This window comes from Plastoroseomonas hellenica (assembly GCF_018129085.1).
Lineage (GTDB): Bacteria > Pseudomonadota > Alphaproteobacteria > Acetobacterales > Acetobacteraceae > Plastoroseomonas > Plastoroseomonas hellenica.
Map to the genome: position 1 here is coordinate 1 of NZ_JAAGBB010000039.1, position 55,745 is coordinate 55,745.

A 55,745-nucleotide genomic window follows, 5' to 3' on the forward strand; every position below is an offset into this window, starting at 1 on the left:
GGTCTCGGGCGGCGGCGCGGTCAGCCGGGCGTCGCGCGGCGGCAGGGTCACCGCGGCGGGCGCCGGCGGCACCAGGCGCAATACCGGTGGCGCCCGGGATTGGCCGGCAGCGACAGGCGACGGCTCGGGCGCTGGTGGGGTCGGCGTCGAGGGTTCGGGTTCGGCCTCGGCCGGCGCCGCCGCGTCCGATTGCGGCTCGGCGGCGGGACCCACCGGCGCGAAGGATGGCCGCGATGCCGACCTCGTCGACGACACCTCGGCGGGCATCGCCACTTCAGGCGATGGCCCGGCATCGACCGCCGCCGCGCGCGACGGCCTCGGCGCCGGCCCGTCGAGCGCCGCATCCACAGGTGCCGGTTCCCGTACAGCCGGTTCGGAAGCGGAGGAGGCCGGCGGCGCCAGCGCGACGTCGGTCGCTGCCGCGGGCGCGGCGGATCGATCCGGCAAGGCCGGTGCCGGCAGCGATGGTGCCGGCGGATCGAATGGCATGGCGGGTTCCGCCGGCTCCGGCGCGGATGGAGGCTGCGGCGCGGGCGTCACGGACACGGGCTCCGGTGGCAGCAGGGCAGGTGGCGCCGCGGGCGGCGTGACTGCGGCAGGCCGGGGTTCCGGCGCGGCCGGCAGGGGCTGGACGGCAAGCGTCGGCCGCGCCGCGCCGCGCGCGGCTTCCTGCGTCATCCAGACATAGACGCCGGCGCCGCCGCAGAGCAGCCCGAGCAGGAAGCCGAGCAGCAGGCCCCAGCCGCCGCCGGGCCGCCGGCCGGCCGGTGCGGCGGGGATGGCGGCAGGGCGCGGCAGCTTGACGGTGGCGTCATCCGCCGCGGGTTCCAGCCCCGGCAGCGGCTCCAGCCCCGGCAAGGGCTCCAGGCCTGGCAGCGGCGGCGGCACCGGCGCCTGGACGACCGCCGCGGCGCGGATCGCCTCCGCCATCGCGGCGGCGTCGCGGTAGCGGTCGGCGGGCGCCTTCGCGAGCGCCGTCGCGATCACCACGTCGAAACCCGCCGGCACGCCGGGCGTGACCTGCGACGGCGGCTTCGGATCCAGCGTCAGGATGTTGTGGAAGATCGCCGGGACGCCGCCTGGGAAGGGCCGTGTCGCGGTCAGCATCTCATAGAGGATGATGCCGACCGACCAGAGATCGGCGCGCAGGTCCACCGCTTCGCCGCGCAACTGCTCGGGCGACATAGTGGCGGGCGTGCCGATCATCTGGCCGACCGCGGTCTGCTGGGTATCGCCGATGCGCGCGATGCCGAAATCCGCCAGCCGGACCTCGCCAAGTCCTTCCTCGGCGTTCAGCGCCAGCAGGATGTTCGCGGGCTTCACGTCGCGGTGCACGATGCCGCGCCCATGCGCGTAGTGCAGCGCCTCGAGCAGCGCACAGACGACGCGCACCGTCTCCGCGAGCTGCAGCCGCTCGCCGCGATCGAGCACCGCCTTCAGCGTCTCCCCGATCACCAGCTCCATGACGATCCAGGCGAAGTCCTTGGCCTCGCCGAAATCATGGACGGTGACGATGCCCGGGTGCGACAGCCGCGCGACCGACTGCGCCTCCAGGTAGAAGCGGCGCAGATCCTCTGCAGCTTCGGCATCGGTCACGGGACCGATCGGCATGGTCTTCAGCGCGACCAGGCGGCTGAGGCGGCGGTCGTAGACTTCGAACACCTGGCCGAAGGCGCCGCGCCCGATGCGGTCGCGCACCTCATAACGGTCGGCGATGACGCGCGGCGGCGAAGCCTCCGTGCTGTCGGCGCCCGGCGCGCCCTGCTCTCCGTCGGCTGGCATCCTGCTGGTCCACTCCACCGTGGCGGCCTGCACCGCTCGGGATCCGCTCTGGACGATGCGCCGACCCTAGAGCAGTATCGCCTTACGCGAAACATTCTGCTTTCTGCTCGCGATGGTAGAATTCGCTCCAGGGCAACGCGTTCCGGACGGAATTCGGATGGGCCGATTCCCGCCGGTCTGACCTCCTCCTATCGGCGCCCTGGTTAGCGATGCCTAAAGGGATCTCCCCCTAATTCAGCCTCTGCTTGGGGCCACCTGATCGCGGCAAGTACCACGCTTCATGCTGCGGCGGCCGGCCCGTCACTGGGTATTCACTCTTTTCGTTCCCGATGCGCCGACTGTCGGGCGTTGCATGGAGGCCGCATGCGGATCGCGATTTGCGTGAAGAAGGACATCTACGGACTTCTTGCAGCGCGCATCCTGGCGGCGGCCCTGGGCTTCGCGCAGCTTCGCTTCTTCTGCAGCGTCAAGACACGCGATGCCGAGAACGCGGTGCCCGCGCTGCGGCTGATGAAGCTGCTGGAGCGCGAGGTCGCGATCGACGCGCTGGCGGCGCAGCAGCCCGAGATGCCCGGCGTGCCGCATCCCGACCACTGGGTGCCGCTCCCGGACCTCCGCGCCGATGGCGGCGCGCGGACGCTGCTCGACTTCCGCCCCGACATCGTGATCTCCGCGCGCTTCAGCCTGATCTTCCCGCAGCGGGTGATCGACGCGGTGCCGCGCGGCATCGTCAACGTCCATCCCGGCATGCTGCCCGGCTATCGCGGCCTCTTCGCGCCCTTCTGGCAGATCCTGCACAAGGAGCCGGAGCTCGGCTGCACCGTGCATCTGGTGGATCGCGGCATCGACACCGGACCCATCCTCGGCGTCGCGCGCGTGCCCTTCCATCCGGCGCGGTCGCTGATGTGGCACACCGCGGCGCTCTATCGCGGCGGCGTCGGGATCGCCGCCGGCGCGGCCGCGTCGCTCGCCCGCGGCACCCCGCCGGAGGCCCACCGGCAGCCCGCCGCCGGCGATTATTACCGCTTCCCCTCGGCCGAGGATTTCGCGGCGCTCCCCGTCCGGATCAGCGACCCGCTCGACTACGCGGCACTGCTGGAGGAAGCCTTTGCCCCGCCGCTGCTCGCCGCGCGGGACCGGGCGGCGTGACCGGCAGCCTGTCTTTTGCGACGCGGCTCAGCGGCCTGCTCGCGGCCATGCTGGTGGTGGGCTGCGGCCTGGCGGCCAGCCTGAACTACCTGAAATTCGAGCGCATGCTGCTGGAGCAGCAGGCCCGGGTGCTGGAGATCCTGGCCGGCGACCTCGGCGACACCGTCCAGAACGGGCTGGCGCTCGGCGTGCGGCTGGCCGGCATCCCCGGCGGCCAGGCATTGCTGGAGCGCAGCCGCGCCGCCGAGCCGCTGGTCGCCGGACTCAGCATCGTCGATGCCACCGGCATCGTGCTGTTCGACACCGACCGGCAGAACCTGAACGCCCCGGCATCCCCGGTCGCGCTGGACGGACGGATCGAGACCGGCCCCTGGCGCTACCGCGACGGCGCCCGTTACGGCATCGGGGTACCGATCATCAACGGCTTCGGCCAGTACGAGGGCGCGGTCCTGCTCGGCTATGAGCGCGGCGCGGTCGACGAACGCCTGGGCTCGGTACTGCTGTCCATGGTCCAGGCCACGCTGCTGGCGCTGGCGGTCGCGCTGCCGCTGGGTGCCATCGGCATCCACCTGGTCACCCGCCGCACCCGGCGCTGGTTCGCGGCGATGGAGGCCGCCATGCAGCCCGGCGCCGCGCCGGAGCCGCTGGCCGCGACCTTGCAGGGCGCGATCGGGGAAGCGAGCGCCGACCTCGCCGCCGCCGAGCACCGCCTGGAGGCCATCGCCGCCGACCTGCCCGAGGAGGTGCGGACGTGACGCCGGATCGCCGCCTGATCGGCAGCGTCGTCACGCTGGCCGTGCTGCTGCTGACCTTGGCCGTCGGCTTCGTCTCCCACGCGGCGCTCCGCAGCTTCGAAGCCGAGCTGAAGCCGGAGCTGGAGCGGGAGGCGACCATCGTCGGCAGCATCGGTGCGCAGACGCTGCAGCGCGCCCTCGATCTCGGCGTGCCTTTCGACGGGCTGTCGGGGCTCGACGAGTATCTGACGACGCTGCTCGCGACGCAGCCGGGCCTCGCCTATGTGCTGCTGACCGATGCCGGCGGCCGTGTCGTCGCCCGCGCCGGGGAAGCGCAGGCGGAATTCCGCGGCCTGCCGCCCGGCTCCGCCCCGCCCGACCGCGGCGCCGTCACCCGCCTGCTCGGCCGCAGCTACGATGCCGCGCAGCCGCTGCTGGCCAATGGGCGCCTGGCCGGCTGGGTGCATGTCGGCATTGCCCGCGCGCGGCTCGACACGGCGCTCGGCGACATGCGCTGGGACGTGCTGGTCGTGCTGCTGGTGGTGCTGCTGGCGACCGCCGAGTTCCTGCGCTTCATCCTGTCGCGCACCGTCTCGGCGCCGATCGCCATGGTGCTGCGCCTGCAGGCGCGGCTCGGCGCCGGCGACTGGACCGTCCGCGCGCCGGGCGACATCGGCGCGGAGGCCGGGCGCGTCGCCCGCCACCTGAACGTGCTGGTGCGGCGGATGAACGACCGCTGGGAACGCCTCTGCTGGCTGGCCGCGGAATCGAGCGCCGCCCGGCGCACCACCGCCATCCTGGCGGAGGTCGGCGGCAAGCTGCGCTTCGGCGCCGCCACCGCGACCGAAGGGCTCGGCGCCGGCGCTGCCTCGGCCCGGCTGCCGCTGTTCCTCTTCGTCTTCGCCGAGCAGCTTTCGACGTCCTTCAACCCGCTGCATGCGCTGGCGCTCGCCGGCGGGGACAGCGGCGTGCTCGGTGCGGCGCTGCCGATCGCGACCTTCGTCGCCGCGGTCGCGCTGGCGACCCCCTGGGGCGGGGAGATCGTCGCCCGCCGCGGCCCGCGCGCGGCGATGATGTGGGGCATCCTGCCGGCGGCAATCGGCCATCTCGGCGCCGCCCTCGCCCCCGACGTGGCGAGCTTCGCGGTGGCGCGCGCGGTCTGCGGCGCCGGCTATGCCATCGTCACCATCGCCTGCCAGGTGCATCTGGCGCAGGAAGCGCCGCGCGGCCGTGTCGCGCGCAGCCTCGGCGGCTTCACCGCGGCCGTGATGACCGGCGCGGTCTGCGGCACCGCGATCGGCGCCGTGCTGGCCGATCGGCTGGGCTTCCGCCTGACCTACGGGGTCTCGATGCTGGTGGTGCTCGGCATCGCGCTGCTGGTCTGGGCGCAATTCGCGCCGGGCGGCGGCAGCGCCGCGCCGCGCGCCGGCCTCTGGCGCAGCGCCCGCGCCGCCTTCGCCGAGCCGCGCTTCGCCGTGCTGGTGGTGCTGGCCGCGATCCCGGCCAAGGTGCTGCTCGGCGGCTTCATCTTCTTCCTGGCCCCCCTCGAGCTTCGCGAGCTCGGGCTCAGCCAGGCGGCGATCGGCCGCAACGTCATGCTTTATGGCCTCTGCATGCTGCCGGCGATCGTGGTCGGCGCCTGGATCGCCGACCGCAGCGGCCGCGGCGGCCTGGTCATCGCCGCGGCCGGCGTGCTGAACGGCGCCGGGCTGATGCTGCCGCTCTGGCTTGCGCCCGATATCGCGCTGCCAGGGGCGATCATCGCGACCGGCGTGGCGCAGGGCCTGGCGGCAGCGCCGATGCTGGCGATCATACCGGACATCGCCCGCGGCGCGGTCGGCTCCGCCGCCATGCTGAGCTTCCTGCGTCTCGCGGAGCGCTTCGGCAGCGTGGTCGGGCCGCCCGCCGCCGCGTCCCTGCTGGCGCTCGGCGGCGGCCGCCAGACCATGCTGGTGCTCGGCATCCTCTCGCTGGCGACCGCGATCGGCTATGCCCTGGCGCTGCTGTTCCGCAGCGCGCGGCGGGAGGACCCGGCATGACGCTGCCCCGGCGCGCCCTGCTCGCCGCACCCGCGCTGGCGCTCGCCCGCCCGGCCGCCGGCCAGGCCCGGCCCTTCCGCATCGTGATGATCCTGTTCCGCGGCTGGGAGGAAGCCTGCGACGGCTTCCGCGACTACTTCGCCGCCCGCCGCATCCCGGTCGAGCTCATCGTGCGCGACATCGGCCAGGACCTCGGCCGCGTGCCGGCGGTGATCGCGGAGACGCGCGCGATCCGCCCGGACCTGGTCTATGTCTGGGGCACCTCGCTCGCGATCGCGGTGCTCGGCCCCTGGGACGCCCCGGATCCGGCGCGCCACCTGACCGATTTCCCGGTGGTGTTCAACATCGTCACCAACCCCGTCGGCAACCGCATCGTGCGGTCCCATGACGCGCCGGGCCGCCCGGTGACCGGCACCGAATACATCGCCCCGGTCGAGGTGCAGATGCGGGCCATGGCGCGCTACCGCACCTTCACCAAGGTCGCCACCACCTTCAACCCGAACGAACGCAACTCGCTCTCGGTCGTGCGGCAAATGCACGAATTCCTGGGCGGCGGCGTGACCGAGCTGCCGGTGGCACTCGACGCCGGCGGACGCCCGGACCCGGCCTCCATCCCCGATATCGTGGCCGCCGCCAAGCGCGCCGGCGCCGAATGGCTCTACATCCCGCCCGACACCTTCCTGAATGATCACCGCCTGGCGCTGACCCAGTCCGCCCTCCGGGAAGCGCTGCCCTGCTTCTCCGCCAGCGAACGTTTCGTGCAGTTCGCGGAAGGCCTCGCTGGCCTGGTCAGCCGCTACTACAGCGTCGGCGCCTTCACCGCCTTCAAGGCGGAGCAGATCCTGCGCCAGGGCCGCGCGCCCGAAACCATCCCGGTCGAGACGCTCACCCGCTTCTCCTTCCTGATCCGCATGGAGACGGCGCGGCGGCTGGCACTCTATCCGCCGGTCGGGCTGCTGCGCGTGGCCGAGACGGTCTGACGCCATGCTGCTGCGCACCCGCATCCTGCTGCTCTTCGCGCTCGCGACCCTGCTGGTCGCGGCCTCCGTCGCGCTGCCCGCCTGGCTGGTGCTGCGCGACGGGCAGAGCCGCTCCACCGCCCTCCGCGCCGAGCTCCAGGCGGCGCAACTGCCGGAAGCGGTGGAGCGCGCGACAGCGTCGCTGGTCGCGGGGCTGCGCCGATCCGCCGCCGACGAGGCGCTGGCCGGCGCGCTCGCGACCGGCGACGAATCCGGGGTGCGCCAGCGCCTGGCCGCGCTGCGCCTGCTGATCGGCCTCGAAGGCTCTGCCGGGCGCATGGACCTGGTCGGTCCGCAAGGGCAGCTCCAGGCCGCGGCGCCTGCCGCCGAGGAGCCGCTGGCGAGCGGCGTCACCCTGCTGCTGCGCGACATGGCGTCCGAACAGATCAACATCAGCTTCGAGAATGGGCCGGAGCGCAGCCTGCTGCTGGTGGCCAGCATCCGCCTGGCGCAGGGCGGGCTGCTCTCCGCCAGCATCGCGGCGGAGGACGTGCTCGGCCGCATCGCGCGCTTCCTGCGCGCCGACCTGCTCATGCGCGACCGCAACGGCAACCCCCTCTTTGCCTCCGACCCGGCGCTCTGGGATCGCGCGGGCAGCGTGAACGCCGGCGACATCGTCAGCTTCGAGGACCGGCTGTTCCGGCTGGAGGCGGCCGCGCTGACCAATTCCGCCGGCGCCGCCGTCGCGGAGTTGCTGGTGCTGACGGATGCGACGGCGGAGGTGCAGGCGCGCCGGCTGCTGCTGCTGATGGCCGGCGGGCTGCTGGTGATCGCCGCGGGCGCCACCTGCCTCGCGCTCTATCGGGTCATCCGCGACGCGCTGGATCCGCTGACCGAGCTGGCCCGGGCGCTGCAGGCGGTCGCCCAGGGCGACATCTTCGCCTCCGCCGCGATCGGCCCGCGCAAGGACGAGGTCGGCGCCATCGGCCAGGCGCTGGAGGCGCTGCGCAGCAACACCCTGACCCTCGACCGGCTGGAGACGCGCACCCGCCTTTCCGCGCTGCGCGAGCGGGCGCTGATCGAGCGCGAGATCGCCAGGCTGACCGGCGTGCTGGAAGGCCCGGCCCGGCAGGAGATCCTGGGGCTGCTGGAAGGCGAGAACGCGACCATCGGTCCGGCCTTCGCGCGGCTGTCGGGCCATGTGGTGCAGCAGCACGGCGCGCTGGCCGATCTGCTGGCCGAGCGCACCCGCGACCTGGCGCTGGTGCGCCAGGCGCTCGATGAGCGGATCCAGCTCAACCGCATGCGGGAAGAGCTGGACGTGGCCCGGCGCCTGCAGCTTTCTTCCGTGCCGACCACCTTCCCGCAGCGCCGTTCCTTCCGCCTGCACGCGACGATGGTGCCGGCCAAGGAAGTGGGTGGCGATTTCTGCGACTTCGTCATGCTGGACGAGCATCGCCTGGCGCTGCTGATCGGCGATGCCTCCGGCAAGGGCGTGGGGGCCGCGATCTTCATCGCGATGGCGCGCAGCCTGCTGCGCGCGGCCATGGGCCGCGGCGCCAGCCCGGCCGAGGCCCTGGCGCAGTGCAACGACACGCTGGCTGCCGACAACCCGACCCTGATGTTCGCGACCGCTGTTGTCGCGGTGCTGGATTGCCGCACCGGCGTGATGACCTATGCCAATGCCGGCCACAACGCGCCCCGGCGCCGCGGCGCCGGGCAGGAAGGCATGCTCGCCATGCCGGACGGCATCGCGCTTGGCGTCATGGACGGCTTCATCTACGAGGATCGCGTCCTGCGCCTCGACCCCGGCGACATGCTGCTGTTCTTCACCGATGGCGTGACCGAGGCGATGGGGCCGGGCGATGCCCTGTTCGGCGACGACCGGCTCGCCGCCATCACCGCGGACACAAGCCTGCAAGAGCCATCGCAACTCCTGGACGCGGTGGCCCGCGCCGTTGCAGGTTTCGCCGATGGCGCGCCGCAGGCGGATGATATGACCATGCTCGCGCTGCACTGGCACGGGCCCGAGCCGGAATCGCCCGCCACCGCGGCGCGCGCTGAGGAGCATGCGACATGAAGGTCACCACCGAGGCGAAGGGCGGGGTGCTGATCCACCGCATCAGCGGCCGGATCGACACCGCGACCAGCCCGGAAGCCGAGGGCAAGCTGACCGCCGAGGTGAAGCAGGGCAAGCGCGTCGCCTTGGACATGAACGCCGTCGCCTATGTCTCCTCCGCCGGGCTTCGCGTGGTGCTGATGGCCGCCAAGCTCGCCAAGGCCAATGCTGGCGCCGTGGTGCTGTTCGGCCTGCAGCCGACGGTGCGCGAGGTCTTCGCGATCTCCGGCTTCGATCGCGTGGTCGCGATCCGGGAGGATGAGGCCGCGGCCCTCGCGGTGCTCGGCAGCTGAGGTGGCGGCGCTCCGCCTCCTCTGCGGCCGTGACGCGGCGGAGGTGACGCAGGCCCTCGATGCGATCGAGGCGCATCTGCTCGATGCCGGCGCCGCGGCGCCGGAGGCGATGCAGCTCCGCCTCGTGGCGGAGGAGATCGTCACCAACATCGCCCGCTGCGCCTGGCCCGAGGGCGATGTCCGGCAATTCGCGGTGGAGCTGGCGACGGAAGCACGGCCCGACGGCCTGCATGTGCGCATGACCACCGTCGATGACGGCATGCCCTTCGACCCCACCAACCAGCCGCCGCCGGATATCGACGCCGGGCTGGATGAGCGCGAGGTCGGCGGCCTCGGCATGCTGCTGGTGCGGGAGATGACGGACGGGCAGCACTACGCCCGCGAAGGCGGGCAGAACCGCTTCTCCGTGGAGCGCCTGTTCCCGCGAGCGGCGTGAAGTCCGACGACGCCGGGTGGAGTTGCCGTCGGCCGCGTGTGAATCGTTCTGCTATTCCTTCGGCGGCTCGGCCGCCACGTCCGCGGGGATGATCGTCGTCTCCGCCGAAGGTTCCGCTGACCCTGCTGAGATAGCCCCGGTCTGATCAGCTTCTGAAACGAGAGCTTTGATCCGCTCGTCCAGCGCCGGACCGCCAAATGGCTTTTGCAGGTGCATGCAGTGGCGAAACCGCTCGGGGAGCTGGCTCAGTGCCAGCGACGTGATGAAGCAGAACGGCATGCCGCGTTTCGCGAGCGCGTCCGCAATCGGGTAGCTGCTCTCATCGCCGAGTGAGACATCAAGCAATGCGGCGTCGAAGGGCTGGTCTCGAAGCACCGCGAAGGCCGCGGATAGGCTGCGCGTTGGGCCGATCACACGATGCCCGAGGGCCTGAATCCGATGCTCGATGTCGGCGGCGATGAGCCACTCGTCTTCGATCACGAGGATCCTGGCCTGGGCTGCCACGGCGCAAACTCCATGATGCACCATCCTCAACGGCGGTCTGACGCATCAGTTGCGATTTAAAATCATGCGCGACAGCCGCGCGCTCGCATGCGCCCCCCTCGCGCCCATGGTCATCCGCCGTTGCCGGTGGCGTATTGCTGGGACTGCTGCCGGATGAAGGAGCCGCTGGAATTCGGAATCCACCCTTGCGTGTAGCGTTCGGGCGCTGCCCGGCGCGTGATGCGACGCGATCTCCGGACAGGCTGCGGCGGCATCGCCGCAGGCTCCTCCGCTGCGCCCTGCTCGGCCGCCTCTGCGGCGATGCGGGCGGGATCGGGCGGCACTGCGGGTGGGGGCCCTGCGTCTTCGGGCGAAGCGGTCTGCAGGGCAGCGGCCTGAACACCGGTGCGGCCCGCGGCCGCCGAAGGCGGTGCCGCGGCAGCAGGTTCCGGCCGTAGTTCGGCGCTTGCAGTCCCGGGAGGTGCCGCGGGGATTGGTGCCGGTTGCGGGACGGCGGCATCGAGCCTCATGCGTGAGGCGGCCGCCTGCGGGACGCTTGCTTCGGCCAGGTTAGGGGCTGACGCAGCCTGCCGTGTGTCGTCCTGGCCACCCGCCGCGAGCCAGCCGACCGCTCCGACGGTCACCAGCGCGGCAATGCCGGCGGCCAGGCGGTAACGCCCGGCCATGCGGCGCCGGCGCATCGCTCGCGCCGCCTGGTCTGCCGGAGGCTGCGGCACTGCCAGTGTGCTCCGCACCGCGTCCATCCAGGACTCCGGCAACTCAAGGGGCGGCGTGCCGGCGTAGCTTCGGGCGACCGCCCCCGCCAGGCGGGGAAGCTCCGCCTGCGCCAGATGGATCCGGCGCACCGGCAGCCGCGGATCGAGCCGGCGGAGAAAGCCCGCCAGGGTGATTTCAGCGTCGAGCGACGCCGTGACCTCCTCGTCCGACAATGGCCTGGCCCTGGTGGGGGCCCACAGGTCGAGGATCGCCATGCCGCGTGCGGGATGCAGCAGGACGAAGCGCCGCTCCTCCGGCAGTGTCCGGCCCGGCAACCCGGGCAACGCCTCCGCCGGCAGCACCACCCAGTCGGCGTCCAGCCAGCCTCCACCTTCGTGCATCGGCTCTCCGGGTGGGACGGCGTCCTGGCTGGCGGTAGCGGCCATTCGGTAATCCTTCCGTACTCGTAGCGGGCAGTGCGACAACACGCAGCATGGCATTCGGCGCGGCGAGGCCCGGATCACAAGGCTGAGGGATCGACGCCTCGCCCGCATCTCTTAACCGCCGGGTTGAGATCCCTGTCCGATCACCGCGTTGCGCGGTCGTGGCGCGGCCGTTCCTGCGCGGCACCGACACGTGCGCCCAGATCGGAACGCAATCTCACCTTACGGAGACCACGCCGGGGCGGCACCGCTTGTCGTGCAACAACAGCGAGCGGTGCTCATGCGCAAGACCTGCCTTTCATCCCTTCTGCTTCTTGCTGCGCTGGGGCTCGGCGCCTGCGGCCACAGGCCCGGGGACCGGGCACTCTCGGGTGGCTTGCTGGGCGCGGGAGCGGGGGCCGGTATCAGTGCACTGACCGGAGGCAATGTCGGCGCCGGCGCGTTGATCGGCGGCGCGGCGGGCGCCGCGGGCGGCGCCCTGACCAGTGGCCGGGACGTCAATCTCGGACGCCCCGCCTGGCGCTGAGGGCGAACGCTCGAGGCTCCTGCGCCGCGGTCGCTGATCCGGCCCGCCCTCCCGGAAGCCCCTCCTCGGCGCGAAACGCAACGCGCAGCGTGTCCAGCGGGGGACCATCAAAGGAGCGATTTGTGAGGAATCCCTGGCTGACACTGTGGCTGAACGGAGCCGACGCCTGGATGGGTGCGGCCCGTGGACTATCCTTCGCCGAGATCCAGCGCGAACAGATGCGGATGATCCACGAAGTGGGCCAACGGGCGATCCAGGTCTGGGCAGTGGCCTGGATGTTCCCCTGGCCCGCTCGGCAGCGGCCGATCGCCGAGCGCATGGCCGCGCTGTCCTTGCGGGTGGTCGCGGGCGGGCGGGGCTAGAGCGGTTGCAGCTCCGCTGTGCCTTCACCCGTTCAGGCGTGTGCGCCTGAACGGGATCTGCTCCAGTCACTTCGGCGGCGATACGGAGGCACCGTGCGGCAGCTTTGCTCATGCCGCTGCGGCGCGCGTGAAGCGCTCAGCAGAATAGGGCGTGGGATCGATGAACGGCGCGCGCCCCGCCACGAGATCGGCAACCAGGCGACCTGTGCCTGGTCCACCACACATCCCATAATGGCCATGCCCGAAGGCAAGCACGACATTGGCATGCTTGGGCGATGGCCCGATGATCGGCACGCTGTCCGGAATGCTGGGCCGCCTTCCCATCCAGACTGACGTGCCACTGCCGTCGAGCCCCGGCAGCACCCGCCTGGCATTGGCAAGCAGCGCTTCGGATCGCCGCCAGTCCGGTGCGGCCGCGAGCCCGGCGAACTCCGCCGTTCCCGCCAGGCGAAGACCTGTCTCCATCGGTGTGGCGTAGAATTTGTGATCGCCGAAGGCGACAGGCATGGGCAGACGTATCGACGGATCGATCACTGTCAGGTGGTAGCCACGCTCGGCTTCCAGGGGCACGCGTAGGCCGAGCTCGGATGCGACGCGTCCGGAAAAGGCGCCAGCCGCCACCACCAGCCCATCGAACGGGAGTGAACCCATGCGGGTCAGTACGCGGTCGGGCCCTGCGGCACCGAAGCCGATGCCGCGCACCTCGTCGCGCACCACCCGGCCCCCGGCTTCGGCCAGGTTGGAGACCAGCGCCTGCACCAGGCGATGCGGATTGCGGATATGCGCGCTGTCCGGGAGCAGCAGGCCTGCCGTGATCGTGTTCCCAAGCGCTGGAACCAATTGCCGGATCGCGTCGGCGCCAAGTTCCTCGGCGCGCTCGCCATGCGTCGCGCGCAGCTCCCTGATCAGCGCCTCGGTCCTGCCCGCCGGACGCTTGCGCCACACATGAAGGCAGCCCGCTGCCTGGATGAGGTCGCCGTATTGATCCGGCGACAGCAAAGCCCGGTAGCCGTCGGCCGGGCCGGCATTGAGCGCGTGCAACGCATCGGCCGCGGCGCGCACCACGTCCAGCCGGCTTGCCTTGATCCATTGGAACAGCCATGGCGCAGCGCGCAGCGCATAGCTCCGCCGGACCGAGAGCGGACCCAACGGATCGAACAGCCATTTCGGGACGTTCCTGAGCATGCCCGGCAGCGCAATCGGAATGCAGCCCGAGCCACTGATCGAACCGGCATTGCCGAAGGAGGATCCGAGCCCCGGCTCGTCCCGATCCAGGAGGGTTACGTCGTGCCCATCCCGTTGCAGCCGCAGCGCCGAGCAGGCGCCAATGATGCCCGCGCCGAGGACGATGATCTTCTTCCGTGCGGTCATGGCGCCCTAAACCCGCCGCACATTCCACGGCAGCGCATTCGTTGCCGGAATTACACCCTGCAGATTGGAACGATAGGCAGCGATCCCGTACCACTGGCCAAGGGGGATGATCGGCAGCCCCTCGAAGGCCTGGATCTGGATCGCATCCATCAGCCGCTGCGACTGCACCGCCTCATTCGCGTAGGTCCAGTCTTCGACCAGTTGCTGGAGCTTCGGATCACTGTACCAGCCGGGCCAACCGCTTTCGCCCTGGCCCTGGATGAAGACATTCAGCAATGGGTCCCTCATGCCCAGGCCGTGCGCCCAGGTGTGGAACATGTTCCAGCCGCCTGCATCGAGCGGCGCCTTCGACAGCCGTCTTTGCAGCACGGTGCCCTGGTCCATTGCCTGAAGATCGACGTTGAAGCCCAGCCGCTTCATCAGATCCGCGCTCACTTCGCCAAGCGGCGCCAGCGTGGGGTAGTCGGTCGGGTTCAGGATCACCACGCGTTCCCCGGCATAGCCGGCCGCCCGAATGGCGTCACGCGCGCGCGCAAGATCGGGTGTGGCGGGCATGAAGGCCTTGCCGATCTCGTTCACTTGCGGCGCGCCGCAGGGATACATCGCCATGCAGCTTTGCCAGCGCGCATGTTCGCCATTGGCGGCCTGCATGTAGTCGGCCTGGTTGATGGCGAGCATCAGCGCGCGCCGCAGCGCCAGATTATTGAACGGCGGAATCAGGTGGTTGAACCTGATGAAGGAGACATAGCCGAGCGCATCAGCGGTATCGACCGTGACGCCGCGCGACCGGCGGAGAAGAGGCACGACATCCGGCGCGACAGCCTCCCACCAGTCCATCTCCCCGCGGGTGATGGCCGCGGCGGCCGTGGTGCCATCCGGAATGATGTGCCATTCGATGCGATCGAAATGCACATGCTTGCCACCGGCAAAGTAGCTCGACGGCTCGTCACGCGGCACATAGCCCTCGAAGCGGGCGTAGGCGGCGCGGGTGCCGGTGACGAACTCGTCCTTCAGGAAGCGGAACGGGCCGGAGCCGACCATCTCGGTCAGGGGCGTGTTCGGACTGGTCCGCGCCAGCCGCTCCGGCATCATGAAGGGCGTCATCGCGCCGGCTTTGGCCAGCGCGAAGAGCAGGCGCGGGAAGGGGCGCTTCAGCCTCAGTCGGATGGTGCGGTCGTCCGCCGCACTCCAGGGTTCCTCGCTGATCCCAGCGATCATCTGACCCGTGCTGTCGCGCGCGGCCCAGCGGTTCAGGCTGGCGGCGCAGTCGCGGGCCAGGACCGGCTCTCCGTCATGGAAGCGAAGGCCTGGGCGGAGCGTGATCTCCCAGCTCAGGCGGTCCGCCGAGACCGTGTGGCCGGCCGCCATTTGCGGCCGTGGCTGGTACTGGCTGTCGAGCGCGAAGAGCACGTCGAACACATGGTAGGCATGGCCATTCGTCATCGACGTCGTCGTGACGATGGGATCGAGCAGCGCCAGATTCCCATGCGGCACGACGCGCAGAACGCGCCCGGCCTGAGCCAGGGCAGGGCGCGCTGGCATGGCGGCGCCCGGAAGCAGGGCGGCCGCAGCCAGGAGGCCCCGGCGACCGAAGTTGGATGACATCAGGCGCCTCCCGCGCTGGCGTGGCGCGGCCCAGGACCATGGTCTGCTCGCATCACCCTTGCCTCGTCCTGCCGTGTTCCGCAGCAGCTTGCGAGGCAGCCGGCAATGCCGTCCAATACAATGAAGTTCGCTCCGGAAAACCTTTGGTTATGGCTGACCACCTGCCACGACAGCACCAGATCGATGCCTTTCGCGCGGTGATGGCGCGCCGCTCGGTGACCGAGGCGGCACTGATGCTGCGCGTGTCCCAGCCCGCGGTGAGCAAGTCGATCCGGCAGCTCGAGGAGCTGCTGGGCGTCAGGCTGTTCGAGCGCGTCAGCGGCCGATTGATGCCCACTGCGGAAGCCGAGGCCATGGCACCCGCCATGGATGGCGTCGCGGCATCGTTGCAGGCTGTCGTTGCCGCAGGGCGCGCCGTGCGTGACAGCGTGGGCGGCCAGGTCTCGGTTGCCACCGTCCCGTCTCTGTCGACGGTGGTTCTGCCCCGTGCCATCGCGGCCGCGGCGGAGCGCCTGCCGGGTCTGCGCGTCGCCGTGCAGGTGCTGCATCCGCGCCAGGCGGTCGAAGCCGTCGCCCGCGGCATCGCCGATATCGCCTTGGTCCACGATGTCGTCGAAGATCCGCTCGTGCAGGTCGAAGACCTCGGCCATGCCGCCATGGCCTGCGCAATCCCCCTCGGGCATCGGCTCGCGCGCCGCAGGCGGATCCAGGCGGCGGATCTGCGGGATCTGCCCTTCGCGTCCTACGACGTACAATCCCCGGTGGGGCAGCGGCTGGCGACTGCGTTCGAGGCTGCGGGCACAGAATTCGCGCCGACCTTCGAACTCGGGGCGGCACCCGTCGTCTGCGAGGTTGCCCAGCAGACCGGCATTCCCGCCGTTGTCGAGAACTACATCCTGACCCTCGGCTGGTGGCCCGGCCTGCGCGTCGTTCCGCTGGTGCCGGAGGTCTCATTGCGGCTTCGGCTGCTCACGACCTTGCAGCGCCCGGTGCCGCGATCGGCAAAGGCGCTCGGCCTCGCGTTCCGTGACGTCGTCAGGCGGCTGGTTGATTGACCGGCCTCCGTCCGCCATCGCCGGCGCGTGTGTCCGAAGGCAAGTCCCATCAGGGGCACGGAAGGCGCGAGCCAGGCCTGGGGCCATGGGGTGTCGGAATCTCCGGCAGCCGATCGTCTTCAAGGCAGACGGGCTATGGAGAACGGCAATGACCATTACCATCACCGCCTTTGAGCGCTCGCCCGATCGCGGCAGAGGCCTGGCGCGCGACATGCGCGTTCGTTGGGCGCTCGAGGAAGTGGGCCAGCCTTACGAGGTTCGTCTTCTGTCGTTCGAAGCGATGAAGGAACCTTCGCATCTCGCGCTGCATCCTTTCGGGCAGATCCCGACCTATGAAGACGGCGATCTCGCCCTGTTCGAGTCGGGGGCGATCGTGTTCCATATCGCCGAGCGCCATGCGGGGCTGCTGCCGGACGATGCGAATGCCCGAGCACGCGCCATCGCATGGATGTTTGCCGCGCTCGACACCGTGGAACCGCCGATCTTCGACCGCGCCCTCGCCAAGATCCTCGAGCGCGACGAGCCCTGGTACGAGCAGCGCCTGCGGTTCCTCGAGGACAGCATCCGGAAGCGGCTGGGCGACCTTTCCAGCCGCCTTGGCGATGCCGACTGGCTCGATGGTGCGTTCAGCGCCGGTGACCTGCTGATGGTGACGGTGCTGCGCCGATTGCAAGGATCGGGCATGCTGGAGGACCATCCGAACCTCTCTGCCTATGTCGCCCGCGGCGAAGCGCGGCCCGCATACAAGCGTGCTTTCAGCGCCCAGTTGGCCGTTTTCACGGCTGCATCGACCGGCTGACACGGGCCGCCCCAGGCTCGAAGCCGCCATCTGAGTCCTTCGCCCGGTTTGCGGACCTGGCAGCGCCTCCAGCGCGCCCCCTTGCGTGCGGGCGAAACTGGTCCTACCAATCTGGTGGGGCCAGTTTGCGGCTCTGGGAGGAAACATGCCCGTGGTCGAAGCCGCTTCTGCAGTGGCTGCGGATGAACGCGCCGCACTGATCGGCGCGATTCTGCGGCTGGCGGCTGAGGCCAGATTGCCGCCCGGCGCCAGGTTGCCGGCCGAGCGCGAGCTCGCCGAGCGCCTGGGCGCCGGGCGCAATGCCGTGCGGGAGGCCATCGCGGTGCTGGAGGCGCTGCGCATGGTGGAGCGGCGGCCGAATTCCGGCATCTATCTGCGCCCGGCGGAGCGCGTCGGCAGCCTGGATGCGCTGGTGCTGCAGGCCGATCTCGGCGTGCCGCTGACCCGGGCCGAGGTCGATGAGCTGGTCGAACTGCGGCGCATGATGGAGCTGCAGGGCACCGCACTCGCCTGCCAGCGGCGGAGTGCGGCCGACCTGGCGCGGCTGGACGCCACACTTGCCGCCGGCGCCGCCGCCATCGACCAGGGCGAGGCCTATGGCGTGCATGACGCCGCCTTCCACCTCGCGGTCGCCGAAGCCACCGGCAACCGCATCTTCCTGCGGGTCGTGAATTCCTTCTACCTGCTCTCCCGCGAGCGCCGGCGGCTCTATTTCGCGGACGGCACCCGCGCCGCCGGATCCCAGGCGCAGCATGCGGAGATGGTCGACGCCATCCGCGACCGCGACGCGGCGCGCGCCACCGAAATCATGAGCCGCCATCTGCAAGGCGTCGAAAGCTACTGGCTCGAACTGCTGCGCCGCCCGAAGCGCGGTACCTCGAGCATGGCCGCTTCAAGCTGAAGCGGCCATGCTCGAGTCACTTTGTTTGATCGCGTGATTCACGCTTTTCGGCTGATCCAGCCTCAAGCGATCACGCTCTGGGAGGAAACGGCCGCATGAAGGTCACCGACATCGCCTGCCACATCCTGCAATCCAAGGTGGAGCGGCCCTTCACCTCGGCGCGCGGCTGGCTCTACGGCACGCGTGCCTCCTGCATCGTGGAGATCAGCACGGATGCGGGCATCACCGGCTGGGGCGAATGCTATGGGCCGGCGGCGGTGAACAAGGCGGTGATCGAGACGCAGTACCGCGGCCGCGTCATCGGCCGCGACCCCTTCGATGTCGAGGTGGTGTGGGAAGACCTTTACAACCGCATCAAGGATTATGGTGCGACCGGATTCGCGATCACCGCGCTGTCGGGGATCGACATCGCGCTCTGGGACGTGATGGGCCGCGCGACCGGCAAGCCGATCCACAAGCTGATCGGCGGTGCACACCGGACCAGCGTGCAGGCCTATGCCACCGGCCTTTATTTCATCGACATGGACCGCCTGGTCGAGGAAGCGGTGGAGGAAGCGCTCGCCTACAAGGAACAGGGCTTCCGGGCGATCAAGATGAAGATCGGCCTCGGCGATCCCAAGCTCGACTTCCAGCGCGTGAAAGCGGTGCGGGAGGCGATCGGGCCGGATGTGCAGCTCGCGGTCGATGCCAATCATTGCTTCACGGTGCCGCAGGCGATCCGCCTCGGCCGCATGCTGGAGCCGCTCGACCTGATGTGGTTCGAGGAGCCGATCAGCCCCGAGGACCATGAAGGCTATGCCGAGGTCACGCGGGCGCTCGACATGGCCGTCGCCGGCGGGGAGAACGACTTCACCCGCTGGGGCTTTCGCGACATCATCGCGAAGAAGGCGATGGACATCGTGCAGCCCGATCTCTGCGCGGCGGGCGGCATCAGCGAATGCCGCAAGATCGCGGCCATGGCGTCGGCGCATGGCGTGGAATGCGTCCCCCACGCCTGGGGCAGCGCCATCGGCCTGGCGGCGACGGTGCAGTGGCTGGCAGCGCTGCCCGACACCCCGCCTGCCTTCCGCCCGATCCCGCCGATGCTGGAATTCGAGCAGACGCCGAACCCGTTGCGCGACGAGCTCGCGAAGCAGCCGATCGTGCAGGTGAACGGCATGGTGCAGGTGCCGGACGCGCCCGGCATCGGCATCGAAGTGGATCGCGAGGCTCTCGCCCGCTGGAAGGTCGCCTGATGCGCATCGCCCTGACCGATCCAATCGAGCCGATCGGCGAAGCCATCCTGCGCGAGGCCGGGCATGAGCTGGTGCCGGCCGCAGGCTTCGGCGCCGATGCGATGCGCGCGCTGGTCGCCGACGCGGATGCGCTGATCGTGCGCCAAAAACTGCCGGACGACATCGTCGCGCACGGCCCGCGCCTGCTCTGCGCGGTGCGCCACGGCGTCGGCGTGGACCTGATCCCGGTGGAGCGCTGCACGGAGCAGGGCGTCATCGTCGCCAATGTGCCGGGCGCCAATGCCGATGCGGTGGCGGAGTTCCTGGTGGCGCAAATGCTGGCGGCCGCACGGCATGCCGAATGGATGCATGCGCGGCTGCTCGACACCGGCTGGGGCCAGGCACGCCAGCGGACGGCCGCGGCGACCGAACTCACCGGCAAGACGCTCGGCATCGTCGGCATGGGCGCGATTGGATCGCGGCTGGCGGAGATCGCGGGCATGGGCTTCCGGATGCGCGTGCTCGGCCACCGCCGCGGCGATGCGCCGATGCCGGCGCCGGCAGAGCGCGCAAGCCTGCCGGAGCTGTTCGCTGAGAGTGACTATGTCGCGCTGGCCTGCCCGTTGACGCCGGAGACCAAGGGGCTGGTCGGCCCCGAGCTGCTGGCGCGCATGAAGCCCGGCGCCTGGCTGCTGAACGTCGCGCGCGGGCCGGTCGTACAGGAAGCCCCGCTGGTCGAAGCGCTGCGCGACCGGCGTATCGGCGGCGCAGCACTCGACGTGTTCTGGGAGCAACCATTGCCCGCCGATCATCCGCTGCGGACGCTCGACAACGTGCTGCTGTCGCCGCATGGCGCCGGCATCACCCAGGAAGCCGCCACGGTCACGAGCCGGGTCGCCGCCGAGGAGGTGGTCCGCATCCTGGCCGGGCAGAAGCCGCGGAACTTCATCAACCCCGATGCTTGGACGACCGCGCGGGCACGCCGCGCAGCACTCGGCCATGAAGGATCAGCCGCATGAAGATCACCCATGTCGAGGCCACCTGGTGCCATGTGCCGATCCCCTATGAGCGACAGCACACCAGCGATTTCGGCCGTGTCACCAGCTTCGATTCCGTCATCACCCGGATCACGACCGACACCGGCCTGATCGGCTGGGGCGAGAGCAAGGCGGGCGTCGGCAGCGCCGCCGCCTGCGCCGGGCTCGCCGCCATCATCAACCTCGACTACGCGCCGCTGCTGCTGGGGCAGGACCCGCGCGACATCTCCCGCCTCTGGGACGTGATGTACAACACGCCGCGCGAAGGCTACGCGCTCGCGGAAGGCCATGTGCTGCCACAGCTCGGCCGGCGCGGGCTTTCGATCTCCGCGATCGCCGGCGTCGACACCGCGCTCTGGGACATCCTCGGCAAGTCGCTGGGCGTCCCCGTCTGGCGCCTGCTCGGCGGCCGCCGCGTGGAGCGGATGCCGGCCTACGCCTCCGGCGGCTGGGCGGACGCCGAGCACATCGGTGCGCAGCTCCAGGGCTATTGCGACAAGGCTGGCTTTCGCGCGGTGAAGATGCGTGTCGGCGTGATGGACGGATCGCCGGCGAAATCCGCCGCCCGCGTCCGCGCCGCGCGCCGCGCGCTCGGCCCCGACATCAGGCTGATGGCCGATGCGCATGGCACCTGGACCGTCGCGGAGGCCAAGGCCTTCTGCCGCATGGTCGAGGATTGCGACCTGTTCTGGTTCGAGGAGCCGGTGAGCGCCGACGACAAGCAGGGCCAGGCCGAGGTGCGCCGATCGAGCGCGGTGCCGATCAGCAGCGGCGAGAGCGAATTCACCCGCCATGATTTCCGCGAGCTGGCCGAGCTCCGCGCCGCCGATGTGCTGCAACCCGACCTCGCGATTGCCGGCGGCATCACGGAAGGGCAACGCATTGGCGCCATCGCCAGCGCCTTCAACCTGCGCCTGGCACCGCATCTCTGGTCCGGCGCGCCGGCCTTCGCGGCCGGGCTGCATCTGGCGGCGAGCCAGAGTGCGGGCTTCATCCTGGAATACTCGCTCGGCCACAACCCGATGCTGCACGACCTGATCGAGGAGGACTTCCCCGTGGTGGACGGCATGGTCGAGATCCCCGACCGTCCCGGCCTCGGCATCACCGTCCGCCCCGATTTTTTGGAGAAGTACGGGAACAAGATTTGATTTTCGCCCTCAGACGCCGGGCGCCGGCATACGCCGGCTTGGCTTCGCCGGACGCGCCGTGAGGCACGCTTTACAGCGCGACCGGCGGGCCGCATTCGCGGCCTCGGACCGGTTGGAGAAACCGGTCCGCTAGAATGCATGCCAGCAAGGGAGGAAACGCAGTGACAAGAAAGAGGCTCTTCGCCGCGCTCGCCGCGGCGCTCATCGCGCTGCCGATCGCAGCACAGGCGCAGGATGCCTTCCTGCGGCGGGAGGTGCGCTTCCTGAATGCCTTCGCGCCCGGCGGCACCTCCGACCTGCTCGGCCGCATCCTGGCCGACCAGCTTTCCCAGCAGGTCGGCCAGCGCGTGGTGGTGGAGAACCGCACCGGTGCGGCCGGCGTGATCGGGACGCAGGAGGTGGCGCGCGCCGCGCCTGACGGTCACACGATCCTGCTGGCCTCCATGGGCATCATGAGCATCACGCCGCAGATGCAGCAGGTGCCCTATGACGTCGACCAGGACCTGACGCCGATCGTCAATGTCGCATCCGTCTACAACATCCTGGTCGCCAACCCGAACGGCCCGATCCACACCTGGCAGGACCTGGTGCGCATCGGGCGGGAACGGCCGGGCAGCTTGAGCTGCGCGACGGTCGGGCCGGGATCCTCCCAGCAGCTTTCCTGCGTGCTGTTCCAGTCGCTGACCGGGGCGCGGCTCGAGCAGATCTCCTATCGCGGCGGCACGCCGGCGATCCTCGACATCACCGCGGGCCGCGTCGAGGTCATGTTCGGCAACATGCCGGAATACATGGGGCAGATCCGCGCCGGCGGCCTGCGCGCCATCGCCTATGGCGCGGCCGAACCTTCCCCCCTGTTGCCGGAGCTGCCGGTCATCTCCCGCCAGGGCCAGCCGGATTTCGTCATCCACAACTGGTTCGGCATCGTCGGCCCCGGCCGTATGAACCCCGAGCTGGTCGCGCGCTGGAATGCCGAGATCAACCGCGCGATGCAGGCGCCGGAGGTGCAGCGCCGCTTCGTGGAGAACGGGCTGCAGCGCCTGGGCGGCACGCCGCAGGCCTTCATCGATCAGATCAGGGCCGACCGTGCGAAATGGGGCCGCATCATCCGCGAACACAATATCCGGGCGGAGTAGAGCAGATCCCGTTCAGGTGGCTTCGCCTGAACGGGTGAAGATGCTCGCAAGACATAAGGGCCAGGGCTTGCTCCGTGAACCTGCGCGAACGGATCGTGCCCTGGCGCGCGCTTTGTTCACCCCGCGCGCGCTTCCCGCCAGCCCGGGGCAGCACTATGGTGCCGCCGCCTGGAGCGGGATCGCTTCAAGCTGAAGCGATCCCGCTCCCATGCCAGAAAGGTTCATGATGCTGCGCCGCGCCACGCTTTCGTTCTGCCTGATCCTGCTGTCCGCCGGGGCGGCCCTGGCACAGAAGGGTGACCCTGGTCAGGCGGCACCCGCCCCGAATGGCAGCCCGTCCCTTCGGCTCCAGAACGCCACGCCCAACATCGTGAACAACGTCTATGCGTCGCCGTCCTCGGACAGCAACTGGGGCGAGGATCGGCTCGGCGCGAATGAGGTGATCCAGCCCCGGGGCAACCGCGCCTTCTCCCTGCCGCCGGGCGAATGCGTCTACGACGTCCGTGTCGTCTACCAGGGCGGCGTCGCGGAGGAGCGGCTGCGGGTGGATGCCTGCAGCGACGCCATCGTGGCCCTGCCCATGGCCGCGCAGCGGCTGCGCTAAGCGGGAGCATTCTCGCCCGTTCAGGCGATCCCGCCTGAACGGGTCCGCTCTACTCCACCCGCGCCCCTGACGCGCGGATCAGCGGCGCGAAGCGTGCCTCATCCGCGCGGCGGAAGCTCGCCAGGTCTTCCGGCCCCACCCACCAAGGCGTCGCGCCATTCTCGCGGAACCGCGCCGAGGTGTCCGGCGCCTCCAGCGCCTGCTTCGCAAGCGTCGCGATGCGCTCCACCAGGCGTGGCGCCATGCCGGCCGGCCCCAGCACGCCGCCCCAGGAGGTGACCTCGAAGCCCGGCAGGAATTCCGCCATGGTCGGGACGTCCGGCGCCTGCGGGCTGCGTTCCGCGCTGGTGACCGCGAGTGCCCGCACCTTCCCATCCCGCGCGGAGGCGAGGCTCTGTGGGATGTTGTCGAAGATCATGTGGACCCGACCCGCCAGCAGGTCGATATGCGCCGGCGCGCCGCCGCGATAGGGCACGTGCACCATGTCGAGCCCCGCGAGCTGCTTGAACATCTCGCCCGAGAGATGGACCGTCGTGCCGGAACCCGAGCTCGCGAAGCTGTAGTGCCCGGGATTGGCGCGGATCAGGGCGACCAGCTCCGGCACGCTCTGCGCCGGCACGTCGTTGTTGACCACCAGCATGTTCGGCAGCTGCCAGAGGCCGCAGACATAGGTGAAGTCGCGGTTCACGTCGAAGGGCAGGCTGGCATAGAGGGTCGGCGCGATGGAGAGCGGCGCGACGCTCGCGAGGCCGATGACGCTGCCATCGGCGGGAGAGCGCGCGATCGACAGAGTGCCGACGTTGCCGCCGGAGCCGCTGCGGTTCTCCACGATGAATTGCTGGCCGGTGACCTCGTTCATCTTCGCGCACCAGAGGCGCGAGAGGATGTCGGTGCCGCCGCCTGGCGGAAACAGGCCGATGAAGCGGATGGGGCCGGTGGGCCACTCCACGCGCTGCGCGCGGCCGGTGCGGGGCATCCCGAGCGACGCCGCGAGCCCCGCGGCCATTGCCGTACGCCGCGTGATCGCGGTGCCATTGGACATGAACTCTCTCCCTGTGCCCGGCTTTGCCGCCGGTTGCGCAGGGAAGGTCAGACCATCGCGGGAAGTGGCGTCAAGCGTCGCGTGGGTCGATAGGCCTCAGCGCAGCGGGAAGCCCAGCGCCTCGATCGCCGCGCGCATCCGGTCGCGCCCGGACAGCGCCTTCAAGGTGCCGAGGCGCTGGATCACCCGCTGCGTCCAGCCCGCCGGCCCCATGCCGTTGCGGGCCGAGAATTCCGAAAGGCGCTTGTCGAATTCGAGCCGCGCCGCCTGCTCGCCCTCGGTCGAATAGCGCTCCCGGTGCACGACAACGCTCTGCGGCAGGCGTGGCTTCACCTCCCCCTCCATGCCGGGCAGCGGATAGCCGACGCAGAGGCCGAAGACGCCCATCACCTGCGGTGGCAGGCCGAGAAGCTCCGCCACCCGCACCGGGTCATTGCGGATCGCCCCGATATAGACGGTGGAGAGGCCGAGCGATTCCGCGGTCAGCACCGCGTTCTGCGCCGCGAAGGCGGCATCCAGCGCCGCGACCAGGAAGGATTCCATGAAGGGCTGGCCGGCAAGCTCCGTCCCTTCCTGCTCCGCCAGGCGGGCGTTGCGGGAGGCATCGGCCAGGAACACCAGGAAGAGCGGCGCCTGCAGGATGTGCTTCTGGTTGAAGGCGACCTCGGACAGCGCCTGCCGCGTCGCCATGTCGTCGACCGTCACCACCGACCAGGTCTGGAGGTTGGAGCTGGTGGCGGCGGACTGCGCCGCCGCCACCATGGTCTCCAGCAGCCCCTCCGGCACCGGATCCGGCCGGTAGCCGCGGACGGAGCGGTGCGCCAGCATCAGGTCCAGCGCCGCGTTCCAGGGGCCGGACGGCAGGGCAGGGTCGGCGCCGTAGCGCGCGATCAGCGCGCGCCGGCGGGCATCGGCGACGGTATTTGAACCATCCATGGGCTATGTGTCCTCGGAATGCTGCGCCGCAAGGCGTTTGTCCCAGCCTCGTCGCGAAGGGCGTCCTGCGCAAGTGCCTCTTCCCCTTGCCAGGGGCACCCGCGGACCGGCAGGCTTGCCCCGGATGACACCGGCACTCGCCATCGCAGGGCTGCGCACCGAATTCCGTATCGGCGGGGCCTGGCACCCCGCGGTCAGCGATCTGTCGCTGGATCTCATGCCGAACGAGACCCTGGCGCTGGTCGGCGAAAGCGGCTGCGGCAAGAGCGTGACGGCGATGTCGGTGATGGGCCTGATCCGACCACCCGTCGGCCGCGTCACCGGCGGGCGCATCCTGCTCGAAGGCCGCGACATCGCGGGGCTGCCGGAAGCCGAGCTGGAGTCGGTGCGCGGCGACCGCATGGCGATGATCTTCCAGGAGCCGATGACGGCGCTGAACCCGGTGATGACCGTCGGCGACCAGGTGGCAGAGAGCCTTCGCATCCATCGCGGGCTGTCGCGAACCGAGGCGCTAGGCCGCGCCCGTGCCCTGTTCGAGGAGGTGAAGATCCCCTCCGCTGCCGCCCGCCTCGGCGAGTACCCGCACCAGTTCTCGGGCGGCATGCGCCAGCGGGTGATGATCGCGGTGGCGCTGGCCTGCGACCCCGCGGTGTTGCTGGCGGACGAGCCGACGACCGCGCTCGACGTCACCATCCAGGCGCAGGTGCTTGGGCTGCTGTCGGATTTGCGCGCGCGGCACGGCATGGCGGTGCTGTTCATCACCCACAATCTCGGCGTCGTCGCGCAGATCGCCGACCGGGTTGCCGTGATGTATGCCGGCCAGATCGTGGAGCAGGGGCCGGTCGGCGCCATCTTCGCGCGTCCCGCGCATCCCTATACCCGCGCCCTCTTCGCCGCGATCCCGCGCCTGGATCGGCCCGACCAGGCGCTCTCCGCCATCGGCGGCCGGGTGCCGCCGCTCGACGCCATGCCGGACGGCTGCCGCTTCGCGCCGCGCTGCCCGCTGCGGCGCGCCGGCTGCGAGCTGCCGCAGACCCTGGAACCCCTTTCGGAGGAGCACGCCGTGCGCTGCCACGTCGCCGCCCATGCTTGATCCCGCCGGCCGCGTCGCCCTGGTCAGCGGCGCCTCCCGCGGGATCGGCCGTGCCGTGGCGGAGCGCCTGCTCGCCGCCGGCTATGCCGTCTCCGCCGCCTTGCGCGATCCGTCGCGGCTTCCCGATGCGCCGAACCTCCACAGGCACCGCTACGAGGCGGAGGAGGAAGGCGCGGCGGAAGCCTGGATCGCCGCCGCCCATGCCCGCTTCGGGCGCATCGATGCACTGGTGAATGCCGCCGGCATCAACCCGGTCTGGCGCGTGCTCGACGCCGATGAGACCGCGCTCGACGCACTGATGCGGGTGAACGTGAAGGCGCCGCTGCGCGTCGCGCGTGCCGCCTGGCCGCATCTGATCGCATCCGGCGAGGGGCGCATCGTGAACATCGCCTCCCTCTCCGGCAAGCGGGTGCGCAACCCGAATGCCGGCTACGCCATGTCGAAATTCGCCCTGGTCGCCGCCACCCATGCGTTGCGGCGCGAGGGGTGGGAGCATGGCATCCGGGTCAGCGCCTTCTGCCCCGGCTTCGTCGCGACCGACATGACCACCAAGGCCGCCTTCCCGCGCGAGCAGATGAGCGATCCCCGCGACATCGCGGTGCTGATCGAGACGCTGTTGCGCCTGCCGGGCAATGCCGCGATCGCGGAGATGCTGGTGAATTGCCGGCTGGAGGACATGCTGTGAGGTGCACGGCACGCTTGAATTGGCAGAGGGCCGCGATGTACCGCTGAATGGCTTCGCTATCGGACGCTTCGCGAAGACGGATGCGCCGGACAGGGACTGAGTGGCGAATGCGCCTGGAAAGGGCGTCAGGCAGGAGGGCTGGGGGAATGAGGGGCTTCACCAAGGCGGCGCGGGCGCTGCTGCTGGCCGGCTGCGCGGCGTTCGCTGCACCCGCGGCGATGGCGCAGGCGCCAACGCTCCGGGTCGGCATGGCGGCCCAGGATGTCGGGCGGCTCGACCCGCATTTCGCGGTCTCCACCATCGACCGCGTGGTGGTCGCCTGGATGTTCAACGGCTTGGTCCGCTTCCGCCCCGGCTCCATCAACCCCGCCGAGATCGAGCCCGACCTCGCGGAGCGCTGGGAGACCAGCGAGGACGGCAAGACCTGGACCTTCCATCTCCGCCGCGGCGTGCGCTTCCACGGCGATTTCGGGGAGCTGACCGCTGAAGACGTGGTGTTCAGCATCCGCAAGGCCGCGACCGCCGCGACCAGCGCCTTCGCCGCCGATTTCCGCGCCATCGAGGCAGTGGAAGCGGTCGATCCCTACACCGTCCGCGTCCGGTTGCGGGAGAATGTCCCGACCCTGCTCGGCCTGCTCACCAATTATTCCGGCGGCTACATCGTCTCCCGCCGCGCGGTGGAGCAGCGCGGCGCCGATTTCGCGCGCTCGCCGATCGGCACCGGCCCCTTCGCGCTGGAGCGGGTGACGCCGAACCAGAGCGCCGAGCTCGTCGCCCATGCCGCGTATTTCCGCGGCGCGCCTCAGATCGGGCGCATCAGCTATCGCTTCATCCCCTCCGACGCGTCGCGCGACCTGGCCTTCCAGAACCGTGAGCTCGATCTGAACTACGGCCGCGGCGACCAGACCTGGGTGAACCGCACGCGCCAGCTTCCGAACGTCACCGTCGATGTCTTCGAACCGGGCGAACTGGCCGTCCTGAACCTCAATACCTCGATCCCGCCTTTCAACGACATCCGGATCCGCCGGGCGCTGGCCCATGCCATCAACCGGCCGGAGATCGCGCGCTGGCGCGGCCCGGACGTCTCCCGCGAGGGACAGTCGCTGGTGCCGCGCGGTTATCTCGGCTTCACCGCCGACAACGGGTTGCCGCAGTTCGACCTGGCCCGCGCCCGCGCGCTGCTGGCCGAAGCCGGGCATCCGAACGGCATCACCATCCGCGTCATCCACACGCAGTTGCCGGAGATGCTGGCCACCATGCAGGTGATCCAGCAGCAGCTCCGCCGCGCCGGCATCACGCTCGATCTGCAGGTGGTCGAGCATGCGACCTTCCACCAGCAGATCCGGCAGAACCTGTCGCCGCTGGTCTATTATTCCGCGGCGCGCTTCCCGATCGCCGATATCTACCTGACGCAGTTCTACCATGGCCGCAGCATCGTGCAGACGCCGACCGCGGTGACCAATTTCTCCCACTGCAACCAGGCCGACGCCGAGATCGACGCCGCCCGCCTCACCACCAACCGCGAGGAGCAGCTCCGGCTCTGGGCGGAAGCACAGCGCAAGCTGATCGCCGAGGTCTGCGGCGTGCCGCTCATCGAAACCCTGCTGGTCTTCGCGCGGCGCAGCAACCTCGATTACGGCTATGAGCTGCGCGGCAGCATGAGCCTCGGTCCGCTGATCACCGAGGCGACCCGGCTGCGCTGATGCTGGGCTTCGTCCTGCGCAGGCTGCTGGCGGCGCTGCCGACGCTCTTTGCGGTGCTGACGCTGGTCTTCGTGATCGTGCGCATCGTGCCCGGCGATCCGGCGCTGGTGATCCTGGGCGACCAGGCGACGCCGGAAGCGGCGGCGGCGGTGCGGGCGCGGCTCGGCACCGACCAGCCGCTCTGGCGGCAATACATCGCCTTCCTCGGCGCCGCGGCGACCGGCGATTTCGGATCCAGCATGGTGACCAACCGCCCGATCCTGGCCGAGGTCAGCGCCGTGCTGCCGCACACCGTCGACCTGACGGCCGCATCGATGGTGATCGGCATCGTGATCGGCATCCCCGCCGGGATCTGGGCGGCGCTGCACCGCAACCGCGCCATCGATGTCGCGGCGCGGCTGCTGTCGCTGCTCGGCCTTTCCTTCCCGGTCTTCGTCTCCGGGATCTACCTGCTGCTGCTCTTCGCACTGCACTGGCGCTGGTTCCCGGTGATCAGCAACGCCGATCTCGACGACCCGCTCGACCGCCTGCACAAGGTCCTGCTGCCGGCGGTAGCGCTCGGCCTGACCATGGCCGCCTACATCACCCGCGTGACCCGTGGCGCCATGCTCGCGTCCCTGTCGGAGGACTACATCCGCACCGCCCGCGCCAAGGGCGTGCCCTGGCGGCGCGTGGTCTGGGTGCATGGCTTGCGCAACGCCTCGATCCCGATCGTCACCGTGGTCGGGCTCTATGTCGGCATCCTGATCGGCAATTCCGTCCTGACCGAGATCGTCTTCAACCGCCCCGGCCTCGGCAAGGTCATCGTCGGCGCGCTGAACCAGCGCGACTACACGATGCTGCAGGGGTTGATGGTGATCTACTGCTTCCTGATCGTGGTGGTAAACCTGATCACCGACCTGCTCTACGGCGTCATCGACCCGCGGGTGAAGCAGACATGATACCGGCGAGCCTTGTCACTGCTCTGTTTGCTGCTGCCCCCTCAGCGGAGAGGCTCGGCGGTATCGCGCGCGGGGTTGGCGGGGCGGCCGCGCGCAGAACCAAGACTCTCATGCCGGGTCAGCCGAGAGGCTGGCCGGCATGAGCACCGCCGCCGAAGTCGAGCTCGCGCCCACGCGTCCATCCGGCCTGAAGCGCGCGCTGGCCCGCGCGCGCGGCAACCCGACGACGCTCGCCGGCGCCATCATCACCCTGCTGATCGTGGCAGGTGCGGTGCTGGCCCCCTGGATCGCACCCTTTGACCCGACCGAGCAGAACATCATCGACCGCCTGCAATCGCCCGGCGGCGACTACCTGCTCGGCACCGACCAGTTCGGGCGCGACGTGTTCTCCCGCCTGCTCTATGGCGCACGGATCTCGCTCGTAGTCTCGCTCGGCGCCATCGCGGCGGCGATGGTGACCGGCGGCACCATCGGCATGGTCAGCGGCTATATCGGCGGCCGCTTCGACCTGATCACCATGCAGGTGATGGATGTGCTGCTGTCCTTCCCGTCACTGATCCTCGGTCTGATGGTGGTGGCGCTGCTGGGACCGGAGCTCGAGAACCTGGTCATCGCCATTGCGCTGACCGCGATCGCGCCCTTCGCGCGCATCGCCCGCGCGCCGACCCTGGTGCTGAAGGAACGCGCCTTCATCGAAGCCGGGCGCGCCATGGGGTTCTCTCACCTGCGCATCCTCTTCGCGCATATCCTGCCGAACATCCTGTCGGAGGTGCTGGTGATGGGCAGTCTCTGGATGGCGACCGCGGTACGCGTCGAAGCCTCGCTCTCCTTCATCGGGCTTGGCGTGAAGCCGCCGACCGCGACCTGGGGCGGCATGACCCGCGACGGCTTCGAGAACATCCTGGACGCGCCCTGGCTCGCGGTCTTCCCGGGGCTTGCGATCCTGCTGCTGGTGCTCGGGCTCAACATGATCGGGGATGGGTTGCGCGACGCGACCGATCCGAAGCTGCGCAATGAGTGATACGCTTCTCGAAGTCCGAGGCCTGCGGAAGCACTTCCACCCGAAGCGCCGCGTCACCGTGCGCGCCGTCGAGGATGTCTCCTTCAGCATCCGCCGCGGCGAGGCCTTCGGACTGGTGGGCGAAAGCGGCTGCGGCAAGTCGACCGCCGCCCGCGCCCTGCTGCGCCTGATCGAGCCCGATGCCGGCAGCGTCCGCTTCGGCGGCGCCGATGTGCTGACCGCGCGCGGCGCCAGCCTGAAGGCGATCCGCCGGCGCATGCAGATCGTCTTCCAGGACCCCTATTCCTCGCTCGATCCCCGCCAGTCGATCGGCGGCGCGCTGACCGAGCCGATGCGCGTGCACGGCATCGCGGAGGGCCGCGACGCCCGCCGCCGCGCCGGCGCGCTGCTGGAGGAGGTGGGCCTGCCGCCGGCGGCGCTCGATCGCTACCCGCACGAGTTCAGCGGCGGCCAGCGCCAGCGCATCGGCATCGCGCGCGCGCTGGCGCTCGAGCCCGAGCTGATCGTGGCCGACGAGCCGGTCTCGGCCCTCGATGTCTCCGTGCAGGCGCAGGTGCTGCTGCTGCTCGAGGATCTGCGCCGGCGGCGCGGCCTCGCCTTTCTCTTCGTCAGCCACGACCTGTCGGTGGTGCGCTGGTTCTGCGAGCGCGTCGCGGTGATGTATCTTGGCCGCATCGTGGAGGAAGGCCCGGTCGCCCGCGTGCTGAACGCGCCGCTGCACCCCTATGCCGCCATGCTGCGCGACGCCTATCCGGTGCCGGACCCGGCGCACCGCGCCGCGCTGCCGCGCATCATCGGGGAGATCCCCTCGGCCGCCGCGCCGCCGCCCGGCTGCCCCTTCCATCCGCGCTGCGTACACGCCATGCCGCGCTGCTCAACGGAGCCGCCGGCGCTGCTGGCGAAGGATGATGGGGCGGTGGCGTGCCATCTGCACGGGTAGGATGGACCCCGGGGGGAATGAATTCCCCCGGGGTCTTACAGCCCCTCAAACAACTCCGTCGACAAATACCGCTCCGCGAAGCTGGCCGCGATGCCGACGACCAAGCCGCCCTTTGGCACCTCCCGCGCCACCTGGATCACTGCGTGCAGCACGGCGCCGGAGGAGATGCCGATCGGCAGCCCTTCTTCCCGCGCGCAGCGGCGGGCGGCGGCGAGTGCTTCGCGTTCCGAGACGCGGCGCAGCCCGTCCAGCGCCTCCAGCTCCAGCACGCCGGGGCGGAAGCCGGCGCCGATGCCCTGGATGCGGTGCGGGCCGGGTTCGTCGCCGCTCAGCACCGCGCTTTCCGCGGGCTCCACGCCGATGACGCGGAGCGCGCCGTTGTGCGGCTTCAGCGCGCGGGCGATGCCGGTGAGCGTGCCGCCGGTACCGATGCCGCCGACCACAGCATCCACGGCGCCGCCGGTATCGGCCCAGATCTCCTCCGCCGTCGTCGCCGCGTGGATCGCCGGGTTGGCGGGGTTGTCGAACTGGCGCGGCATCCAGGCGCCCTTGGTCTTGGCCTCGATCTCCTGGGCGCGGGCGATGGCACCGGCCATGCCCTTTTTGGCCGGCGTCAGCTCCAGCTCCGCGCCGAGCAGCTTCATCATCTTGCGCCGTTCCAGGCTGGCGCCATCCGGCATCACCACGATCAGGCGGTAGCCCTTGGCGGCGGCGACGAAGGCGAGCGCGATGCCGGTATTGCCGGAGGTCGGCTCGATCAGGGTGGAGCGGCCCGGCGCGATCAGGCCCGCACGCTCCGCCTCCTCGACCATCGCGAGGCCGATGCGGTCCTTCACCGAGCCGAGCGGGTTCAGGTATTCGAGCTTCAGGCCGATCCGCGCCGGCAGGCCTTCGGCGGCGGCGATCCGGGGCAGCAGCACGATTGGCGTGCCGCCCACCGCATCCAGCACGCTGGCATAGAGCCGACCCCGCGGGTGCGGCGCGCGATTCGGGACGGGCGCCGCTTCGGGCGCAGCAGGGGCGGCGGCGCGCTCGGCGCGCTTCGTTCCTTGGGACATGCCCCATCCTACCACGGCGCGCGGTGGGAAGGAGGGCCACCAGGCCAGCATCGCCGTGCTTCCGGCTGCCACCTGTGGCGCGTTGGGAGGCTGGAATTTCACACCGTGTCAGCGTATATATGCTCGCCATGCTGATCCGTCACGACCGCCCGCTGCTCGCCATCGACATCCTGCTGGACGTCGCCTTCCATGTCGGCCGCGGCGAGGAGGTGACCGGCGCCGGCGACATCGCCGACCGCCTGGGCGCCGCCCGGCGTGGCATCGAGCCGCTGCTGCAGACGCTGTCGCGCGCCGGCCTGCTGGACAGCCTGCGCGGGCCGCGCGGCGGCTACCGCCTGGGCCGCGCCCCGCGCGACATGACGCTGCTCGACGTCGTCTCCGCCGCCATCGACGACGAGGGGGGCGAGCCGGAAAGCACCGGCCGCCTCTCCGAGGCCGTCACCCTGCCCTTCTGGCAGGAGCTGGAAGCCGGCCTGCGGGAGAAGCTGGCGGCCATCACCATCGACGACCTGCTGCGCCGCGCCGCCGCCAAGGGCCTGCGCCGCCCGGTGAACGAACCGCTGAACTTCGCGATCTGATTCCTTTGCCCTCAGTCGCCGGGCGCGGCCTTCGGGCGTTCGGCGCGAGGAAGAACTCGCGCCGTTGAGTTCACCCTCCGATGAAGTAGAGCACCGCGATCGCGGCCACCGCCGCGGCGACCGCCAGCAGCACGGCCACCGCCGGGACGGCCGGTTCCTCGATGCCCCAGAGGTCGCTCCATTCGTCGAGCGGCGGTTCCGGCGCGGGCGGCGGCGCCAGGCGCGGCGGGGCGTCGCGGAAATCGAGCGGCATGGTCGCGATCCTATGCATGGGCGCGGCGCTCCGCCGGCACATCGGCGCCATCGGCCGCCTCGGGCAGCAAACCCGCCGCGAGGCCGGCGGCTTCGCCGATCACCACCATGGCGGGGCCGGGCAGCCCGGCCCGCCGTGCCGCGAGGGTGCATGCGCCGAGCGTGGTGCGGAGCGTCGCCTGCGCCGCGGTGCTGCCCTGGGCGATGACCGCGACCGGGGTTTCCGGCGCCCGTCCGGCCGCCAGCAGCCGGAGCGCGATCTCATCGAGGCGGGAGAGCGCCATGAAGGCGGCGATGGTGCCGCCGAGGCGGGCCAGCGCATCCCAGTCCACCGCGCCCGGCAGGCCGCCGGCCTCGTCATGGCCGGTGACGAAGGTGACGGCGCTGGCGATGCCGCGATGGGTCAGCGGCACGCCGGCCGCCCCCGGGACTGCTGTGCCGGCTGAGACGCCGGGGACCAGCCGCCAGGGGATGCCGGCGGCGTTCAGCGCCAGCGCCTCCTCCCCGCCGCGGCCGAACAGGAAGGGATCGCCGCCCTTCAGCCGCACCACACGGAAGCCCGCGCGGGCGCCTTCCACCAGGCGCCGGTTGATCGCTGCCTGCGGCACCGGCGCCTGGCCCTTGCGCTTGCCGACATTGACCACCGTCGCCCCGGCCCGGATCAGCCGCAGCACGCCGCGGCCGGGCAGCGCATCGTGCAGCACCAGGTCGGCGCGCCGCAGCGCTTCCGCGGCGCGCAGGGTCAAAAGGCCGGGGTCGCCCGGCCCGGCGCCGACCAGCCACACCTCGCCGGGGCGGGGCGCGTCGGTCTCGGGCAGGGTGGAGGCGACATCAACGGCCGACATACGCGGGTTTCCAGATTCACGTTTGACGAATGGTAGATTTGGGATTTAGGTGCCGCAAGCGATTTTTCCCGAGGTTTTCCCCGATGCCCGACGGCACCACCGTGAAGCCCCCCTCCGGCGCCGAGGCCATCAAGCGCGGCAGCCTGGGCCTGCGCGGCACCATCGCCGAGGAGATCGGCGCCGATGACGTGCGTGGCGGGCTTTCCGAGGCGTCCTACACGCTGCTGAAATTCCACGGCACTTATGAGCAGTTTGATCGCGATACCGCGACCGAGCGCAAGCAGCGGGGCGAGGACAAGGACTGGTCCTTCATGGTCCGGGTCCGCGCCCCTGCCGGGCGGCTGACCGCTGCCCAGTTCCTGGCCCTGGATGCGCTGGCCGATACCCATGCCGACGGCACCCTGCGGCTGACCTCCCGCCAGGGCGTGCAATTCCACGGCGTAATTCGGGAGAACCTGAAGGGCACCATCGCGGCGATCAACGAGACGCTGCTGACCACCCTCGCCGCCTGCGGCGACGTGGTGCGCAACGTCATCACCTCCCCGGCGCCGCGCCGGGATGCCCTGCATGCTCGGCTGGAGGCGGAGGCCTTCCGCCTCTCCTCCGCGCTGCTGCCGCGGACCCGCGCCCATCACCAGCTCTTCCTCGGTGAGGAGGGCGACGAGGCGGCGGCGGTCGATGAGCCGCTCTACGGCCCGACCTACCTGCCGCGGAAGTTCAAGATCGCCCTGGTCCATCCTGCCGACAACACGCCGGACGTGCTCGCCAACGACCTCGGCTTCATTGCGGTGACCGAAGGCGAGGCGCTGACGGGCTGGATCCTGACCATCGGCGGCGGCATGGGCATGACCCACAACAAGCCCGCCACCTATCCGCGCCTGGCCGACCCCATCGCCCTGATCGGCCCCGACGAGGTGCTGGAGGTGGCCGAAGCCGTGGTCCGCCTGTCCCGCGACCATGGCGACCGCTCCGACCGCAAGCACGCCCGGCTGAAATACGTGGTCGCCGAGAAGGGCGTCGCCTGGGTGCGGGAGCGGCTGGAAGCCGATCTCGGCCGGCCCCTGGCGCCCGCCCCCGCCCTGCCGAAGCTCGCGGTGCCGGAGCTGCTCGGCTGGCATGAGCAGGGCGACGGCAGGCTCTGGCTCGGCCTGCCTATCGCCTCCGGCCGCATCGCCGGCCGGCTGCGGGAAGGCTTGCGGGAGGTGGTGCGCCGCTTCGCCCCGAACCCGATCGCGACGCCGCAGCAGGACCTGATCCTGTCCGACATCGCCGCCGCCGACCGCCCGGCGATCGAGGCCATCCTGCGCGACCACGGTGCGGTCTTCGCGGAGGAGCTGACGCCGCTCGCGCGCTGGTCGCTCGCCTGCGTGGCGCTGCCGACCTGCGGCCAGTCGCTGGCCGAAGGGGAGCGCGTGCACCACCCGATCCTGGCCGATGTCCAGGCGGCGCTCGCCCGCCACGGGCTGCTCGGCGAGCGGATCAGCCTGCGCCTGACCGGCTGCCCGAATGGCTGCGCCCGGCCCTATGCCGGCGATATCGGCGTGGTCGGCCGCGCCCCCGGCCTCTACACTCTCTTCGTCGGTGGCGATTTCGCCGGCACCCGCCTGTCCTTCCCGCTGGCCGATAAGGTGAAGCAGGAAGCGGTGGGCGCGACCCTCGACCCGGTGCTCGCCGCTTATGCGGCGCAGCGCGTGGCGGGCGAGGGTTTCGGGGATTTCTGCAGCCGCATCGGTGCCGATGCGGTGCGCGGGCTGCTAGTAGGGGAGACCAAAGCCGCCTGATGCTGCCCCTCGTCTTCCTGCCGACGACGCCGGTGCTGCTGGTGGGCGAAGGGCCCGCCTTCGACAAGCGCCGCGCCCTGCTGGAAGCCGCCGGCATCACGCGCCTGACGGTGCTCTCCACCCGTCCCGACGCGGCGGCGCTCGACGCCGCCCGGCTGGTCTTCGGCGCCGGCCTCTCCCGCGCGGACTCCGAATGGCTGGCAGCCGAGGCGCGGGCGCGCGGCACGCCGGTGAATATCGAGGACGTGCCGGATCTCTGCGACCTGCACGTCCCCTCCATCGTGCGCCGCGGTGACCTGCTGCTCTCCGTCTCCACCGCCGGCGGCGCGCCGACCTTGGCGGTCGCGCTGCGGGAATGGCTGGAAGCCCAGTTCGGCCCGGAATGGGCGGAGCACCTGGCGGAGGTCGCGGCGCTCCGCACCCGCCTCCGCGCCGAGGGCGCCAAGCCGTCCGAGGTTATCGCCGCGCTGCGCACGCATCTGGCCGGGGCCGGCTGGCCGCCTTTGACCTGACTTGCGTAAACCGCGCGGCAAGGATCGCGCGTGCAGGATGGCGGCATGTGGCGCTTCCTCCTCCTGCTGCTGCTGATCGCGCTGCCGGCGATGGCGCAGGATGCGCGCCCGCTGCTCGGCCCGGGGACCCTGCCTCCCCGCGGGCCTGTCGCCGCCGCCCCCTCCACCATTCCGCCCTTGGCTGTCGCCCCCTCCGTCGTAGAGGCCGAACCCGCCCCCCCGCCGCTGTCGGGCGAGGGCAAGGCGCCGGAACAGCCGCTGCCCGCCCAGGCGCAGCAGGCCCCGATGCCACCCCCCTTGGCGACGCCCGCACCAGGCCTGACGCTCGCCCCCGACCCCGCGCGCTGCGGCCCGGCCCGCGAAGGCCAGGTCGCCTGCATGTCGGGCCGCCTCTGCGCCTGCCGCTTCGAGCGCGGCGGGCAACTCACCGGCCGCGGTGATCATTTCGCATGGGATTGCGGGCCGCTCCGCCCATCCTGCGACCTGCCGCCGGCCGACCTTTCGGGCGGCGCGGTGCAGCCGGAGATCCTCATCATGCCGGAGATCGGGCCGCGGCGGCGCTGAGGGTATGGGCCGAGGGGCGACGGCCCCCCATAACCCCGCTAAACCCCGCGCGATGTCCGACACCCTTCCCGTGCGCGAGGCGCTGCCGGCCCTGACGGAGGCGCTGCGCACCGGCCCCAATGCCGTGCTCATCGCGCCGCCAGGCGCCGGCAAGACCACCCTCGTGCCGCTCATCCTGAAGGACGAGCCCTGGGCCGCCGCCGGCAAGCTGCTGCTGCTGGAGCCCCGCCGCGTCGCCGCCCGCGCTGCCGCCCGGCGCATGGCCGATACCCTGGGCGAGGCACCCGGCCAGACCATCGGCCTTTCCACGCGGCTCGACCGCGCCATCTCGGCGGCGACCCGGGTCGAGGTCGTCACCGAAGGCCTGCTGGTCCGCCGCCTGCAATCCGATCCGGGGCTCGAGGGCGTCGCCGGCGTAATCTTCGACGAAGCGCATGAGCGCAATCTCGACACCGACCTGGCGCTGGCCTTCTGCCTCGACCTGCAATCGGCGCTGCGCCCCGAGATCCGGCTGCTGGCGATGTCGGCGACCATCGACGGCGGCGCCTTCGCCAGGCTTTTGAGGGGCGGGCCGATTCACGCCTCCGCGCCTGACGGCGCTCCGACGATCGGACCGCCGAACGCGCCCATCATCGAAAGCATGGGCCGCGCCCATTCCGTGCGCATCGTCCATCGCGCACGCGAGCTCACCGACGCGCGCGACCTGCCGGAAGCCATGGCCGGCACCATCCGGGAGGCGCTGCGCGAGAATCCCGGCGACCTGCTCGCCTTCCTGCCCGGCTGGGGTGAGATCCGGCGTACCGCCGAGCGCCTCGCTGGCCTCGATGCCGATGTCCTGCCGCTGCACGGCGAGTTGCCGCCCGCCGAGCAGGACCGGGCGCTGACCCCGGGGCCGCGCCGCAAGGTCGTGCTGGCGACCTCGATCGCCGAGACCTCGCTCACTGTCCCGGGCGTCCGCATCGTGGTCGATGGCGGCTTCCGCCGCGCCCCGCGCCTCGACCCCGCGACCGGCCTGGCGCGGCTGGCGACCCTCCGCATCTCCCGCGCCGCCGCCGAGCAGCGCGCCGGGCGCGCGGGCCGCGAGGCGCCTGGCATCGCCTATCGCCTCTGGACCGAGGCGCTGCATCGCGGCCTCGCGCCCGCCGACCGGCCGGAGATCCTGGAGGCCGAGCTCTCCTCGCTCGCGCTCGACTGTGCCGCCTGGGGTGCCGAGCCCGCTTCGCTCGCTTTCCTCGACCCGCCGCCCGCCGGCGCGCTCGCCGCCGCCGGCGCGCTGTTGCGCGACCTCGATGCACTCGACGCCGAGGGTCGCATCACCGCGACCGGCCGGCGCATGGCCCGCCTCGGCACCCATCCGCGTCTGGCCCGGATGATGCTGGAAGCCGCGCATGAGGGCGAGGCGGCGCTCGCCGCCGACCTCGCCGCCCTGCTGGAGGAACGCGACCCGATCCGCGGGCGGGAAGCGCCGTCGGACATCCATCTCCGCCTCGACCTGCTGCAGGGGCGCGACGACGCCGCGGCCGATCGCGGCGCCGTCGCCCGGATCCGCCGCGCCGCGACCATGCATCGCCGGCGCCTCGGCGTCCCCGCTGGCGCGGAAGCCGAAGGCGATGCCGGCGCCCTGCTCGCCGCCGGCTTCCCGGACCGCATCGCCGCCCGGCGCGGCACCATGGAAGGCGCCTTCCGCCTCGCCTCCGGCCAGGGCGCCCGGCTGCCGGCGACCGATCCGCTGCGCAAATCGGCGCTGCTCGCCGTCGCCGATCTGGAGCTGCAGGGCACCGAGGCACGCATCCGCATGGCGGCCCCCCTCGATCGCGCCATCCTCGAATCCCGCTTCCCCGACCGCCTGCGGCGGGAGGAAGGCGCCGCCTTCGACGCCCGGGCCGGCGCCGTCCTCGCCCGCCGCCGGCTGATGTTCGGCCCCTTGGTGCTGGAGGAGGCGCCACTCGATGCCGTCGATCCGGCCCTGGTCGCCGAGGCATTGGCGGTCGCGGCCGCGGAGCGCGGCTTGCGCGACCTCCGCTGGTCCGACGCGGCCCGCCAGCTCCAGGCCCGGATCGGCTGGATGCGCCGGGCGGAGGGCGAGGCCTGGCCCGACCTCTCCGACGCCACCCTCATCGCCACCGCCCGCGACTGGCTGGCCCCCTGGTGCGCCGGCCGCACGAAGCTCGCGGAGCTCGGCGCCCTCGATCTGCATGAGGTGCTGGCCGGCGCCCTGCCCTATGAGCAGCGCCGCGCCCTGGACGCCGCCCTGCCCACCCGCCTGGCGCTGCCCGCCGGCCGGTCGGCGGCGATCGACTACGCGCGGGAGGTGCCGACCCTCGAAGCCCGCGCCCAACACCTGTTCGGCCTCGCCCGCCTGCCGCCGCTGGCCGGTGGGCGCGTGCCGCTGCAGGCGGCACTGCTCTCCCCGGCGGGGCGCCCGATCGCGGTCACCGGCGACCTCGCCGGCTTCTGGTCCGGAAGCTGGGCAGAGGTCCGGAAGGAGATGCGCGGCCGCTACCCCAAACATGCCTGGCCCGAGGATCCCGCTTCCAGTTGAAGCCGGGCCCGGGCGCACGCACATTGGCCGGCAGGGCGCTTTCGCCCCCGTATCCACAGGACCTTCCCCGCGTCATGGCCGCAATCGCCACCCGCCGCGTGCTCTTCAGCGGTCTCGTCGCCTCTGCCTTCCTCCCCGTCATCCCCGCCTTTGCCCAGCGCGGCGCCCTGCTGCCCGACTTCGCGGATCTGGCGGAACGCATCCTTCCCGCCGTGGTGAACATTTCCGTGACCGGATCGGAAGCCCCGCGCATCCCGCCGGAACTCCGCGGCACGCCGCTGGAGCGGCAGTTCCGCGACCGCTTCCGCGGCCCGCAGACCCAGGGCGCCGGATCAGGCTTCGTCATCGAGGCCTCGGGCTTCATCGTCACCAACAACCACGTCATCGGCAACGCCAGCCGCGTGACGGTCGGCCTGCAGGACGGCACCGAGCTGCCGGCCCGCGTCGTCGCGGTGGACGACCTGACCGACCTCGCGCTGCTCAAGGTCGAGTCCCGCCGCAGCCTGCCGACCGTGCCCTGGGGCTCCTCCGCCGCCATGCGCGTCGGCAACTGGGTGCTGGCGGCCGGCAATCCCTTCGCGCTCGGCGGCACCATCACCTCCGGCATCATCTCGGCCCGCGGCCGCGACATCGGCGGCGCCTTCGACGACTTCCTGCAGACCGACGCCCCGATCAACCCCGGCAATTCCGGCGGCCCGCTGTTCAACACCAATGGCGAAGTGATCGGCATCAACACCGCGATCTACTCGCCCTCCGGCGCCTCCGCCGGCATCGGCTTCGCGGTGCCCTCCGACCTCGCGCGCCCGGTGATCGAGCAGCTCATCCGCGGCGGCCGCGTCGATCGCGGCTGGCTCGGCGTCTCGGTGCAGGACGCCGCCGACATGGCGCGCGGCCAGCGCGGCGCGCTGGTGATGGGGGTCGAGCGTGGCAGCCCCGCGGCCCGCGCCGGGCTGCGGCAGGGTGATGTGGTGGTGCAGCTCAATGGCGAAAGGCTGGAAGGCTCCCGCAGCCTGGTGCGCGGCGTCGCCCTGCTGCCGCCGGGCCAGACCGTCCGCCTGACCCTGGTCCGCGACGGCCGCCAGCAGGAGGTCGCGGTCCAGATCGGTCGCCGGCCGGCGACCAATGGATGAGCCGCGTCCGGGGCAGGGCAGCGCCCCTCCCCGGGCAAGCCCCCCCGGCTGGCGCCCTGGAGCTTCGAGGCCTAGTGTCCTGCCCGCAAAGTTCGTTGCGTTTCGCAGCGAGCGGAGCGGATAAGCAGGCCACCGCAAACAAGGCCTACTCTCCCGCTGAACCTTGTGCCGTAGAGGGCCGCCGCATTGCGTATTCTCCTGGTTGAGGACGACGTCGAGGTCGCCCGCTTCGTCCGCAAGGGTCTGCAGGAAGCCGGTCATACCGTCGAGCATGCCCCGAACGGCCGCGATGGCCTGTTCCTCGCCGCCTCCGAGCAGTTCGACATGATGGTGCTGGACCGCATGCTGCCGGGCGGCGTCGATGGCGTGCGCCTGGTCGAGACGCTGCGCACCCAGGGCAACAAGACGCCGGTCCTGTTCCTCTCCGCACTCTCCGCCGTCGACGAGCGGGTGAAGGGGCTCAAGGCCGGTGGCGACGACTACCTGGTGAAGCCCTTCGCCTTCGCCGAGCTGCTGGCGCGGGTCGAGGCGCTCGGCCGCCGCCCGGCCTCCGACGCGCCGGCGACCAAGCTGCGCGTCGCCGACCTGGAGCTCGACCTGCTGTCCCGCACCGTGACGCGCGCCGGCAAGCGCATCGACGTGCAGCCGCGCGAGTTCCGCCTGCTGGAGCACCTGATGCGCCATGCCGGCCAGGTGGTGACCCGCACCATGCTGCTCGAGAAGGTGTGGGACTACCATTTCGACCCGCAGACCAACGTCATCGACGTGCATGTCAGCCGCCTGCGCCAGAAGCTCGATCGCGGCTTCGACCGGCCGCTGATCCACACCGTCCGCAACGCCGGCTACCTGATCCGCGCGGAGCCCTGATGCCCCCGCTTCGCCAGCGCGAGCCTCGCGCCGGCGCCCGGGCGGCGGTGCCCTGACGCCATGCGCCACGACCGCGTCGGCGCCCGCGCCCTGCCGCGCGAGGTCCCGGCGCGCCACGCCGAGGCGCTGGCGACAGCGCCGCCGCTCGGCCTGCTGCGCAGTGCCGGCGCCCGCTTCGCGCTGATCTTCGCCGGCACCTTCGTCACCGCGGCCATTGCCTTCACGGCAGTGCTCTGGTGGGGCACCGCCGGCGCGCTCGACCGGCAGACGGACGCCGCGGTGCGCGCCGATGCGCTGGCGTTGTCCGAACGCTGGCGCGACGGCGGCGTCTCCGCCGTGGTCGAAGGCATCGAAGACCGGCTGGCCGCCGATATCGAGAATCACGCGATCTACATGCTGCAGGCGCCCGACGGGCGGCGCGTCGCCGGCAATCTCAACCAATGGCCGGTGGCGGCCGACGCCCCCGGCGCCTGGGCCTACACCACCGTCCAGCGCGAAGGGCAGCCGGCGGAGGCCAGGCTGCACGACATCGTGCTGGAGGGCGGCTTCCGCCTGCTGATCGGGCGCGACATCGATGAGAAGACGCGGCTCCGCCAATTGCTGGGCGAAGGCGTCGCCTGGTCCTTCGGTGCCGCCATCACCTTCGCGATCATCGGCGCCTGGCTGATGCGCGGCATGCTGGCCAGCCGGCTGCGGCCTGCCTTCGCGACCGCCGCTTCCATCGCCGGCGGCGACCTGTCGCACCGCGTGCCGCTGACCGGGCGGCATGATGAGTTCGATCTGCTGGCCGCCACCATGAACACCATGCTGGACCGCATCGACCGGCTGATGAGCGGCGTGCGCGGCGTCTCCGACGCCATCGCGCACGACCTGCGCACCCCTATCGCCCGCGCCCGCGCCAAGCTGGAGGATGCGCTGGCGACCGCGCCGGACGAGGCGGCGCTGAAGCTGGCGGTGGAGCAGGGCATCGCCGATCTCGACGCCATCAGCCGGGTGTTCCAGGCCCTGCTCCGCATCGCGGAGGCCGAGGCCGGCGCCCGCCGCCGTGCCTTCGCGCCCTTCGACCTGGCCCCGGTGCTGGCGGATGCCGCTGACATCTATGGCGCCGCCGCCGAGGCGCGCGGCCAGGTGCTGGACACCCGCATCCCCGAACGGCTGGAGATCGTGGGCGACCGCGACCTGCTGCTGCAGGCGGTGGCGAACCTGCTCGACAACGCCGTGAAGTTCGCACCGCCGGATGGGCATGTGCTGCTGGCCGCCACCCTGCGCCCCGATGGCGGCGCCGAGGTGGTGGTGGAGGATGACGGCCCCGGCCTCGCGCCCGCGGACCGCGCCCGCGCCGGCGAGCGCTTCTTCCGCGCCGACGCGGCCCGCACCACGCCGGGCTCCGGCCTCGGGCTGTCGCTGGTGCAGGCGGTCGCGCATCTGCATGGCGGCAGCTTGGCGCTCGGTGATGCGAAGCCCGGGCGGGAGAGCCCCGGCCTGCGCGTGACCCTCGGCCTCGGCCCCGCATGACGCGGCCTTCATCCGCTGCCCATCGCCCCGCGATGCGCCTTACCGCATCCTTGCGCCCATGCGGAAATGGCTTGTCATGGCTGTCGCCTTGGGCGTCGTGCTGCGCGCTGGCCCGCCCGGCCTCTCGGCGGAGCCGCAGAACGTACGCGTCACCACGGATTCGGCCGAGTATTGCGGCAGCCTGGCACAACGCGTCGCCGCGCTGCCGGGTGGCACCGTCGAGCCGGCCCGGAGCCTGGCGGCGGATGGGCTCAGGCTCTGTGACAACGGCCATGTCCGCACCGGCGTCGCCAAGCTGCGCCGCGCCTTGCGTGCGGCGCAGGGTTTGGAGACACCTGGTTAGATCTTGCCCTCAGACGCCGGGCGCGGCCTCCGGCCGCTTGGCTTTCGCGCTGTCAGGTATGCACCCCGCGCGGCGGTCGGTCGCGCGCGGGCCGCATTCGCGGCCTCGGCCTGCATCGGCTGACGCCTCACAGTCCGGCCTTTCCGGTAGCGGCCTGCGGCCGCGGCTTTGGGGATGAGCCTGCCCTTCCTCCGCCCCGCCCTCGCCGGTGCGGCGGCGACCTGTTCCGGGATCGGCTTGGCACGCTTTGCCTATGTGCCGCTGTTTCCCGCCATGGTCGCGGCCGGCTGGGTGGATGGCGGCGGCGCCGGGCTGATCGGCGCCGTCAACCTCACCGGCTATCTGGCGGGCACGCTGCTCGGCCGGCCCGCCGCGCGACGGCTCGGCGTGCCGAACACGCTCAGCCTCGGCCTGCTGCTCGTCGCCCTCGCCTTCGCCGCCTGTGCCTGGAATGGCGGGCTCGTTTGGCTCGCCGCCTGGCGCGGCCTCGCCGGCATCGCCGGCGGCGTGCTGATGGGCGTCACCGGGCCGTCCGTCCAGGCCGTCGTCGCCCCCCAGCGCCGCGGTGCCGCGGCCGGCGTGGTGATCGGCGGCGTCGGCACCGGCGTCTCCCTCGCCTCCCTGCTGGTGCCGCTGCTGCTGCCCGCCGGGCTCAGCGCCACCTGGCTCGGCCTCGCAGGCCTGGTGCTGGTGCTGCTCGCCTTTGCCCATCCGCGCTGGCCGCGCCCACCCGCCGAAGCCGGTGCCGCCGCCAGGCCCGGCACCGTGCCCCGCGCCACCGCGCTGATCCTCTCCTACGCGCTCTCGGGCGCCGGGCTGGTGCCGCCCATGGTCTACCTCGCCGACCTCGCGGTGCGCGGCCGCGGCTTCGGCCTCACCTCCGGCTCCCTCGTCTGGCTCCTCTTTGGCCTCGGCGGCATCGCCGGCACACTGACCGGCGGCCGGCTCGCCGACGCGCTCGGCGGCCGCCGCGCCCTGACCCTCTGGATGGGCTTCCAGGTGCTGGCGATGGGCCTCGCCCTGATCCCCGGCAAGCTCGCGCTCATCGCCGCCGCCCTGACCGGCGGCTTCGCCGCCATGGGCGTCACCGCCGTCGCCCTCGCGGCGGCCCGCGAATGGGCCGGCATGCAGGCCGGCATCCTCTGGGTGCGCACCACCGCCGGCTTCGCGGTGGCGCAAAGCATCACCGGCTTCGCCATGGCCGCCCTCTTCGCCGCCACCGGCGAAAGCCACGCCGCAATCTTCAGCGCCGGCCTGGCGCTCTCCATCGCGGCACTCGCGGTCGCGGCCAGCGATCGGGGGTGAGCGCTTCCCGGGAGGGGCAAAGCCCCTTCCGGGACGCGCTAACTCCCGGTGCTGCCGAACCCGCCGGTGCCGCGGTTGGTGTCGGGCAGTTCGGCGACTTCGTCCCAGGTGGCGCGGGTCACCGGGGCGAGGACGGCCTGGGCGACGCGCATGCCGCGTTCGACGGTAAAGGCTTCGGTGCCGGCGTTGAGGATGATGACGCCGAGCTCGCCGCGATAATCCTCATCGATGGTGCCGGGGCTGTTCGGCAGGGTGATGCCGTTCTTCAGCGCGAGGCCGGAGCGCGGGCGCACCTGCAATTCGTGGCCGGTGGGGATGGCGAGGCGGAGGCCGGTCGGGATCAGGGCGCGGCCGCCGGGCAGGATGGTGACCGGCGCGGTGACGGCGGCGAGCAGGTCCATCCCGGCCGCACCTTCGGTGGCGTAGGAGGGCAGGGGAAGACCTTCGGCGTGCGGCAGGCGGGTGACCTTGATCGTGAGGCTCATGCGAGGCTTTCGGCGATGCGCGCGGCGAGCTTCGCCGCGACCTGTTCCTTGGGCATGCGCGGCCAGTCCTCCACGCCGGTGGCGGTGACCAGGTGCACGGTGTTCTCGGCGCCGCCCATGACGTCGCCTGAGACATCATTGGCGACGATCCAGTCGCAGCCCTTGCGGAGGCGCTTCTCCCGCGCGTGCTCGACCACGCGCTCGGTCTCGGCCGCGAAGCCGATGACGAGGCGCGGGCGCGCAGCGTGGCGGGCGATGGTGGCGAGGATGTCGGGATTGAGGGTCAGCGGCAGCGGCGGCGGTGCCTTGCCGGGTTCCTTCTTGAGCTTCTGGGTCGCCTCATGCGCGACGCGCCAATCGGCGACGGCGGCATTGAAGACCGCGGCATCGGCGGGGAGTGCCGCCTCGACGGCGGCGAGCATCTCGCGCGCGGATTCGATGTGGATGGTGGTGACGCCGGCGGGATCGGGCCGCGTCACCGGACCGGTGACCAGGGTCACGCGGGCGCCGAGTGCCGCGAGCGCTGCGGCGATGGCGTGGCCCTGGCGGCCGCTGGCGCGGTTGGCGATGTAGCGCACGGGATCGATCGGCTCATGTGTCGGCCCGCTGGTGACCACCACATGCCGGCCGGCGAGCGGTTGCGCGGCGGGAGCAAGCTGCGCGCGGATGGCGTCGAAAATGATCTCGGGCTCGGCGAGACGGCCGGGGCCGCTTTCGGGCTCGGCCATCGCGCCATCAGCGGGGCCCACGAAGCCGACCCCGCGGGCACGCAGCGCGTCGGTGTTGGCGCGCGTCGCCGGGTGGTCCCACATCGCCGGGTTCATCGCGGGTGCGGCCAGGATCGGCGCGCGGGTCGCGAGCAGCACGGTGCTGGCGAGGTCGTCGGCGAGGCCCGCCGCCATCTTCGCGAGCAGGTCGGCGGAGGCGGGCGCCACGACGACGAGATCGGGCGGGCGGGCCAGGCGGATATGGCCGATATCCGCTTCGGCGGCCCAGAGATCGTCATGCACGCGTTCGCCGCTGATGGCGGCGAGCGCTTCGCGGGTGACGAAGCGGGCGCCGCCGGCGGTGAGGATCGGGGTGACGGAGGCGCCTGCCTTGCGCAGCAGGCGCGTCAGCTCCAGCACCTTGTAGGCCGCGACGCTGCCCGAGACGATCAGCAGGATGCGGCGGCCTTCGAGCATCAGGGGTTCAGCCCGCGCGCGGCAGGATCGAAGGCCCGGAGCGTCGAGAGATCAAACCAGGCTTCGGCATTGGCCTGACCCTTGGCACGGTCACCCTGGATGGTGCCGAGGCCCGGGACATAGAGCTGATCGATGAAGAGATGCGGCGCCTCGCCGCGCGGCACGGTGTAGCGGCCGCTGGCGACGTTCACGGTGCGGCCGGGGCCGGCATGCGCTGCGAGCAGGATGCCGGGCTTCGGCCGGGCGCGGACCAGAATATCGGCGGCGGTCCAATCCGCCGGCAGGGCAAGCTGGTTGCGCGCCATGTCGATGAGTTTCGCGCCGGCGGTGCGGGCGCGGGAGAGCAGGAGGAACATCCGGTCCTCCTCCATCCACCAGGGGGAGTTCAGCGTCGTCTTCAGCATCGCCGGGTCGCCGTTGAGATATTTCCTGTCGGCGAAGCGGTACATCATGTTGTCTTCGGCGAGCTCGACGCGGCGCATCGCGACCAGGCCGCCATTGCGGTCGAAGAGGCCGAGCGGGTTGCGCTTCGCCGGATCGGGATTGTCGTCCGCGATCATGCTGGGGCTGCCGTCCCGATTGAACTGGTAGCCCTCGGCCTCGGCCTTCAGGCGGCTGTCGCGCCAATAGGTCTCGTTGATCGCGGTCGCCATGCTGCTCTCCGTTCCTTGCCGGCGGCGCTCTTACAGCCGCCAACCAGTGTGGATCGCGACGATACCGCCAGACATGTTACGGTATTGCACTCTTTCGAAACCGGCCGCATTCAACATCCCCGCGAGCCTCTCCTGGTCGGGGAACATGCGGATGCTCTCGGCGAGGTAGCGGTAGCTCTCGGCATCGCCGGCGAAGCGCGCGCCGAGGACGGGGAGCGCCTTGAAGGACCAGGCGTCGTAGAGTCGTTCCAGGACCGCCACCTCGACGCGGGAGAATTCCAGGCAGTGGAAGCGCCCGCCGGGACGCAGCACGCGATAGGCTTCTCGCAGCACGGCGTCCTTGTCGGTGCAGTTGCGCAGGCCGAAGGCGATCGAGACCTTCTCCACGCTGCGGTCGGGCAGCGGGATGTGCTCCGCGTCCACGGCGAGGACGGACAGCCCCTTCACGATGCCGCGGTCGAGCGCGCGCTTCTCCGCGACCGCGAGCATGGCGGGATTGACGTCGGAGAGGATCACGCGGCCGGCGCCGCGTTCGAGTGCCAGGAAGGCGATGTCGCCGGTGCCGCCCGCGAGGTCGAGCAGGGTCTCGCGCGGGGTCGCGCCGATCGCGTTGACGAAGATGCGCTTCCAGATACGGTGGATACCGAGCGACATCAGGTCGTTCATCAGGTCGTAGCGGGGGGCCACGCTCTCGAAGACCTCGCGCACCAGCCCGGCCTTGGCGGCCCTGGGGACGTCGCGATAGCCGAAATCGGTGGTGGGGGTGTCGCTCGCCATGGCCGCAGTCTAGCTTGGCGCGAGCAACAGGGGAACGCCGGGTGCCGGAACTGCCCGAGGTCGAGACGGTGATGCGTGGGTTGGACGCGGTGCTGACCGGCACCCGCATCGCGCGCGTCGCGGTCAATCGCGTCGGACTGCGCTGGCCCTTTCCGGAACGGCTCGCCGCGCGGCTGGAAGGGCAGCGCGTGCTGGGGTTCCGCCGGCGCGCCAAATACATGCTGATGCGGCTGGAAGGCGGCGAGAGCGCGCTGATCCATCTCGGCATGTCCGGGCGGATGGTGGCGCGGCGCATGGATGCGGCGCCGCTGCCGCGGATGGCGCCGCAGGGGGTCTTCTCCGACGCGCGGGGGCATAACAATCCACCCGAGGCGCATGAGCACCTGGTGATCGAGACCGAGGCGGGCTGGCGCATCGGCTTCGTCGACCCGCGCCGCTTCGGCGCCGTGGACCTGATGGTGACGGCCGAGGAGCACACGCACAGGTTGCTCCGCGACCTGGGACCGGAGCCGCTGGAGGGCGCCTTCAGCGCCGAAGCGCTGTCGCTGCGCATCGTGCGCAGCCGGACGCCGATCAAGGCGGCGCTGCTCGATCAGCGCGTGGTCGCAGGGCTTGGCAATATCTATGTGTGCGAAGCATTGCATCGCGCGGGGATCTCGCCGAAGCGCCTTGCATACAGCGTCGCCGGTACCCGCGCCGCACGGCTGGTGCCGGAGATCAAGGCGGTGCTGACGGAGAGCATCGCGGCCGGCGGATCCTCGCTCCGCGACTATGTGCGCGCGGATGGGGAGCTCGGCGTCTTCCAGGAACGCTTCCTGGTCTATGGCCGGGAAGGAGAGCGCTGCGCACGCTGCGACGGCCTCTGTCCGGGCATCCGGCGGATCACCCAGGCCGGCCGTTCCACCTTCTATTGCGCGCGGGTGCAGCGTTGAGGCGGGCAGCCCGCTGCGCTACCCCTTTTCCCCCTTAGGCATCCTCGAGGAAACACCGCCATGGCCGAATACGGCATGATCCTGGTCGAAACCCAGGGCAAGGTCGGCATCATCCGCCTCAATCGCCCGCAGGCGCTGAACGCGCTCTGCGACCAGCTCATGAGTGAGGTGGGTGAGGCGCTGCGTGCCTTCGACAAGGATCCGGGGATCGCCGCCATCATCCTGACCGGCAGCGAGAAGGCCTTCGCGGCGGGTGCCGACATCAAGGAGATGAAGGACCGCACCTTCCCGGACGTGATCTTCGATGACTTCATCGGCGATCGCTGGGAGACGGTGCTCGAGATCAGGAAGCCGGTGATCGCCGCGGTCGCGGGCTTCGCGCTCGGCGGTGGCTGCGAGCTGGCGATGATGTGCGACATGATCCTGGCCGCCGACAATGCGAAGTTCGGCCAGCCGGAGATCAACCTCGGCATCATTCCGGGCGCCGGCGGGTCGCAGCGGCTGACCCGCGCCATCGGCAAGTCCAAGGCCATGGAGATGATCCTGACCGCCCGGATGATGGACGCGGCGGAGGCCGAGCGCGCCAACCTGGTCTGCCGGGTGGTGCCGCTGGCCGAGCTGATCCCGGAGGCGGTGAAGATCGGCGAGAAGATCGCGAGCCTCTCCGGCCCCTCCATCGCGATCGCCAAGGACGCGGTGAACACGGCCTATGAGACCACTTTGACCGAGGGGGTGAAGGCGGAGCGACGGATGTTCCTCGGCCTCTTCGCGACTGCCGACCAGAAGGAGGGCATGGCCGCCTTTGCCGAAAAGCGGAAACCCGCCTTCACCAATCGATGATATCAGCGGCCTCGGATCGTTGATCGAGGACCCTCAGACGCCGGGCGCCGCGCATCCGCGCGGCTTGGCTTCGCCGGACGACCGGCGGGCCGCATTCGCGGCCTCGGATCGGTCAAAGGACCGATCCGCTGGTACACTTGATGCCCGGCTGCCGACCCTTGCCCGTGCGTCGCGCTTGACGCCGGGCCACCCCTGGGGATAAAAGCCGCGCCTTCGCCGGGGGCTGCCCACGGCCCGCCCGACCCTCTTGCATTGGTGTACCGATAGCCATGGCGAACAACGCCTCCGCCCGCAAGCGCATCCGCCAGACGGAGAAGCGCACGATCCGCAACAAGGCGCGGCGTTCGCGCGTGCGCGGCTTCATCCGCAAGGTGGAGCTGGCGATCGCGTCCGGCGACCAGGCGCAGGCGACCGAGGCGCTGAAGGTCGCGCAGCCGGAGATGCAGCGGGCGGTGACCAAGGGCGTCCTGCACCTGAACACGGTGGCGCGCAAGCTGTCGCGCCTGTCGGCCCGCGTGAAGGCGATCGCCGCGCAGGCCTGAACGCGCGCGGCATCGCCGCGCGCCTTCCATCATCCTGATCTGTCCGAACACGCACGCGCGGTTTCATGCGCGCGCGCGTTCGCGCGCGTCAGGGTCATGGCGCAGCCACTAGTTTTTTTCCGGAGCAGTTCGCGTTTGCCGCCTCAAACGGCACGCGATATCGTGTCGATAACAGCGCAGGACCAGGCGCCCAAAGCAGGGCAGACTGGCTGGAACATCCTATCGCCGGGCAAGCTCTGGCGATGCGGATCGTGAAGGCCAGTCGGCGGTGGCGAAGCCTTTCAGAATGCTTCGCCGCTCCGCCGGAGAGTGCTCTTCAGAGGGTGTGTGGCGTCTGGTTCAGAGGGGGTGGCAGGTGCGGCGCATGGAGAAGGACGTCGGTGTATCGCCCTTGGCACCCGCGCCGCAGCTAGCGGAGTGCTGGGCGCGCGTCCGCGGCCGTCTGCGTGAGGAAGTGGGCGAAGTCGAGTATCGCACCTGGCTGCGGCAGATGACCCTGGCCGGCATCGATGGCGAGGAGGCCGTCGTGTTGCTGCCCACGCGCTTCCTGCGCGACTGGGTGCGTGGCCATTACGGCGATCGCCTGCGCGCGCTCTGGGTGCAGGAGAATGTCGGCATCCGTCGCATCGATGTGCGCGTGGCGGCGAATGCGCGCGTCACCGACAGCGCCGACGATCAGCAGGCCGAAGGCGGGCTGGCCGAGACGCTGGCGCCGTCGCGGCCGGAGCCGCGCGCGGAGGTGAAGCCCGACCCGCGGTCCGACTGGTCCGCGCCGCTCGATCCACGCTTCACCTTCGACACCTTCGTGGTCGGCAAGCCCAACGAATTCGCCTATGCCTGCGCGCGCCGCGTGGCGGAGAAGCCCGCGTCCCCGGGCTTCAACCCGCTGTTCCTCTATGGCGGCGTCGGCCTCGGCAAGACGCATCTGATGCACAGCGTCGCCTGGGCGATCCGCGAGGCGCATAGCCAGCGCAACATCGCCTACATGAGCGCCGAGAAGTTCATGTACCGCTTCATCGCGGCGCTGCGTTCCCAGTCGACGATGGAGTTCAAGGAGAGCCTGCGCTCCGTCGACGTGCTGATGATCGACGACCTGCAATTCCTGATCGGCAAGGACAACACGCAGGAAGAGTTCTTCCACACCTTCAACGCGCTGGTCGATGCCGGCAAGCAGATCGTGGTCAGCGCCGACAAGTCGCCTTCCGACCTGAACGGGCTGGAGGACCGGCTGCGCACCCGGCTCGGCTGCGGCATGGTCGCCGACCTGCACGCGACGACCTACGAACTGCGCCTGTCGATCCTGGAGGCGAAGGCGATCGCCGCTTCGGCCAAGGTCGACAAGCGCGTGATGGAGTTCCTCGCGCACAAGATCACGTCGAATGTGCGGGAACTCGAAGGCGCGCTGAACCGGCTGATCGCGCACGCCAACCTGTTCGGCCGCGAGGTGACGATCGAAACCGCGCAGGAGGTGCTGAAGGATATCCTGCGCGCACACGACCGGCGCGTGACCATCGAGGAGATCCAGAAGCGCGTGGCGGAGCACTACAACATCCGCCTCACCGACATGTCCTCCGCCCGCCGCGCGCGCAACGTGGCACGGCCGCGGCAGGTCGCGATGTATCTCGCGAAGCAGCTCACGCAGCGCTCGCTGCCGGAGATCGGCCGGCGGTTCGGCAACCGCGACCACACCACCGTCATGCACGCCGTTTCCCGCATCGCGGAGCTGATGCAGGCCGACAGCGGCTTCGCCGAGGATGTGGAGTTGCTCAGGCGGATGCTCGAGGTCTGAGGCACGTCACGGCGCGCCGGCCGCGCCTTCCAGCAACCGGCGCAGCCGCCGCCGATCCGCTTCCAGCACCGGCGTGAAGACGACCAGCCGCAGATCCGGCGCGCCTTCGACCGTGAAGGCGGTGTGCTCGAACTCGATCAGGCCAAGCGCCTCGTGCCGGAGGCGCTTCACGCCCTCCCCGCGGCCGGAGACATCCAGCAGCGGCCACCAGCGCCGGAAATCGGGGCTCATCGCCAGTAGCTCCTCGACCAGGGACGCGAAGCCCGGATCACCATGGGCGCGGCCATGGTCCAGCCGGAATTTGGCGAGCACCCGCCGCGCATCCTCCCCCCAGTCGGGCATCATCTGGCGATAGGCCGGGTCGGTGAACACGAGCCGGAGGGTGTTGCGCCGCTCCGGCGGCAACAGCGCGTAGTCCCCGAACATCGCCGCGGCCGCCGCATTCCAGGCCACGACATCCCAGCGAGATGTCTTGATGTAGGCGGGGTTCGGCAGGCTGTTCAGCATCGCCCTGACGGCGCCCGAGACCACCGGCACCTCGGCGGGTGCATGCGGCGGCGGCCGGTGCTGCGCGAGCGTGAAGAGATGCGCGCGCTCCACCGCGTCCAGCGACAGGGCCCGGCAGACGCATTCCAGGAAATGCGTCGAGACCTGGATGTCGCGGCCCTGCTCGAACCACGTGTACCAGGTGACGCCCACACCCGCGAGCTGCGCCACCTCCTCCCGCCGGAGGCCGGGCGTGCGCCTGCGCGCGCCGGAGACGAGGCCGACATCCTCCGGCCGCGTCCTGGCCCGCCGGTCGCGCACGAAGTCGGACAGCGCGCGCCTCGCGCCACTGCGGGTCAGCGTCACCATGATCCGTCAGCCTGTCAGCGCAGATAACAGGATAAATACCCCTCTACTAATAGTATAACCCGTGCGCCATCCTCCCGTCCAGCGAACCCCAGGGCGCAGGGCGAGCATGACCTCCGCGGTAATCGCGGCGGGTCCGCCGCATCGCCAGTCTCGACCGCCTCGGGGATGCCTTCCCGGCTACGCGACAGGAGAGAGCGATGAGCGATGCACAGCCGATCGCGGGGCGCTGCCCTGCGGCCTGGAACCAGGCCGGGCCGGCGACCACGGATGCGGATGCCGGCGCCGCGGTGCGGAGCGCCTGGCGGCTCTGGGCTGGCCTGATCGTCATGCTAGCCGGCGCCTTCATGACGATCATGGACGTGATGATCGTCAACGTCGCGATCCCAAGCATCCGCAGCGATCTCGGCGCCAGTTTCGCGGAGGCGGAGCTGGTGGTGGCCGGATACGGCCTCGCCTATGCGATCGCGCTCATCACCGGCGGGCGGCTCGGCGACATCTTCGGCCGGCGGCGCATGTTCCTCATCGGCCTGGTGGGCTTCACGGCGACCTCGACGGCCTGCGGCCTGGCGCCAACGCCGGCGGCGCTGATCGTCGCGCGGCTGCTGCAGGGGCTTGCCGCCGCGATCCTGTTCCCGCAGGTCTTCTCCCTGATCCGGGTCACCTTCGCGGAGCCGCGGCAGCGCACCACCGCCTTCGCGGTGATGGGGGCGGTGCTGGGCCTTGCCGGGATCACCGGCCAGCTCCTCGGCGGCGTCCTCGTCGAGGCGGATCTGTGGGGGCTCGCCTGGCGCCCGGTCTTCCTGGTCAATATCCCGGTCGGCCTCGCGGCCTTCGCTGCCGCGCCCCGGATGATCCAGGAATCCCGCTCCCCGGATGCGCGGCGCCTCGACCTCGCGGGCGTCGGCCTCAGCGCGCTCGGGCTCGGGCTGCTGCTCTACCCCCTGATCGAGGGGCGGGAGGCGGGATGGCCTGCCTGGTCCATCGCGATGCTCCTGCTGTCCGTGCCGGTGCTGGCCTGCTTCGCCCTCCACCAGCACCGGCGATCCCTGCGCCAGGCATCGCCCCTGCTGGAGACCGGCCTGTTCCGCGACCGCGCCTTCGCGATCGGCATGCTGCTGGTCCTGGCCTTCTATTCCTCGCTGAACGCCTTCTTCCTCGCCACCGCCTTCCTGCTGCAGCTCGGCCTGCAACGCTCCCCGCTCGAGGCGGGGCTGATCTTCTCGACGCTTGGCGTGGCCTTCGTGATCGCCTCCGTCGTCGCCGGCCGCCTCACGCTGCATCACCGGCGCGCCGTCCTGATCGGGGGTGCAGCGATCGCGCTGCTGGGCAGCGCGATCGCCGGCGGGACGGCCGCGATGGTCTCGCCGCTCGAGGCGCGGGACCTCATCCTGGCCTTCGTCGTCCTCGGTACCGGGCAGGGGCTGCTCATGACGCCGCTCCTGAACGCGATCCTGAGCGGCATCCATGAAGGGCACGCCGGATCCGCCTCCGGCATGCTGAGCACGATGCAGCAGGTGGGCGGCGCGCTCGGCGTCGCGATCGTCGGCATCCTTTTCTTCGCCACCCTGGATCACGCCCGTGCGGCCGGCGCAGTGGAGCCGGCCGCCTATGCGCAGGCCTTCACGGCCGCGGCCATCTACAGCGCGGCCGCAACGGCGATCACCCTCGCGCTGCTCTTCGCTCTGCCGCATGGCAGGGCGCCGGGGCGGTGAGGCGCGGATATCGCGCCTGACAGATGGATGCGGAATCAGGCCGCCGGTTGCGAGCTCAGCCGCAGGTGATGCTGCGCACCGTGTCCCCTTCGGCGATCACGGTCGCACGGTCCGGCCGATAGTCGCGCGTCATCGGCGTGTTCGGCCCGCCCACGCGGACGCTCTGGATGCCGGGCATCCTGGCGAGCGTCGCGCGGGCGGATTCCAGGCTGCCGCCGATCAGGCGCTGGAACCCGACCTCATAGGAGGCGCAGCCAGCGCCGGCGCCGTTGCCGCCGCCGCCGGCACACCCGAGCAGCAGCAACGCGGCGAGCGGGACGATGGGACGCATGGCGTTTCCTTCCTGAGCCTTCTGTCTTGCGGGCCACTTCAGGCCCCGGGCGATATCTAGTCGCGCTGGCCTTCGCGTGTCAGCTCCGCGACCAGCGGGCCGAGCGTGCGCTCCTCATCGATCCAGTAGCGCGCGAAGCCCTCGGGACCCTGGAAGGTGATGGGGATGCTGAGCTGGCGCATGCGGTCGGCATGCTCGGGCGAGGCGATGGCGCGCTCGAGCGCCTGCGCCAGCCGCGCCTGGACCGGGGCCGGCAGGCCGGCCGGGCCGACGAAGGCGCGGGTGGAGCCGGCGACGATGTCATAGCCCTGCGCGACCGCGGTCGCGACGCCAGGCAGGAAAGGGCTTTCCTCCCGCGACAGCACCGCGATCGCGCGCATCGCGCCCTGGCGGATCAGGGAGGCGGAGGTGCCGACGGCGAAGATCCCGGCTTCGGTCTGGCCGGCGAGCAGCGCCGTCACCGCCGGACCCGCGCCCTGGTAGTGGATCTGGTTGAAGCGGATGCCGGCCAGCCGCTGCAGGCGGATCGACGCCAGATGCTCATGGCCGAGCTGGCCGTTGTCTGACATGCGGAGGTCGTCCGGGCGGGCACGCGCCGCGGCGACGAGATCGGCCAGGCTGCGGAGCGGACTGCCGGCCTGGACCAGGATCGCACCGGGATCGACGACGTGCAGCGCCAGCGGCGTGAAGCTCTCCCGTGTGAAGCCGGCCTGGCGGGCGGTATCGAGGTAGAGCGTCGTGGTCTGCGGCCAGAGGCCATAGCCGATCGTGTAGCCGTCGGGCCTGGCGCGCGCGACCTGGGTCATGCCGATCTGGCTGGCGGCGCCGGCGCGGTTCTGCACGACCACGCCAATCCCGAGCTCCTGCTCCAGCAAGGGGGCCAGTGCCCGGGCGCCGATGTCGTTCCCGCCGCCCGGCGGGTAGGGAACGATGAGCTGGAGCGTGCGGCCGGCCTCCGGAAAGGCGGCCTGGGCGGCGGCCCGGTGCGCGGCGAGCAGCGCCGGCAGCGCCAGGATCGCGCGGCGGCCCGGCAGGCCATGCCCGGCCGAAGCCGGACGCGAGAGTTTCACCATCGGATGCTCC

55 protein-coding genes are annotated in these 55,745 nt (G+C 71.1%); 38 read left to right on the forward strand and 17 right to left on the reverse strand.

All coding sequences use genetic code 11. The features are described 5' to 3' along the window. A partial coding sequence (locus tag GXW71_RS25115) for a serine/threonine-protein kinase (protein WP_211855442.1) occupies positions 1-1,782 on the reverse strand: 1,782 nt, incomplete at its 3' end. Positions 1,783-2,145: 363 nt separating this feature from the next. Between GXW71_RS25115 and GXW71_RS25120 the strand changes: the two genes are divergently transcribed. The 7 genes from GXW71_RS25120 to GXW71_RS25150 are packed head-to-tail and all read left to right on the forward strand — an operon-like array spanning position 2,146 to position 9,511. Then, complete coding sequence (locus GXW71_RS25120) at positions 2,146-2,931, forward strand: formyltransferase family protein (protein WP_211855443.1); 786 nt, start codon at positions 2,146-2,148, stop codon at positions 2,929-2,931. Next, positions 2,928-3,686 (forward strand): cache domain-containing protein, encoded by a 759-nt coding sequence (locus GXW71_RS25125; protein WP_211855444.1) that lies wholly within the window; start codon positions 2,928-2,930, stop codon positions 3,684-3,686. Before GXW71_RS25120 ends, GXW71_RS25125 begins: the two co-directional genes overlap by 4 nt. After that, entirely contained in the window at positions 3,683-5,704 is a 2,022-nt protein-coding gene (locus GXW71_RS25130; RefSeq protein WP_211855445.1) for an MFS transporter, read from the forward strand. The genes GXW71_RS25125 and GXW71_RS25130 overlap by 4 nt, the downstream gene beginning before the upstream one ends. After that, entirely contained in the window at positions 5,701-6,684 is a 984-nt protein-coding gene (locus GXW71_RS25135) for an ABC transporter substrate binding protein (protein WP_211855446.1), read from the forward strand. Before GXW71_RS25130 ends, GXW71_RS25135 begins: the two co-directional genes overlap by 4 nt. Positions 6,685-6,688: 4 nt before the next feature. Beyond that, on the forward strand, positions 6,689-8,743 hold the full coding sequence (locus GXW71_RS25140; RefSeq protein WP_211855447.1) for a PP2C family protein-serine/threonine phosphatase: 2,055 nt from the start codon (positions 6,689-6,691) through the stop codon (positions 8,741-8,743). After that, a complete protein-coding gene (locus GXW71_RS25145; RefSeq protein WP_211855448.1) occupies positions 8,740-9,075 on the forward strand; it encodes an STAS domain-containing protein in 336 nt (111 codons plus the stop codon). The genes GXW71_RS25140 and GXW71_RS25145 overlap by 4 nt, the downstream gene beginning before the upstream one ends. A gap of 1 nt (position 9,076) precedes the next feature. Further along, on the forward strand, positions 9,077-9,511 hold the full coding sequence (locus GXW71_RS25150; protein ID WP_211855449.1) for an ATP-binding protein: 435 nt from the start codon (positions 9,077-9,079) through the stop codon (positions 9,509-9,511). 51 nt (positions 9,512-9,562) lie between these two features. Here GXW71_RS25150 and GXW71_RS25155 read toward each other — a convergent pair whose 3' ends face one another. Together GXW71_RS25155 and GXW71_RS25160 are read right to left on the reverse strand one after the other, a co-directional pair. Next, complete coding sequence (locus GXW71_RS25155) at positions 9,563-10,015, reverse strand: response regulator (protein WP_211855450.1); 453 nt, start codon at positions 10,013-10,015, stop codon at positions 9,563-9,565. A 110-nt stretch (positions 10,016-10,125) separates the two neighbouring features. After that, a complete protein-coding gene (locus GXW71_RS25160) occupies positions 10,126-11,157 on the reverse strand; it encodes a hypothetical protein (protein ID WP_211855451.1) in 1,032 nt (343 codons plus the stop codon). A 277-nt stretch (positions 11,158-11,434) separates the two neighbouring features. Between GXW71_RS25160 and GXW71_RS25165 the strand changes: the two genes are divergently transcribed. After that, complete coding sequence (locus GXW71_RS25165; protein ID WP_211855452.1) at positions 11,435-11,680, forward strand: hypothetical protein; 246 nt, start codon at positions 11,435-11,437, stop codon at positions 11,678-11,680. A 122-nt stretch (positions 11,681-11,802) separates the two neighbouring features. After that, complete coding sequence (locus tag GXW71_RS25170) at positions 11,803-12,042, forward strand: hypothetical protein (protein ID WP_211855453.1); 240 nt, start codon at positions 11,803-11,805, stop codon at positions 12,040-12,042. 108 nt (positions 12,043-12,150) lie between these two features. Here the strand turns inward: GXW71_RS25170 and GXW71_RS25175 are convergent, their stop codons facing one another. Both GXW71_RS25175 and GXW71_RS25180 read right to left on the reverse strand, forming a co-directional pair. Then, a complete protein-coding gene (locus tag GXW71_RS25175; protein WP_211855454.1) occupies positions 12,151-13,413 on the reverse strand; it encodes an NAD(P)/FAD-dependent oxidoreductase in 1,263 nt (420 codons plus the stop codon). Between the two features lie 6 nt (positions 13,414-13,419). Beyond that, positions 13,420-15,018 carry an ABC transporter substrate-binding protein gene (locus GXW71_RS25180; protein ID WP_211855455.1) on the reverse strand — a complete coding sequence of 533 codons (1,599 nt, stop codon included), beginning with the start codon at positions 15,016-15,018 and terminating at the stop codon, positions 13,420-13,422. 38 nt (positions 15,019-15,056) lie between these two features. Between GXW71_RS25180 and GXW71_RS25185 the strand changes: the two genes are divergently transcribed. From GXW71_RS25185 to GXW71_RS25220, 8 genes are all read left to right on the forward strand, one after another. Continuing rightward, on the forward strand, positions 15,057-16,073 hold the full coding sequence (locus tag GXW71_RS25185; protein ID WP_211855456.1) for a LysR family transcriptional regulator: 1,017 nt from the start codon (positions 15,057-15,059) through the stop codon (positions 16,071-16,073). A 148-nt stretch (positions 16,074-16,221) separates the two neighbouring features. After that, the gene (locus tag GXW71_RS25190; protein WP_211855457.1) at positions 16,222-16,872 is read left to right on the forward strand and encodes a glutathione S-transferase family protein; all 651 of its coding nucleotides are present in this window, start codon (positions 16,222-16,224) and stop codon (positions 16,870-16,872) included. A gap of 145 nt (positions 16,873-17,017) precedes the next feature. Continuing rightward, positions 17,018-17,773: a FadR/GntR family transcriptional regulator gene (locus GXW71_RS25195; protein WP_211855458.1), complete on the forward strand. Its 756-nt coding sequence runs from the start codon at positions 17,018-17,020 to the stop codon at positions 17,771-17,773. Between the two features lie 95 nt (positions 17,774-17,868). After that, complete coding sequence (locus GXW71_RS25200; RefSeq protein WP_211855459.1) at positions 17,869-19,008, forward strand: mandelate racemase/muconate lactonizing enzyme family protein; 1,140 nt, start codon at positions 17,869-17,871, stop codon at positions 19,006-19,008. Next, complete coding sequence (locus GXW71_RS25205; RefSeq protein WP_211855460.1) at positions 19,008-20,006, forward strand: hydroxyacid dehydrogenase; 999 nt, start codon at positions 19,008-19,010, stop codon at positions 20,004-20,006. The genes GXW71_RS25200 and GXW71_RS25205 overlap by 1 nt, the downstream gene beginning before the upstream one ends. Then, entirely contained in the window at positions 20,003-21,172 is a 1,170-nt protein-coding gene (locus tag GXW71_RS25210; RefSeq protein WP_211855461.1) for a mandelate racemase/muconate lactonizing enzyme family protein, read from the forward strand. Before GXW71_RS25205 ends, GXW71_RS25210 begins: the two co-directional genes overlap by 4 nt. 161 nt (positions 21,173-21,333) lie before the next feature. Continuing rightward, positions 21,334-22,305, forward strand: a complete 972-nt coding sequence (locus GXW71_RS25215; protein ID WP_211855462.1) for a Bug family tripartite tricarboxylate transporter substrate binding protein — start codon at positions 21,334-21,336, stop codon at positions 22,303-22,305. Between the two features lie 208 nt (positions 22,306-22,513). Then, positions 22,514-22,909 (forward strand): hypothetical protein, encoded by a 396-nt coding sequence (locus GXW71_RS25220; RefSeq protein ID WP_211855463.1) that lies wholly within the window; start codon positions 22,514-22,516, stop codon positions 22,907-22,909. Positions 22,910-22,958: 49 nt separating this feature from the next. Here GXW71_RS25220 and GXW71_RS25225 read toward each other — a convergent pair whose 3' ends face one another. Both GXW71_RS25225 and GXW71_RS25230 read right to left on the reverse strand, forming a co-directional pair. Beyond that, positions 22,959-23,951, reverse strand: coding sequence for a Bug family tripartite tricarboxylate transporter substrate binding protein (locus GXW71_RS25225; RefSeq protein WP_211855464.1), 993 nt, complete (start codon positions 23,949-23,951; stop codon positions 22,959-22,961). 96 nt (positions 23,952-24,047) lie between these two features. Then, positions 24,048-24,887 (reverse strand): nitroreductase family protein, encoded by an 840-nt coding sequence (locus GXW71_RS25230; protein ID WP_211855465.1) that lies wholly within the window; start codon positions 24,885-24,887, stop codon positions 24,048-24,050. A 124-nt stretch (positions 24,888-25,011) separates the two neighbouring features. On the opposite strand from GXW71_RS25230, the gene GXW71_RS25235 reads away from it, so the two are divergent. The 6 genes from GXW71_RS25235 to GXW71_RS25260 all read left to right on the forward strand — a co-directional run bounded on the left by GXW71_RS25235 (position 25,012) and on the right by GXW71_RS25260 (position 31,270). Next, positions 25,012-25,980 (forward strand): ABC transporter ATP-binding protein, encoded by a 969-nt coding sequence (locus GXW71_RS25235; RefSeq protein ID WP_211855466.1) that lies wholly within the window; start codon positions 25,012-25,014, stop codon positions 25,978-25,980. Continuing rightward, positions 25,973-26,665: an SDR family NAD(P)-dependent oxidoreductase gene (locus GXW71_RS25240; protein WP_211855467.1), complete on the forward strand. Its 693-nt coding sequence runs from the start codon at positions 25,973-25,975 to the stop codon at positions 26,663-26,665. The genes GXW71_RS25235 and GXW71_RS25240 overlap by 8 nt, the downstream gene beginning before the upstream one ends. 146 nt (positions 26,666-26,811) lie before the next feature. Next, on the forward strand, positions 26,812-28,368 hold the full coding sequence (locus GXW71_RS25245) for an ABC transporter substrate-binding protein (RefSeq protein WP_211855468.1): 1,557 nt from the start codon (positions 26,812-26,814) through the stop codon (positions 28,366-28,368). Next, on the forward strand, positions 28,368-29,309 hold the full coding sequence (locus GXW71_RS25250) for an ABC transporter permease (RefSeq protein WP_211855469.1): 942 nt from the start codon (positions 28,368-28,370) through the stop codon (positions 29,307-29,309). Before GXW71_RS25245 ends, GXW71_RS25250 begins: the two co-directional genes overlap by 1 nt. 139 nt (positions 29,310-29,448) lie before the next feature. Next, complete coding sequence (locus GXW71_RS25255; protein WP_211855470.1) at positions 29,449-30,330, forward strand: ABC transporter permease; 882 nt, start codon at positions 29,449-29,451, stop codon at positions 30,328-30,330. Next, complete coding sequence (locus GXW71_RS25260; protein WP_211855471.1) at positions 30,323-31,270, forward strand: ABC transporter ATP-binding protein; 948 nt, start codon at positions 30,323-30,325, stop codon at positions 31,268-31,270. The genes GXW71_RS25255 and GXW71_RS25260 overlap by 8 nt, the downstream gene beginning before the upstream one ends. A 35-nt stretch (positions 31,271-31,305) precedes the next feature. Here the strand turns inward: GXW71_RS25260 and cysK are convergent, their stop codons facing one another. Further along, positions 31,306-32,328, reverse strand: a complete 1,023-nt coding sequence (cysK, locus tag GXW71_RS25265) for a cysteine synthase A (protein WP_211855472.1) — start codon at positions 32,326-32,328, stop codon at positions 31,306-31,308. 128 nt (positions 32,329-32,456) lie between these two features. On the opposite strand from cysK, the gene GXW71_RS25270 reads away from it, so the two are divergent. Beyond that, a complete protein-coding gene (locus tag GXW71_RS25270; RefSeq protein ID WP_211855497.1) occupies positions 32,457-32,906 on the forward strand; it encodes an RrF2 family transcriptional regulator in 450 nt (149 codons plus the stop codon). Positions 32,907-32,976: 70 nt separating this feature from the next. Here the strand turns inward: GXW71_RS25270 and GXW71_RS25275 are convergent, their stop codons facing one another. Both GXW71_RS25275 and cobA read right to left on the reverse strand, forming a co-directional pair. Beyond that, positions 32,977-33,177 (reverse strand): hypothetical protein, encoded by a 201-nt coding sequence (locus GXW71_RS25275; RefSeq protein WP_211855473.1) that lies wholly within the window; start codon positions 33,175-33,177, stop codon positions 32,977-32,979. Next, positions 33,170-34,003, reverse strand: a complete 834-nt coding sequence (gene cobA / locus GXW71_RS25280; protein ID WP_211855474.1) for a uroporphyrinogen-III C-methyltransferase — start codon at positions 34,001-34,003, stop codon at positions 33,170-33,172. Before cobA ends, GXW71_RS25275 begins: the two co-directional genes overlap by 8 nt. A gap of 83 nt (positions 34,004-34,086) precedes the next feature. Between cobA and GXW71_RS25285 the strand changes: the two genes are divergently transcribed. The 9 genes from GXW71_RS25285 to GXW71_RS25325 all read left to right on the forward strand — a co-directional run bounded on the left by GXW71_RS25285 (position 34,087) and on the right by GXW71_RS25325 (position 44,562). After that, positions 34,087-35,784, forward strand: a complete 1,698-nt coding sequence (locus GXW71_RS25285; RefSeq protein ID WP_211855475.1) for an NADPH-dependent assimilatory sulfite reductase hemoprotein subunit — start codon at positions 34,087-34,089, stop codon at positions 35,782-35,784. Further along, positions 35,784-36,296 (forward strand): NAD(P)-dependent oxidoreductase, encoded by a 513-nt coding sequence (locus GXW71_RS25290; protein WP_211855476.1) that lies wholly within the window; start codon positions 35,784-35,786, stop codon positions 36,294-36,296. The genes GXW71_RS25285 and GXW71_RS25290 overlap by 1 nt, the downstream gene beginning before the upstream one ends. Before the next feature lie 45 nt (positions 36,297-36,341). Further along, positions 36,342-36,860 (forward strand): hypothetical protein, encoded by a 519-nt coding sequence (locus tag GXW71_RS25295; protein WP_211855477.1) that lies wholly within the window; start codon positions 36,342-36,344, stop codon positions 36,858-36,860. Between the two features lie 52 nt (positions 36,861-36,912). Continuing rightward, a complete protein-coding gene (gene hrpB / locus GXW71_RS25300) occupies positions 36,913-39,402 on the forward strand; it encodes an ATP-dependent helicase HrpB (RefSeq protein ID WP_211855478.1) in 2,490 nt (829 codons plus the stop codon). A 74-nt stretch (positions 39,403-39,476) separates the two neighbouring features. Beyond that, positions 39,477-40,532: a trypsin-like peptidase domain-containing protein gene (locus GXW71_RS25305; RefSeq protein WP_211855479.1), complete on the forward strand. Its 1,056-nt coding sequence runs from the start codon at positions 39,477-39,479 to the stop codon at positions 40,530-40,532. Positions 40,533-40,718: 186 nt separating this feature from the next. After that, on the forward strand, positions 40,719-41,399 hold the full coding sequence (locus tag GXW71_RS25310) for a winged helix-turn-helix domain-containing protein (protein WP_211855480.1): 681 nt from the start codon (positions 40,719-40,721) through the stop codon (positions 41,397-41,399). A gap of 60 nt (positions 41,400-41,459) precedes the next feature. Continuing rightward, on the forward strand, positions 41,460-42,914 hold the full coding sequence (locus tag GXW71_RS25315) for a sensor histidine kinase (protein ID WP_211855481.1): 1,455 nt from the start codon (positions 41,460-41,462) through the stop codon (positions 42,912-42,914). A gap of 76 nt (positions 42,915-42,990) precedes the next feature. Next, positions 42,991-43,257, forward strand: a complete 267-nt coding sequence (locus tag GXW71_RS25320; RefSeq protein WP_211855482.1) for a hypothetical protein — start codon at positions 42,991-42,993, stop codon at positions 43,255-43,257. 174 nt (positions 43,258-43,431) lie between these two features. Next, complete coding sequence (locus GXW71_RS25325) at positions 43,432-44,562, forward strand: YbfB/YjiJ family MFS transporter (protein ID WP_211855483.1); 1,131 nt, start codon at positions 43,432-43,434, stop codon at positions 44,560-44,562. Between the two features lie 38 nt (positions 44,563-44,600). Here the strand turns inward: GXW71_RS25325 and dut are convergent, their stop codons facing one another. Genes dut through GXW71_RS25345 form a run of 4 tightly spaced genes read right to left on the reverse strand, consistent with a single transcriptional unit; the run spans position 44,601 to position 47,661 of the window. Next, the gene (gene dut / locus GXW71_RS25330) at positions 44,601-45,047 is read right to left on the reverse strand and encodes a dUTP diphosphatase (RefSeq protein WP_211855484.1); all 447 of its coding nucleotides are present in this window, start codon (positions 45,045-45,047) and stop codon (positions 44,601-44,603) included. Further along, the gene (coaBC, locus tag GXW71_RS25335; RefSeq protein WP_211855485.1) at positions 45,044-46,231 is read right to left on the reverse strand and encodes a bifunctional phosphopantothenoylcysteine decarboxylase/phosphopantothenate--cysteine ligase CoaBC; all 1,188 of its coding nucleotides are present in this window, start codon (positions 46,229-46,231) and stop codon (positions 45,044-45,046) included. Before coaBC ends, dut begins: the two co-directional genes overlap by 4 nt. After that, positions 46,231-46,884 (reverse strand): hypothetical protein, encoded by a 654-nt coding sequence (locus GXW71_RS25340; protein ID WP_211855486.1) that lies wholly within the window; start codon positions 46,882-46,884, stop codon positions 46,231-46,233. The genes coaBC and GXW71_RS25340 overlap by 1 nt, the downstream gene beginning before the upstream one ends. A gap of 30 nt (positions 46,885-46,914) precedes the next feature. Beyond that, complete coding sequence (locus GXW71_RS25345; protein ID WP_211855487.1) at positions 46,915-47,661, reverse strand: class I SAM-dependent methyltransferase; 747 nt, start codon at positions 47,659-47,661, stop codon at positions 46,915-46,917. Positions 47,662-47,702: 41 nt separating this feature from the next. On the opposite strand from GXW71_RS25345, the gene mutM reads away from it, so the two are divergent. From mutM to dnaA, 4 genes are all read left to right on the forward strand, one after another. Continuing rightward, positions 47,703-48,593, forward strand: coding sequence for a bifunctional DNA-formamidopyrimidine glycosylase/DNA-(apurinic or apyrimidinic site) lyase (gene mutM, locus GXW71_RS25350; protein ID WP_211855488.1), 891 nt, complete (start codon positions 47,703-47,705; stop codon positions 48,591-48,593). Positions 48,594-48,653: 60 nt separating this feature from the next. After that, on the forward strand, positions 48,654-49,433 hold the full coding sequence (locus GXW71_RS25355) for an enoyl-CoA hydratase (RefSeq protein WP_211855489.1): 780 nt from the start codon (positions 48,654-48,656) through the stop codon (positions 49,431-49,433). Between the two features lie 269 nt (positions 49,434-49,702). Beyond that, positions 49,703-49,975 (forward strand): 30S ribosomal protein S20, encoded by a 273-nt coding sequence (gene rpsT, locus GXW71_RS25360; protein ID WP_211855490.1) that lies wholly within the window; start codon positions 49,703-49,705, stop codon positions 49,973-49,975. A gap of 364 nt (positions 49,976-50,339) precedes the next feature. Next, positions 50,340-51,764 (forward strand): chromosomal replication initiator protein DnaA, encoded by a 1,425-nt coding sequence (dnaA, locus tag GXW71_RS25365; protein ID WP_211855491.1) that lies wholly within the window; start codon positions 50,340-50,342, stop codon positions 51,762-51,764. Positions 51,765-51,770: 6 nt separating this feature from the next. Here dnaA and GXW71_RS25370 read toward each other — a convergent pair whose 3' ends face one another. Next, on the reverse strand, positions 51,771-52,619 hold the full coding sequence (locus tag GXW71_RS25370) for a helix-turn-helix transcriptional regulator (RefSeq protein WP_211855492.1): 849 nt from the start codon (positions 52,617-52,619) through the stop codon (positions 51,771-51,773). A 197-nt stretch (positions 52,620-52,816) separates the two neighbouring features. On the opposite strand from GXW71_RS25370, the gene GXW71_RS25375 reads away from it, so the two are divergent. Further along, positions 52,817-54,331 carry an MFS transporter gene (locus GXW71_RS25375; protein WP_211855493.1) on the forward strand — a complete coding sequence of 505 codons (1,515 nt, stop codon included), beginning with the start codon at positions 52,817-52,819 and terminating at the stop codon, positions 54,329-54,331. A 55-nt stretch (positions 54,332-54,386) separates the two neighbouring features. On the opposite strand, the gene GXW71_RS25380 is transcribed toward GXW71_RS25375, so the two are convergent. Both GXW71_RS25380 and GXW71_RS25385 read right to left on the reverse strand, forming a co-directional pair. Continuing rightward, entirely contained in the window at positions 54,387-54,662 is a 276-nt protein-coding gene (locus GXW71_RS25380; protein ID WP_211855494.1) for a hypothetical protein, read from the reverse strand. A gap of 56 nt (positions 54,663-54,718) precedes the next feature. Continuing rightward, a complete protein-coding gene (locus GXW71_RS25385; protein ID WP_211855495.1) occupies positions 54,719-55,735 on the reverse strand; it encodes a tripartite tricarboxylate transporter substrate binding protein in 1,017 nt (338 codons plus the stop codon). Positions 55,736-55,745: the final 10 nt, after the last annotated feature.

Coding starts and splice junctions, on each gene's coding strand:
- rpsT (WP_211855490.1), top strand. CDS start 49,703: ATGGCGAACAACGCCTCCGCCCGCAAGCGCATCCGCCAGACGGAGAAG.
- GXW71_RS25340 (WP_211855486.1), bottom strand. CDS start 46,884: ATGGCGACCGCGATCAACGAGACCTATTGGCGCGACAGCCGCCTGAAG.
- GXW71_RS25270 (WP_211855497.1), top strand. CDS start 32,457: ATGCTGATCCGTCACGACCGCCCGCTGCTCGCCATCGACATCCTGCTG.
- GXW71_RS25305 (WP_211855479.1), top strand. CDS start 39,477: ATGGCCGCAATCGCCACCCGCCGCGTGCTCTTCAGCGGTCTCGTCGCC.
- GXW71_RS25195 (WP_211855458.1), top strand. CDS start 17,018: ATGCCCGTGGTCGAAGCCGCTTCTGCAGTGGCTGCGGATGAACGCGCC.
- GXW71_RS25245 (WP_211855468.1), top strand. CDS start 26,812: ATGAGGGGCTTCACCAAGGCGGCGCGGGCGCTGCTGCTGGCCGGCTGC.
- GXW71_RS25120 (WP_211855443.1), top strand. CDS start 2,146: ATGCGGATCGCGATTTGCGTGAAGAAGGACATCTACGGACTTCTTGCA.
- GXW71_RS25165 (WP_211855452.1), top strand. CDS start 11,435: ATGCGCAAGACCTGCCTTTCATCCCTTCTGCTTCTTGCTGCGCTGGGG.
- cysK (WP_211855472.1), bottom strand. CDS start 32,328: ATGTCCCAAGGAACGAAGCGCGCCGAGCGCGCCGCCGCCCCTGCTGCG.
- GXW71_RS25185 (WP_211855456.1), top strand. CDS start 15,057: ATGGTCTGCTCGCATCACCCTTGCCTCGTCCTGCCGTGTTCCGCAGCA.
- GXW71_RS25295 (WP_211855477.1), top strand. CDS start 36,342: ATGTGGCGCTTCCTCCTCCTGCTGCTGCTGATCGCGCTGCCGGCGATG.
- GXW71_RS25370 (WP_211855492.1), bottom strand. CDS start 52,619: ATGGTGACGCTGACCCGCAGTGGCGCGAGGCGCGCGCTGTCCGACTTC.
- dnaA (WP_211855491.1), top strand. CDS start 50,340: ATGGAGAAGGACGTCGGTGTATCGCCCTTGGCACCCGCGCCGCAGCTA.
- coaBC (WP_211855485.1), bottom strand. CDS start 46,231: ATGCTCGAAGGCCGCCGCATCCTGCTGATCGTCTCGGGCAGCGTCGCG.
- GXW71_RS25275 (WP_211855473.1), bottom strand. CDS start 33,177: ATGCATAGGATCGCGACCATGCCGCTCGATTTCCGCGACGCCCCGCCG.
- GXW71_RS25235 (WP_211855466.1), top strand. CDS start 25,012: ATGACACCGGCACTCGCCATCGCAGGGCTGCGCACCGAATTCCGTATC.
- GXW71_RS25145 (WP_211855448.1), top strand. CDS start 8,740: ATGAAGGTCACCACCGAGGCGAAGGGCGGGGTGCTGATCCACCGCATC.
- GXW71_RS25230 (WP_211855465.1), bottom strand. CDS start 24,887: ATGGATGGTTCAAATACCGTCGCCGATGCCCGCCGGCGCGCGCTGATC.
- GXW71_RS25220 (WP_211855463.1), top strand. CDS start 22,514: ATGCCAGAAAGGTTCATGATGCTGCGCCGCGCCACGCTTTCGTTCTGC.
- GXW71_RS25225 (WP_211855464.1), bottom strand. CDS start 23,951: ATGTCCAATGGCACCGCGATCACGCGGCGTACGGCAATGGCCGCGGGG.
- GXW71_RS25240 (WP_211855467.1), top strand. CDS start 25,973: ATGCTTGATCCCGCCGGCCGCGTCGCCCTGGTCAGCGGCGCCTCCCGC.
- dut (WP_211855484.1), bottom strand. CDS start 45,047: ATGAGCCTCACGATCAAGGTCACCCGCCTGCCGCACGCCGAAGGTCTT.
- GXW71_RS25325 (WP_211855483.1), top strand. CDS start 43,432: ATGAGCCTGCCCTTCCTCCGCCCCGCCCTCGCCGGTGCGGCGGCGACC.
- GXW71_RS25140 (WP_211855447.1), top strand. CDS start 6,689: ATGCTGCTGCGCACCCGCATCCTGCTGCTCTTCGCGCTCGCGACCCTG.
- GXW71_RS25175 (WP_211855454.1), bottom strand. CDS start 13,413: ATGACCGCACGGAAGAAGATCATCGTCCTCGGCGCGGGCATCATTGGC.
- GXW71_RS25190 (WP_211855457.1), top strand. CDS start 16,222: ATGACCATTACCATCACCGCCTTTGAGCGCTCGCCCGATCGCGGCAGA.
- GXW71_RS25385 (WP_211855495.1), bottom strand. CDS start 55,735: ATGGTGAAACTCTCGCGTCCGGCTTCGGCCGGGCATGGCCTGCCGGGC.
- GXW71_RS25205 (WP_211855460.1), top strand. CDS start 19,008: ATGCGCATCGCCCTGACCGATCCAATCGAGCCGATCGGCGAAGCCATC.
- cobA (WP_211855474.1), bottom strand. CDS start 34,003: ATGTCGGCCGTTGATGTCGCCTCCACCCTGCCCGAGACCGACGCGCCC.
- GXW71_RS25210 (WP_211855461.1), top strand. CDS start 20,003: ATGAAGATCACCCATGTCGAGGCCACCTGGTGCCATGTGCCGATCCCC.
- GXW71_RS25355 (WP_211855489.1), top strand. CDS start 48,654: ATGGCCGAATACGGCATGATCCTGGTCGAAACCCAGGGCAAGGTCGGC.
- GXW71_RS25375 (WP_211855493.1), top strand. CDS start 52,817: ATGAGCGATGCACAGCCGATCGCGGGGCGCTGCCCTGCGGCCTGGAAC.
- GXW71_RS25135 (WP_211855446.1), top strand. CDS start 5,701: ATGACGCTGCCCCGGCGCGCCCTGCTCGCCGCACCCGCGCTGGCGCTC.
- GXW71_RS25380 (WP_211855494.1), bottom strand. CDS start 54,662: ATGCGTCCCATCGTCCCGCTCGCCGCGTTGCTGCTGCTCGGGTGTGCC.
- GXW71_RS25180 (WP_211855455.1), bottom strand. CDS start 15,018: ATGTCATCCAACTTCGGTCGCCGGGGCCTCCTGGCTGCGGCCGCCCTG.
- GXW71_RS25285 (WP_211855475.1), top strand. CDS start 34,087: ATGCCCGACGGCACCACCGTGAAGCCCCCCTCCGGCGCCGAGGCCATC.
- GXW71_RS25290 (WP_211855476.1), top strand. CDS start 35,784: ATGCTGCCCCTCGTCTTCCTGCCGACGACGCCGGTGCTGCTGGTGGGC.
- GXW71_RS25200 (WP_211855459.1), top strand. CDS start 17,869: ATGAAGGTCACCGACATCGCCTGCCACATCCTGCAATCCAAGGTGGAG.
- GXW71_RS25320 (WP_211855482.1), top strand. CDS start 42,991: ATGGCTGTCGCCTTGGGCGTCGTGCTGCGCGCTGGCCCGCCCGGCCTC.
- GXW71_RS25345 (WP_211855487.1), bottom strand. CDS start 47,661: ATGGCGAGCGACACCCCCACCACCGATTTCGGCTATCGCGACGTCCCC.
- GXW71_RS25315 (WP_211855481.1), top strand. CDS start 41,460: ATGCGCCACGACCGCGTCGGCGCCCGCGCCCTGCCGCGCGAGGTCCCG.
- hrpB (WP_211855478.1), top strand. CDS start 36,913: ATGTCCGACACCCTTCCCGTGCGCGAGGCGCTGCCGGCCCTGACGGAG.
- GXW71_RS25260 (WP_211855471.1), top strand. CDS start 30,323: ATGAGTGATACGCTTCTCGAAGTCCGAGGCCTGCGGAAGCACTTCCAC.
- GXW71_RS25160 (WP_211855451.1), bottom strand. CDS start 11,157: ATGGCCGCTACCGCCAGCCAGGACGCCGTCCCACCCGGAGAGCCGATG.
- GXW71_RS25255 (WP_211855470.1), top strand. CDS start 29,449: ATGAGCACCGCCGCCGAAGTCGAGCTCGCGCCCACGCGTCCATCCGGC.
- GXW71_RS25250 (WP_211855469.1), top strand. CDS start 28,368: ATGCTGGGCTTCGTCCTGCGCAGGCTGCTGGCGGCGCTGCCGACGCTC.